59 protein-coding genes and 3 tRNA genes (2 of these 62 cut by a window edge) are annotated in these 56324 nt (G+C 54.6%); 16 read left to right on the top strand and 46 right to left on the bottom strand.

Annotation, left to right across the window (positions count from 1 at the left end):
• The 12 genes from flhB to ACOTYH_RS06550 form a co-directional block, all read right to left on the bottom strand.
• A protein-coding gene (flhB, locus tag ACOTYH_RS06605; RefSeq protein ID WP_017693236.1) for a flagellar biosynthesis protein FlhB crosses the window boundary here: on the bottom strand, positions 1-357 show its start. 792 nt of this gene lie to the left of the window's left edge; the window shows 357 of its 1149 coding nt (coding positions 1-357); the start codon lies at positions 355-357; its stop codon lies off the left edge, out of view.
• A gap of 150 nt (positions 358-507) precedes the next feature.
• A complete protein-coding gene (gene cheZ, locus ACOTYH_RS06600; protein WP_003859718.1) occupies positions 508-1152 on the bottom strand; it encodes a protein phosphatase CheZ in 645 nt (214 codons plus the stop codon).
• A 10-nt stretch (positions 1153-1162) separates the two neighbouring features.
• Positions 1163-1552, bottom strand: a complete 390-nt coding sequence (gene cheY, locus ACOTYH_RS06595) for a chemotaxis response regulator CheY (protein WP_000763862.1) — start codon at positions 1550-1552, stop codon at positions 1163-1165.
• A 17-nt stretch (positions 1553-1569) separates the two neighbouring features.
• A complete protein-coding gene (locus ACOTYH_RS06590) occupies positions 1570-2619 on the bottom strand; it encodes a protein-glutamate methylesterase/protein-glutamine glutaminase (RefSeq protein WP_014884341.1) in 1050 nt (349 codons plus the stop codon).
• Positions 2616-3482, bottom strand: a complete 867-nt coding sequence (gene cheR / locus ACOTYH_RS06585; protein WP_017384409.1) for a protein-glutamate O-methyltransferase CheR — start codon at positions 3480-3482, stop codon at positions 2616-2618. Before cheR ends, ACOTYH_RS06590 begins: the two co-directional genes overlap by 4 nt.
• Positions 3483-3501: 19 nt before the next feature.
• Positions 3502-5103 carry a methyl-accepting chemotaxis protein IV gene (tap, locus tag ACOTYH_RS06580; protein WP_421637631.1) on the bottom strand — a complete coding sequence of 534 codons (1602 nt, stop codon included), beginning with the start codon at positions 5101-5103 and terminating at the stop codon, positions 3502-3504.
• Between the two features lie 44 nt (positions 5104-5147).
• Entirely contained in the window at positions 5148-6815 is a 1668-nt protein-coding gene (tar, locus tag ACOTYH_RS06575; RefSeq protein WP_017384411.1) for a methyl-accepting chemotaxis protein II, read from the bottom strand.
• A gap of 85 nt (positions 6816-6900) precedes the next feature.
• The gene (locus tag ACOTYH_RS06570) at positions 6901-7863 is read right to left on the bottom strand and encodes a Csu type fimbrial protein (RefSeq protein WP_017384412.1); all 963 of its coding nucleotides are present in this window, start codon (positions 7861-7863) and stop codon (positions 6901-6903) included.
• A complete protein-coding gene (locus ACOTYH_RS06565; protein ID WP_203452940.1) occupies positions 7860-10244 on the bottom strand; it encodes a fimbria/pilus outer membrane usher protein in 2385 nt (794 codons plus the stop codon). The genes ACOTYH_RS06570 and ACOTYH_RS06565 overlap by 4 nt, the downstream gene beginning before the upstream one ends.
• Positions 10220-10981 carry a fimbrial biogenesis chaperone gene (locus ACOTYH_RS06560; RefSeq protein ID WP_332998984.1) on the bottom strand — a complete coding sequence of 254 codons (762 nt, stop codon included), beginning with the start codon at positions 10979-10981 and terminating at the stop codon, positions 10220-10222. Before ACOTYH_RS06560 ends, ACOTYH_RS06565 begins: the two co-directional genes overlap by 25 nt.
• A 16-nt stretch (positions 10982-10997) precedes the next feature.
• Positions 10998-11546, bottom strand: coding sequence for a Csu type fimbrial protein (locus tag ACOTYH_RS06555; protein WP_033486795.1), 549 nt, complete (start codon positions 11544-11546; stop codon positions 10998-11000).
• 7 nt (positions 11547-11553) lie between these two features.
• Positions 11554-12126 carry a Csu type fimbrial protein gene (locus ACOTYH_RS06550; RefSeq protein WP_017693232.1) on the bottom strand — a complete coding sequence of 191 codons (573 nt, stop codon included), beginning with the start codon at positions 12124-12126 and terminating at the stop codon, positions 11554-11556.
• A gap of 427 nt (positions 12127-12553) precedes the next feature.
• Between ACOTYH_RS06550 and ACOTYH_RS06545 the strand changes: the two genes are divergently transcribed.
• A complete protein-coding gene (locus ACOTYH_RS06545; protein WP_017384415.1) occupies positions 12554-13813 on the top strand; it encodes a dicarboxylate/amino acid:cation symporter in 1260 nt (419 codons plus the stop codon).
• Positions 13814-13909: 96 nt separating this feature from the next.
• Here the strand turns inward: ACOTYH_RS06545 and cheW are convergent, their stop codons facing one another.
• The 6 genes from cheW to flhD all read right to left on the bottom strand — a co-directional run bounded on the left by cheW (position 13910) and on the right by flhD (position 19315).
• A complete protein-coding gene (gene cheW / locus ACOTYH_RS06540) occupies positions 13910-14413 on the bottom strand; it encodes a chemotaxis protein CheW (RefSeq protein ID WP_003859699.1) in 504 nt (167 codons plus the stop codon).
• A gap of 19 nt (positions 14414-14432) precedes the next feature.
• Positions 14433-16442 (bottom strand): chemotaxis protein CheA, encoded by a 2010-nt coding sequence (gene cheA, locus ACOTYH_RS06535; protein WP_047727147.1) that lies wholly within the window; start codon positions 16440-16442, stop codon positions 14433-14435.
• A gap of 4 nt (positions 16443-16446) precedes the next feature.
• Positions 16447-17376 carry a flagellar motor protein MotB gene (motB, locus tag ACOTYH_RS06530; RefSeq protein WP_421637630.1) on the bottom strand — a complete coding sequence of 310 codons (930 nt, stop codon included), beginning with the start codon at positions 17374-17376 and terminating at the stop codon, positions 16447-16449.
• Entirely contained in the window at positions 17373-18260 is an 888-nt protein-coding gene (gene motA, locus ACOTYH_RS06525) for a flagellar motor stator protein MotA (RefSeq protein ID WP_003859696.1), read from the bottom strand. Before motA ends, motB begins: the two co-directional genes overlap by 4 nt.
• 123 nt (positions 18261-18383) lie before the next feature.
• The gene (gene flhC / locus ACOTYH_RS06520) at positions 18384-18962 is read right to left on the bottom strand and encodes a flagellar transcriptional regulator FlhC (protein ID WP_003859695.1); all 579 of its coding nucleotides are present in this window, start codon (positions 18960-18962) and stop codon (positions 18384-18386) included.
• Between the two features lie 2 nt (positions 18963-18964).
• The gene (gene flhD / locus ACOTYH_RS06515; protein WP_003859693.1) at positions 18965-19315 is read right to left on the bottom strand and encodes a flagellar transcriptional regulator FlhD; all 351 of its coding nucleotides are present in this window, start codon (positions 19313-19315) and stop codon (positions 18965-18967) included.
• A gap of 796 nt (positions 19316-20111) precedes the next feature.
• Here flhD and uspC point away from each other — a divergent pair.
• Entirely contained in the window at positions 20112-20540 is a 429-nt protein-coding gene (gene uspC, locus ACOTYH_RS06510; RefSeq protein ID WP_017384418.1) for a universal stress protein UspC, read from the top strand.
• A 15-nt stretch (positions 20541-20555) separates the two neighbouring features.
• Here uspC and otsA read toward each other — a convergent pair whose 3' ends face one another.
• The 6 genes from otsA to ACOTYH_RS06480 all read right to left on the bottom strand — a co-directional run bounded on the left by otsA (position 20556) and on the right by ACOTYH_RS06480 (position 27356).
• Entirely contained in the window at positions 20556-21980 is a 1425-nt protein-coding gene (gene otsA, locus ACOTYH_RS06505; protein WP_015570257.1) for an alpha,alpha-trehalose-phosphate synthase, read from the bottom strand.
• The gene (gene otsB, locus ACOTYH_RS06500; protein ID WP_421637629.1) at positions 21955-22758 is read right to left on the bottom strand and encodes a trehalose-phosphatase; all 804 of its coding nucleotides are present in this window, start codon (positions 22756-22758) and stop codon (positions 21955-21957) included. Before otsB ends, otsA begins: the two co-directional genes overlap by 26 nt.
• Before the next feature lie 153 nt (positions 22759-22911).
• Entirely contained in the window at positions 22912-23892 is a 981-nt protein-coding gene (gene araH / locus ACOTYH_RS06495) for an arabinose ABC transporter permease AraH (protein WP_003859689.1), read from the bottom strand.
• 14 nt (positions 23893-23906) lie between these two features.
• Positions 23907-25421 carry an L-arabinose ABC transporter ATP-binding protein AraG gene (gene araG / locus ACOTYH_RS06490; RefSeq protein ID WP_023303911.1) on the bottom strand — a complete coding sequence of 505 codons (1515 nt, stop codon included), beginning with the start codon at positions 25419-25421 and terminating at the stop codon, positions 23907-23909.
• 71 nt (positions 25422-25492) lie between these two features.
• On the bottom strand, positions 25493-26482 hold the full coding sequence (gene araF / locus ACOTYH_RS06485; protein WP_421637628.1) for an arabinose ABC transporter substrate-binding protein AraF: 990 nt from the start codon (positions 26480-26482) through the stop codon (positions 25493-25495).
• Between the two features lie 316 nt (positions 26483-26798).
• Positions 26799-27356, bottom strand: coding sequence for a DJ-1 family glyoxalase III (locus ACOTYH_RS06480; protein ID WP_063138383.1), 558 nt, complete (start codon positions 27354-27356; stop codon positions 26799-26801).
• A 503-nt stretch (positions 27357-27859) separates the two neighbouring features.
• On the opposite strand from ACOTYH_RS06480, the gene ACOTYH_RS06475 reads away from it, so the two are divergent.
• Positions 27860-28363: a non-heme ferritin-like protein gene (locus ACOTYH_RS06475; RefSeq protein ID WP_017384424.1), complete on the top strand. Its 504-nt coding sequence runs from the start codon at positions 27860-27862 to the stop codon at positions 28361-28363.
• A gap of 576 nt (positions 28364-28939) precedes the next feature.
• Positions 28940-30283: an anaerobic C4-dicarboxylate transporter gene (locus tag ACOTYH_RS06470; protein WP_421637627.1), complete on the top strand. Its 1344-nt coding sequence runs from the start codon at positions 28940-28942 to the stop codon at positions 30281-30283.
• Positions 30284-30363: 80 nt separating this feature from the next.
• On the opposite strand, the gene ACOTYH_RS06465 is transcribed toward ACOTYH_RS06470, so the two are convergent.
• Together ACOTYH_RS06465 and azuC are read right to left on the bottom strand one after the other, a co-directional pair.
• A complete protein-coding gene (locus tag ACOTYH_RS06465; protein ID WP_003859683.1) occupies positions 30364-30615 on the bottom strand; it encodes a DUF2766 family protein in 252 nt (83 codons plus the stop codon).
• Between the two features lie 106 nt (positions 30616-30721).
• On the bottom strand, positions 30722-30805 hold the full coding sequence (azuC, locus tag ACOTYH_RS06460) for a stress response protein AzuC (RefSeq protein WP_003859682.1): 84 nt from the start codon (positions 30803-30805) through the stop codon (positions 30722-30724).
• A gap of 214 nt (positions 30806-31019) precedes the next feature.
• On the opposite strand from azuC, the gene ACOTYH_RS06455 reads away from it, so the two are divergent.
• On the top strand, positions 31020-32438 hold the full coding sequence (locus ACOTYH_RS06455) for an MFS transporter (RefSeq protein ID WP_421637626.1): 1419 nt from the start codon (positions 31020-31022) through the stop codon (positions 32436-32438).
• Between the two features lie 42 nt (positions 32439-32480).
• Here the strand turns inward: ACOTYH_RS06455 and ACOTYH_RS06450 are convergent, their stop codons facing one another.
• Positions 32481-33119 carry an RpiB/LacA/LacB family sugar-phosphate isomerase gene (locus tag ACOTYH_RS06450; RefSeq protein WP_003859680.1) on the bottom strand — a complete coding sequence of 213 codons (639 nt, stop codon included), beginning with the start codon at positions 33117-33119 and terminating at the stop codon, positions 32481-32483.
• Between the two features lie 245 nt (positions 33120-33364).
• On the opposite strand from ACOTYH_RS06450, the gene yecR reads away from it, so the two are divergent.
• Together yecR and ftnA are read left to right on the top strand one after the other, a co-directional pair.
• Positions 33365-33703: a YecR family lipoprotein gene (yecR, locus tag ACOTYH_RS06445; protein WP_062937920.1), complete on the top strand. Its 339-nt coding sequence runs from the start codon at positions 33365-33367 to the stop codon at positions 33701-33703.
• A gap of 200 nt (positions 33704-33903) precedes the next feature.
• Positions 33904-34401, top strand: coding sequence for a non-heme ferritin (gene ftnA / locus ACOTYH_RS06440; protein ID WP_003859676.1), 498 nt, complete (start codon positions 33904-33906; stop codon positions 34399-34401).
• A 36-nt stretch (positions 34402-34437) separates the two neighbouring features.
• Here the strand turns inward: ftnA and ACOTYH_RS06435 are convergent, their stop codons facing one another.
• Positions 34438-34674, bottom strand: coding sequence for a YecH family metal-binding protein (locus ACOTYH_RS06435; protein ID WP_003859673.1), 237 nt, complete (start codon positions 34672-34674; stop codon positions 34438-34440).
• Between the two features lie 191 nt (positions 34675-34865).
• Here ACOTYH_RS06435 and tyrP point away from each other — a divergent pair, with 191 nt between their 5' ends.
• Complete coding sequence (gene tyrP / locus ACOTYH_RS06430; RefSeq protein ID WP_086625876.1) at positions 34866-36077, top strand: tyrosine transporter TyrP; 1212 nt, start codon at positions 34866-34868, stop codon at positions 36075-36077.
• 316 nt (positions 36078-36393) lie between these two features.
• Here tyrP and ACOTYH_RS06425 read toward each other — a convergent pair whose 3' ends face one another.
• On the bottom strand, positions 36394-37062 hold the full coding sequence (locus ACOTYH_RS06425; RefSeq protein WP_086625858.1) for a YecA family protein: 669 nt from the start codon (positions 37060-37062) through the stop codon (positions 36394-36396).
• 411 nt (positions 37063-37473) lie between these two features.
• Between ACOTYH_RS06425 and ACOTYH_RS06420 the strand changes: the two genes are divergently transcribed.
• The 6 genes from ACOTYH_RS06420 (at position 37474) to ACOTYH_RS06395 (ending at position 43085) form a co-directional block, all read left to right on the top strand.
• Positions 37474-38595: a branched-chain amino acid ABC transporter substrate-binding protein gene (locus tag ACOTYH_RS06420; RefSeq protein ID WP_003859669.1), complete on the top strand. Its 1122-nt coding sequence runs from the start codon at positions 37474-37476 to the stop codon at positions 38593-38595.
• A 68-nt stretch (positions 38596-38663) separates the two neighbouring features.
• Positions 38664-39578 carry an ABC transporter permease subunit gene (locus tag ACOTYH_RS06415; RefSeq protein WP_003859667.1) on the top strand — a complete coding sequence of 305 codons (915 nt, stop codon included), beginning with the start codon at positions 38664-38666 and terminating at the stop codon, positions 39576-39578.
• Positions 39579-39589: 11 nt separating this feature from the next.
• The gene (gene livM, locus ACOTYH_RS06410; protein WP_062937922.1) at positions 39590-40864 is read left to right on the top strand and encodes a high-affinity branched-chain amino acid ABC transporter permease LivM; all 1275 of its coding nucleotides are present in this window, start codon (positions 39590-39592) and stop codon (positions 40862-40864) included.
• Entirely contained in the window at positions 40861-41736 is an 876-nt protein-coding gene (locus tag ACOTYH_RS06405; protein WP_421637625.1) for an ATP-binding cassette domain-containing protein, read from the top strand. Before livM ends, ACOTYH_RS06405 begins: the two co-directional genes overlap by 4 nt.
• Complete coding sequence (locus ACOTYH_RS06400) at positions 41733-42449, top strand: ABC transporter ATP-binding protein (protein WP_058688579.1); 717 nt, start codon at positions 41733-41735, stop codon at positions 42447-42449. The genes ACOTYH_RS06405 and ACOTYH_RS06400 overlap by 4 nt, the downstream gene beginning before the upstream one ends.
• Before the next feature lie 165 nt (positions 42450-42614).
• Positions 42615-43085: a hypothetical protein gene (locus tag ACOTYH_RS06395; protein ID WP_421637624.1), complete on the top strand. Its 471-nt coding sequence runs from the start codon at positions 42615-42617 to the stop codon at positions 43083-43085.
• A gap of 5 nt (positions 43086-43090) precedes the next feature.
• Here ACOTYH_RS06395 and ACOTYH_RS06390 read toward each other — a convergent pair whose 3' ends face one another.
• From ACOTYH_RS06390 to uvrY, 9 genes are all read right to left on the bottom strand, one after another.
• On the bottom strand, positions 43091-44017 hold the full coding sequence (locus ACOTYH_RS06390; RefSeq protein WP_421637623.1) for a LysR substrate-binding domain-containing protein: 927 nt from the start codon (positions 44015-44017) through the stop codon (positions 43091-43093).
• 29 nt (positions 44018-44046) lie between these two features.
• Entirely contained in the window at positions 44047-44370 is a 324-nt protein-coding gene (locus ACOTYH_RS06385; RefSeq protein ID WP_017384434.1) for a hypothetical protein, read from the bottom strand.
• A gap of 2 nt (positions 44371-44372) precedes the next feature.
• Complete coding sequence (locus tag ACOTYH_RS06380; RefSeq protein ID WP_421637622.1) at positions 44373-45128, bottom strand: DUF4225 domain-containing protein; 756 nt, start codon at positions 45126-45128, stop codon at positions 44373-44375.
• A gap of 548 nt (positions 45129-45676) precedes the next feature.
• Positions 45677-45763: transfer RNA gene (locus tag ACOTYH_RS06375), tRNA-Leu, on the bottom strand.
• 11 nt (positions 45764-45774) lie between these two features.
• A tRNA-Cys gene (locus ACOTYH_RS06370) sits at positions 45775-45848 on the bottom strand.
• Positions 45849-45899: 51 nt separating this feature from the next.
• A tRNA-Gly gene (locus tag ACOTYH_RS06365) sits at positions 45900-45975 on the bottom strand.
• A gap of 163 nt (positions 45976-46138) precedes the next feature.
• Entirely contained in the window at positions 46139-46687 is a 549-nt protein-coding gene (gene pgsA / locus ACOTYH_RS06360; protein ID WP_003859652.1) for a CDP-diacylglycerol--glycerol-3-phosphate 3-phosphatidyltransferase, read from the bottom strand.
• Between the two features lie 56 nt (positions 46688-46743).
• Positions 46744-48576 (bottom strand): excinuclease ABC subunit UvrC, encoded by a 1833-nt coding sequence (gene uvrC / locus ACOTYH_RS06355; RefSeq protein WP_421637621.1) that lies wholly within the window; start codon positions 48574-48576, stop codon positions 46744-46746.
• Positions 48573-49229 carry a UvrY/SirA/GacA family response regulator transcription factor gene (gene uvrY, locus ACOTYH_RS06350; protein WP_017384478.1) on the bottom strand — a complete coding sequence of 219 codons (657 nt, stop codon included), beginning with the start codon at positions 49227-49229 and terminating at the stop codon, positions 48573-48575. Before uvrY ends, uvrC begins: the two co-directional genes overlap by 4 nt.
• Before the next feature lie 397 nt (positions 49230-49626).
• Between uvrY and ACOTYH_RS06345 the strand changes: the two genes are divergently transcribed.
• Positions 49627-49707: a hypothetical protein gene (locus ACOTYH_RS06345; protein ID WP_418235935.1), complete on the top strand. Its 81-nt coding sequence runs from the start codon at positions 49627-49629 to the stop codon at positions 49705-49707.
• Positions 49694-49918 (top strand): DUF2594 family protein, encoded by a 225-nt coding sequence (locus ACOTYH_RS06340; protein ID WP_003859644.1) that lies wholly within the window; start codon positions 49694-49696, stop codon positions 49916-49918. Before ACOTYH_RS06345 ends, ACOTYH_RS06340 begins: the two co-directional genes overlap by 14 nt.
• 64 nt (positions 49919-49982) lie before the next feature.
• Here ACOTYH_RS06340 and sdiA read toward each other — a convergent pair whose 3' ends face one another.
• The 8 genes from sdiA to ACOTYH_RS06300 form a co-directional block, all read right to left on the bottom strand.
• Positions 49983-50705: a transcriptional regulator SdiA gene (sdiA, locus tag ACOTYH_RS06335; RefSeq protein ID WP_017384479.1), complete on the bottom strand. Its 723-nt coding sequence runs from the start codon at positions 50703-50705 to the stop codon at positions 49983-49985.
• A 223-nt stretch (positions 50706-50928) separates the two neighbouring features.
• Positions 50929-51681 carry an L-cystine ABC transporter ATP-binding protein TcyN gene (gene tcyN, locus ACOTYH_RS06330; protein WP_003859634.1) on the bottom strand — a complete coding sequence of 251 codons (753 nt, stop codon included), beginning with the start codon at positions 51679-51681 and terminating at the stop codon, positions 50929-50931.
• Entirely contained in the window at positions 51678-52346 is a 669-nt protein-coding gene (gene tcyL, locus ACOTYH_RS06325; RefSeq protein ID WP_003859632.1) for a cystine ABC transporter permease, read from the bottom strand. The genes tcyN and tcyL overlap by 4 nt, the downstream gene beginning before the upstream one ends.
• A 21-nt stretch (positions 52347-52367) precedes the next feature.
• Positions 52368-53354, bottom strand: a complete 987-nt coding sequence (gene dcyD, locus ACOTYH_RS06320) for a D-cysteine desulfhydrase (protein ID WP_017693220.1) — start codon at positions 53352-53354, stop codon at positions 52368-52370.
• 103 nt (positions 53355-53457) lie between these two features.
• Positions 53458-54258 carry a cystine ABC transporter substrate-binding protein gene (gene tcyJ / locus ACOTYH_RS06315; protein WP_003859627.1) on the bottom strand — a complete coding sequence of 267 codons (801 nt, stop codon included), beginning with the start codon at positions 54256-54258 and terminating at the stop codon, positions 53458-53460.
• Positions 54259-54344: 86 nt separating this feature from the next.
• Positions 54345-54896, bottom strand: coding sequence for a flagella biosynthesis regulatory protein FliZ (fliZ, locus tag ACOTYH_RS06310; protein ID WP_015570235.1), 552 nt, complete (start codon positions 54894-54896; stop codon positions 54345-54347).
• 54 nt (positions 54897-54950) lie between these two features.
• Positions 54951-55670 (bottom strand): RNA polymerase sigma factor FliA, encoded by a 720-nt coding sequence (locus tag ACOTYH_RS06305; protein ID WP_003859623.1) that lies wholly within the window; start codon positions 55668-55670, stop codon positions 54951-54953.
• Positions 55671-55833: 163 nt separating this feature from the next.
• On the bottom strand, positions 55834-56324 hold the 3' portion of the coding sequence (locus ACOTYH_RS06300) for a FliC/FljB family flagellin (protein ID WP_017693219.1). It continues 856 nt past the right edge of the window; only the last 491 of its 1347 coding nucleotides appear in the window; the start codon falls outside the window, past its right edge — the gene reads right to left on this strand; its stop codon occupies positions 55834-55836.

The raw sequence follows: 56324 nt of genomic DNA, 5'->3' as shown, positions 1-56324 counted from the left end.
CGATTTTCCGCTGAACACCAGGCCACCGAGCATGACCGGCGAAACCAGGGCCACGATGACCACGCCCGCGATCAGCGGCAGCAAGGCGAGCATCGCGCTTTTCACAAGGTTGATGATCTGAATGAGGATCAGATTGGGGTCATTGACCATGCTGTGATCAAAACGTAAGCCAGCCGAGAGCATTCCCGCCAGTCTGCGGGCAAGCATCTCCCCGCCCCACCAGATTATGCAGACGCCCACCACCAGGATCAGCAGGGATGTCAGCTCTCGGGATCGGGGGATCTGCCCATCCTCACGGGCTTTTTCAAGTCGGTGGGGTGTGGGGGCTTCTGTTTTGTCGTCGTTCTCTTCTGCCACTGTGCCTGCTCGCAGCCCATTAATTCACGGGTATCATGCCAGCGCAGAGAAAATCCAATGGCGGGAAAAGCCCGTTTATTCGGGCTCTTTTCGCTGTTTTTGTTCTGAGCTGCCTCAGGCCGCGTTAACGACCTGAGGCAGAACGGGCAATCAGAAACCAAGACTGTCCAGCAGATCGTCCACCTGATCCTGGCTCGCCACCACGCCCGCTTTGCTGGTGTCAAGCTGTGGACCATTGAGCAGGCTTTCGTTCTCGCGTTTCGGACGGGCAGCCGGTTCCGGTATGTTCTCCAGCAGCACCATCAGCAGCTGACGTTCAATCTCCTGAATCACATCCATCATGCGCTTGATCACCTGGCCGGTGAGGTCCTGGAAATCCTGCGCCATCATGATGTCCAGCAGCTGGGCATTGGTGAAGCTGGTGTGCCCCGGCACGTCACCCAGGTACTGACGGGTATCCGTTACCAGTTCGCGGGCATCCGCCAGCTCAATAGGGTTCTCAAACCACTCATCCCAGCGTTTGCTCAGCGCTTTCGCACCCTTCTCCATCGCATCCTGGTGCGGCTGCGAGGCTTCAACGCTGTTCAGCGCACGCTCGGCCGCCTGCGCGGTCATCTGTACGACGTAGTCCAGACGGTCGCGCGCGTCAGGGATGGCTTCCGCCGCTTCGGCGATAGCCTGGTCCAGCCCCAGCTCACGCAGGCTGTCACGCAGCATGCGGGTCAGGCTACCAATGCGGGCAATAATGTCGCTCGGCGAATGTTCTTCAACGGGTTTCATAGCAGGTTGCAACATATCCATCACCTCACATGCCGAGTTTCTCGAAGATCTTCCCGAGCTTCTCTTCCAGAGTCGCCGCGGTGAATGGCTTCACCACGTAGCCGCTTGCGCCCGCCTGTGCAGCGGCAATAATGTTCTCTTTCTTCGCTTCTGCGGTCACCATCAGCACCGGCAAAGAGGCCATGCCCGCATCCGCGCGGATGGTTTTCAGCAGTTCGAGACCGTCCATGTTCGGCATGTTCCAGTCGGAAATCACAAAACCAAACCCGCCAGCCTGGAGTTTGTTCAGCGCATCCACCCCGTCTTCTGCTTCTTCAACATTGTTGAAGCCCAGCTCTTTCAGCAGGTTGCGCACAATGCGACGCATGGTGGAAAAGTCATCCACAACCAAAAACTTAAGCTCTTTATCCGCCATAAAATAATACTCCTGAGTCAAATACGTATTGCCTGTCCGGCACTGATTTTCGCCAGCATCTGCTGGCTTACCTGGCTAAGATCGACCACTTCGCTTACGCCACCCATATTGATGGCCTCGCGCGGCATGCCGAACACCACACAACTTGCTTCATTCTGCGCAATCGTCCAGGCGCCAGCCTGGTGCATCGCAAGCATTCCGGCGGCGCCGTCGTTGCCCATTCCCGTCAGGATCACCCCAACGGCGTTGCGCCCCGCATGTTTCGCCACCGAATGAAACAGCACATCCACCGACGGACGGTGCCGGTTAACCGGCGGCCCGTCATGAATTTTGATTTGATAGTTCGCCCCGCTGCGCGCCAGCTCCATGTGCTTGTCACCCGGGGCGATATAGGCGTGACCCGGCAGCACGCGCTCGCCGTCTTCCGCCTCTTTCACGCTGATCTGGCACAGCTTATTCAGGCGCTCCGCGAACGAACGGGTAAACCCTGGCGGCATATGTTGCGTGATCAGAATACCCGGGCTTGAGAGCGGCAATGGCTGGAGTACATGGCGAATTGCCTCTGTTCCTCCGGTTGACGCCCCAATGACCAGCAACTTTTCCGAGCTGAGTAACGGCCCTGCCTTCAGGGTTGCCGGAGCTGCCATCGGCTTGTGGGCCGCGAGTTTTGCGCGCGACGCGGTACGGATTTTCTCGGCGATCATCTCGCTGTACGCCAGCATCCCCTCGCGAATGCCGAGCTGCGGCTTGGTGACAAAATCCACCGCCCCCAGCTCCAGCGCGCGCAGGGTGATTTCTGAACCTTTACCGGTCAGAGATGACACCATCACCACCGGCATCGGGCGCAGGCGCATTAATTTTTCCAGGAAATCGATGCCATCCATGCGCGGCATTTCAACATCCAGCGTCAGCACGTCGGGGTTATATTTTTTGATTAAATCCCGCGCGACCAGCGGATCGGGCGCTGTCGCCACCATCTCCATATCGCTGTGGCTATTGATGATTTCGGTCATGATCTGACGCATTAGCGCTGAATCATCGACAGACAATACCCTGATTTTACTCATGCTTTTTCCTTACTCAGCGCATATACCGTTTGCCCACGCAGGCTAAACTCACGCACGAGGTTGCTGAAGTTTTCCGAGTGCCCGGCAAACAGTAAACCGTCAGGCTTGAGCAACGGAACAAAGCGACGCAGGATGTCCTGTTGCGTCGTTTTATCAAAATAGATCATCACGTTACGGCAAAAAATGGCGTCGAATGGCCCCGGCACGTTGTACTGCTTATCCAGTAAATTAACGGGAGCAAATTCCACGCAGTTCGCCAGCTCCTGGCGTACGCGCACCAGTCCTTCATGCGGGCCGGTACCGCGCATGAAGTAACGCTGTAGCTGCTGAGGAGACAGCGTTTTAAGCTCATCCTGGCGATAAACGCCGTTACGGGCTTTTTCCAGCACTTCGGTATCGATGTCGCTGGCGTACACTTTCCAGCGGCCCGGCGCCATGCCCAGGGTGTCCGCCAGGGTGATGGCCAGCGAGTACGGTTCTTCCCCGGTAGAGGCCGCCGCGCTCCAGACGCGATACTCTCCGCTACGGCGACGGGCGTGTTCCGCCAGCACCGGGAAGTGATGCGCCTCGCGGAAAAACGCGGTCAGGTTGGTGGTTAATGAGTTGATAAATGCCTGCCATTCGGCGCTGTTCTGGTTCGCTTCGAGCATGCTCAGATAGCGGCCAAAATCATCCAGCCCCAGCGTACGCAAGCGCCGCACCAGCCGGTTGTAGACCATGTCTCGCTTATGGTCCGCAAGCACGATCCCCGCACGCTGGTAGATTAACTGACATATCCGACGAAAATGCGCGTCGGACAGCGCGAGGCGCTGTGTCATCTGCAACAATAATGACGTTTGCCCTGAGGGCATGGGTGATGTCATAGCGCCTTCTTAATCACATTCAGGATACAACGGGCACGGCCTGTGACCGTCCGACTTCTGTTACTGCTTCAACGTGCTCTTTCACATTAAATACGGCGACCAACCCGGTAAGGTGATCCGCCTGGTTTGCCAGCTGATCGGTAGCCGCCGCCGCCTCTTCCACCAGTGAGGCGTTCTGCTGCGTAACCTGATCCATCTGTGTAACGGCCTGCGCCACCTGCTCAATACCACGGCGTTGTTCATCAGACGCCGAGGCAATCTCGCCCATAATGTCGTTAACCCGCGTCACGGAGGTGACAATCTCGTGCATGGTCTGCGCGGCGGTATCCACCAGCGCGGAGCCCTGCTGAACGCGGGAGACCGACTCTTCTATCAGCCCTTTGATCTCTTTCGCCGCATTGGCGCTGCGGCTGGCGAGGTTTCGGACTTCACCGGCAACCACCGCGAACCCGCGCCCCTGCTCCCCGGCACGCGCCGCTTCAACGGCCGCGTTCAGCGCCAGAATATTGGTCTGGAACGCGATACCGTCGATGACGCTGATAATGTCGCCAATTTTCTGCGAGCTGGCGGCAATCTCCTGCATCGTGCTGGCGACGTGAGAGGCCTGATCGCCCCCACGTTTCGCCGTCATCGCCGCCTGTTTTGACAAGTCGGACGCCTGACGCGCGTTATCGGCGTTCTGGCTTACCGTCGCGGTCAGCTGCTCCATGCTGGCCGCCGTCTGCGCCAGCGATGCCGCCTGCTGTTCGGTGCGGGATGAGAGATCGTTATTGCCTGCCGCAATCTCGGAGATCCCGGTATGCATGGCGTAACTGCCCTGGCGAACGTTGCTTACCGTTTCCCGCAACGACCCCTGCATCGCCTTCAGGCTGGCGAAAATCGCTGATATCTCATTCCTGCCATACACGGCCACCGGACGCGCCAGATCGCCCTTCGCCATACTGTCGAAGTGGCTGCTGACGATGGCCAGCGGCTGGACGATCATTTTGCGCGACCACCACAGCGAGCCGCCGGTCAGCAGGGCGGCCAGGATCACCATGGTCAGGAAAATCGCCCCTGACATGCGGTAGCTGGTACGGCTGTCCGCACCGGCACGCGCCACAAACTGGTTAATATCCTGCTGCCAGGCGTTAAAGCTGCCGTCGAACGCCGCCTGAGACGCCTGCACCGGCGCGGTCAGGAAGTCAGAAAGCTGGTTGTTCTCCAGCCACGTCGCCTGATGGTCGAGATCGCCGTACCACACATCAAAGGTCTTTTTCATGGCGACTTTCAGCGCTTTCTCTTTCTCACTGACCGCCTCCTGCGCCGTAAAGGCCTCAAACTGCGCGTCGGCCTGCTTCAGGCTGCTGCGGGCCACGACCATCAGCGCCTTAATATCCTCCGGCGGATAGCTCAGCGCGGTTAACGTCCCTGCTTTGTTCAGCGCAGTGCTTGCCTGCAACAGCACGGCACGCGTTTGTGCCAGTGCGGAGCGCTGCTGATTACTCGTCTCAACTTCCTGCAAATTCTGATATCCATCGCGAAACGCCCAGAAAGACAACCCGTTACTGCCAACCTGCAAAACCCCACACAGGATCAGAATCAAAAACAGTGTGGTCGAGATACGAATACGATTAAACATCCACGCTCCCATCAAGCGGCAAGCAGCCGCGGTTTAATTGTCAGTCAAAATGTTTCCCAGTTTTCATCTTGTCCGGTCACCGCTGCGCGCGTACGTGTTGTCACGGGCGCCGGGGTTGCTTCGCTGTACGCCGACCGCGAGCTGACCGTATTTGTCGTTTTTGAAGTAAGACGGAACGCCGAGACGGCCATTTTCAGGCGGCTAGCCTGGTCCTCCAGCGCAGCGGCCGCGGCAGCGGACTCCTGCACCAGGGCAGCGTTTTGCTGCGTCACACGATCCATTTCCGATACCGCCAGGGCGACCTGGTCAATACCACGACTCTGCTCATCCGATGCAGAGGCGATTTCACCCATGATGTCCGTCACGCGCGTCACGGCATTCACGATGTCATTCATGGTTTCACCCGCACTTTCCACCAGCACCGAGCCGGTATCCACGCGTGAAACAGAGTCTTCAATCAGGGCTTTGATCTCTTTCGCCGCATTGGCGCTGCGGCTGGCGAGGTTACGCACTTCGCCGGCGACCACGGCAAACCCGCGCCCCTGCTCGCCCGCACGCGCCGCTTCAACGGCCGCGTTCAGCGCCAGGATATTGGTCTGGAAGGCGATACCGTCGATTACGCTGATGATGTCGGCGATTTTCTTCGAGCTGTCGGCAATGTCATGCATGGTTTTCACCACGCCGTCGACCACCCGACCGCCGCGCTGGGCGGTGTCGGACGCGCTTTCTGCAAGCTGCGACGCCTGGCGGGCATTGTCGGCATTCTGCTTCACGGTCGCGGTGAGCTGCTCCATGCTGGCCGCCGTCTCTTCCAGAGCGGATGCCTGCTGTTCGGTACGGGATGAGAGATCGTTATTGCCCATCGCGATTTCACTCGTGCCGGTATAGATGGCATCCGCCCCCTCGCGCACGTTGGCGACGGTATCAATCAGCGAACGCTGCATATGGTCGACGCTGGTTGCCAGCTCGGTGATCTCATTGCGGCCAGAAACGGTCAGCGTTTTCGTGAGATCGCCCCGGCCAATATCACGGATATGGGCAATGACGCGGCCAAGCGGGTTAAGAAGGATATGACGAATGCCGTACCACACGGCCACCAGCACGATGACCAGCGCGAGGGCGAGAACCGCCATCTGCCATTTCGCGAAACGGTAGTCGTTCTGGCTTTGCGTGAACGCGGAGTGATAAAGCTCGCCGCTGGCTTTGGCGTACTCGCCGAGCGCCGCGCCGAGGGCGTTCTGCATTCCCTGGGTCGGCTGCGCGAAATAGGCGTCCATATTGCCCTTCTCCAGGAACTGCACCAGCTCCGTGAGGCCGGCGAAGTAGGCCTGATATTTTTCATCTATGTTCGCGCTCGCCTGCGCCATTGCTGGCTGAGGGGCGATTTTTTTGAAGGCGTCGTAATGTTTCGCCGCGTCTGCCAGCGTGGCGCGCGCATTCTTCAGCAGTTCCGTTTTTGCGCTGCTCTGCTGGTTATTTGGGTCCATCATCATGCGGGCAGACGAGCGGCTCAGGTTGATACGCGTCTGCAACATCAGATCCCAGGTCGTGGTCAGTTCGCTTTGCTGCATTCGCAAATCGTTCGAGGCCGCGAAGCTGTCCTGGTTCTGTTTTAACGACGAGAAAAAGAGGCCGCCAGAAGTAAGCTGAAGAAGTGCGAAAATGACCAGCACCATCATAAGCATTGTGACAACGCGAATACGGTTCAACATACAACACCTTCTCATAGATTTATTAACGGTGTTATCGGCACAGGCCACAGGAACTTTACATTTGCGAAAGGGAAAAGCGCGGGAGTCAGAATGCGACGTCGACAATCAGCGTGTCGGTATAGGTTCCGGCAGGCGGCGTGGCCTGGCTGGTCAGAACTTTGGCGGTGTAGTTGTAGGTACGTAAAAGCCCGTCCGTACTGACCTGCGATGAGCTGGCGCTGGCCCAGCGCTCGCTGCCGCTGCTACCCCAGCGGTTGCTGGTCGCCTCTTTGTAGATGTCGTAACTCATGAAGTTGCTGCCGCTGACCATACGACGCACGTTGTTCAGGGCATTTGCCCCATTATTAATGCCTATGGTGTAGGTGCTGCCTTTGGTGCAGGTGACGGCAACCGACTGTGAAACGGTGGGAAAATTTTGCACCAGCGGCGCGCTGTTAAAATTGACGTCCGGCGTGGTCATGGTGCTGCAATCGTTGGTGACGGTCATGTTGAGGAGGATCGAGGTGGTTGCCGTACCGGTTTGCGGGGTCAGGCACGCTCCGACCGCGCCAACGGCGCACACGTTGTAGTTAATGCTGAACGTTAACAACACCTGATACGGCCCGGCGGTGACGTTCTGCCCCATTACGGTCCGGAAATAAAGGGGAATGTTGTAGCGCCTTGAACCCAGCAGCCCGAGCAGCGTGTTTCCGCTCCAGGTATAGGCTTTGCTGATTTGTATTTCACTGTTTCCGCCGCAGCCGGACGCCCCGCACAGCCGCGCAGGGATGACATCGGTAATAGCCGCGTTGTCCGTACGCTTCATGGTCGCCCGGCTATTCGCGAAGACGGATGCCGAGGTGTAATTCAGCGTCACCGAGTCGTTGGTTAACAGGTTGAGAACGGTATCGCAGGTCACCACCAGCGTGCCCGTCGTTTCCACTTCCCCGGTACCGCTGAGTGCGAACGAGGTGACGCTGCCAAACGAGGCATTCACCGTACTGACGGTACAGGCCGCCCAGCTGCCGCCGGAGCACAGCAGCAGGAGCGCGATTAACAGGCGTCTCACGGCGCCTCCCGACAGGTCAGCGGACCGTAGGTTTGCAGCTTATGTGCAGGGTTTGCGCCAACGGTCAGCGTTGCCGTACAGCGTTTACCCTCCGGGGTGATGACCTCGAGCGGATTCACGTCGTTGAGGTTTTCCATCCAGGCGAGGCCGTCGTAGCCGACAACCGCGCTGCTGCGGGACGCGCGTCTGACCTGGCTTCCTACCGGGATCGCATTGCCCTGCGCATCGTGCAGGATCACGCTGGCAACCCGCTCCTGCTCCATCGGGAAATCCACCAGATAACCGTTATGCCGACGAATCGCCACCCGACGCTCGGTCTCTTTCAGCCGGGTATCCGCAGGTAAGTTCAGGGTATCAATGCGGTAACTTGCCGGGTAATAGGCGGAAACGCCGCTCACCAGCAGATAGCCTTTGTTATTGGTTTTTCCGACCGGCTGGTTTTCGTAGCTGACGGGAACATCCGGATGTCCGTCGGTGCTGATCACCACAAACGCATCGTTGATTTTGTTCGCCGCAAACAGCTCACCGTCCATCAGCACGACAGAGCCCATCGCCTCGCCCCACCAGGTCATCATGCCCTTCTCACCGTAGCCGCCGCCCTGTAGCTCCACGTTGTTATTCCGCCAGCCGAGCGTGGCCTGCTGATAGTTACTCGACCGCGACTGGTTGGCCCAGGCCATGTTCCAGCTAAATCCGCCGTCTGAAGGCATCGAGTGGTTGTAGTTAATGCGTTGAGTGCTGCCTGCGTCAGGGGTGTTTTCAAAGGTGACGGCGGCGCTGTCACGTTCGCCGAGGGGAACCTGCAACGACAGCGCAACCGTCCAGTCGCCTCGCTGCTGGTCACGGCTGGCAGCCAGATAAATACTGCTTGAGCCCCACAGATTACGGCTCCAGGAGAGGTTGAGCAGCTCAGTTTTCTGGCTGTCAAAACTCTCAACGCCGATCCACGCCGCGCCGATATTGCCGTATCCGCCGAGGTTAAAGGTTAAGGAATACTGGTCGGTATTGCGGCTCAGGCTGGCAACGGGGTTATCATTTTCATCATAAACGGTGGGCTGATCGTACAGGGCGAGATTGCCAAAACCACGATCACGTCGGGTATGCTGGGTCGCTACGCTAAACTCGCTGGTGTTGTATTGATAGCCCCAGTTTATCTGGCCGCCGCTGTCGCCGCGCATGCGGCTTTGGGTCCACGAGGTATTTACCACGCCAAAACGCCCGAGCTTCAGTACCGTGCCCGCGCCGCCAAGCGCCAGCGACTCCGCCCCTTCCGCATGCCCCTCCAGCGTCAGCCAGTCGGTCACCCCGTAGCGGTACGATCCGCTGCCCGCCGCCGGGCCATAGTCAAAATTCTCAATACCGTAGTTACGCCGCAGGCTGCCCAGCGTCACGGCGCCGTCGCTTAACCCCTGCTTAAGCAGATCGCTGCTGACATAAAACGGCAGCGTGGTACTCACCTGACGACCCAGCGCATCAGTGGTAACCAGTACTGCATCGCCAGCACCGTTGATATACGGCAGATTGGTGAGGGTAAACGGCCCCGGCTGAAGGCGGGTGGAGCCGGAACGGTAGCCGTTAATAAAGAGATCGACCGAGGTCGGGACAGCCGCCTCGCCGGAAAACGCCGGCAGCGGCCAGGTCACCAGATCCGGACGCAGGGAGAAGTCGCGCCCGTAGCTGATCCCGCCCATGCGCACGCTGGTGCTCCAGCTCAGCGCATCGCTGATGACGTCCCCGGCGGACCAGGTGGTGGCATCCTCTTCGTTGGTGATCAGTAAGGTAGAGTCATAACGCACGTACCCTTCCTGCTGCCCGCTGTTACCGGTGAAATTCTGCCGGGCGTAACCCGTCGATGAAAATGAATAATCCTCATTGAAATAGCGGAACTCGTGCCATACCGATGCCTGGCCGCCCGTGTGTTCGGAATGGTTGGTATAAACGTCGTAATTGAGCAGCGCGCCGCGGCCATAGTGCGGTTTGCTTTGCGTGCTCTGTTCGCTGAACGGCGTGATCCGCGCCGCGACCCAGTCCCGGGGGACCGTCAGCAACAGGCGCTGGGCCGTACTGTCGTACTCTGCGCGTACCGACGTAAGCGTCGAGAGATTCACCTCTCCGGCTGGCACATGCGCGGGCGGCAGCCCGGCGCGGAGCAAATCCGCGCCCGAAATAAACCAGGCGCCCTCACGCTGCGTCACCGGCACCACCAGACCCGTGTCATAGTGGTTCAGCACCAGGACGAGCTGGAATACTGCTTCGCCGTTTATCGTCCGTGCATCCGGCGGCGGCGGTAAACTGTCGTCGCCGGTTTCGGCAAAGGCGCTGGTACTGACGCAAAGCAGGATCATCATCGCCGGTTTCAGTTGACGGGCGTCGATTGCCATTGCGTATCCCTGGCATTAATTTGCGCGCTCATCCGGTTCGGCTGATAAATCCCAGCCGGAAGCGGCCAGCTTCGGGTGCTGCCTGGCAGCACATAACCCAGCAGCCCCTCGGCAACCGTGCGTTTTTGCCCGCCCTGCTCAACCGCAACCTGGCTGAGCCGGACGTGCACACCCCCCTGATTACGGACCTGAAGCGCGGGTTTCCCCCCTTCCTGAACGACCCGCCAGCTCAGCTGTTGAGTATTCGCCAACGCGTGGTGCGCCCCTTCGTTGAGGGTGGGGATCCCCTGCCCATAAACAAATAAGGGAATGGAATAGCGCATTTGCAGTTTGAGGCCCATGGACGGTTCCGCTTTGGCATCCGGCTGGGGAATTTCATCCACAATAATGCGGTAGGCCTGCTCAACCCCCGACGGGATTGTCCCCTGCTTGATCAGGCGAATAAGCTGTTTACTGCCTTTGGCGATGGTCACGATCGGCGGGCTGGCGACCACATCCTGCTGGGCGGTGTAACGCTCATATCCTCCCTCCTGCTTCCAGCGCACAATACGCACCTGCATTGTCGTGGCGCTGTTGCCCTGATTCTGGATCCACAATTCAGTTGCTCTGGCCTCTGCCGAAAGCCACGGATCGATGGGCCACAAAAGAATGGTTGCCGCTGCCTGCGCCTGGCTCGCTGCCAGAGCCGTTGCCCCCAACAGACCCACCAGGCCTGATCGCCTGAAAAATGGCTTCATCGATGTTCTCCCTTTCCTACCATGACAAGGTCACGGTGAGTTGATCTGAATATGTTCCCGGCAGGCTAAACCCCGTCAGGAGCGCGACGCCAAAAAGAGGCAGCGCGATGTTATTGCTGTTGGTATAGGTAATCGGTATGGCCTGGTTAACCCCAATTTCGCTGTTCGCCGCCAGAGAGCTGCTGCTGTAAAGCCGGTAACCAACAACTTCGGTCCCACCTGAACGCGTCATCCGTCGCACCGAGCTGTAATTCTGGCCGCCGTCAATGCTCATGCTCAGCGCCACGCCCGGCGTGCAGGCGATGGACAACGCACCGTCGGCGACAAAGCTGGTGCTGACCGGCGTGTTGTCCACGCCGTTACGGGTTCCAAAATCCAGCGTCCCAAAGCGCCCGCCCGTGCCGGTACTCACCGAGCACCCTGGTACTACCGTCGCGCTCACCCTGAAGGACTGGGAGGTCACCGCTCTGGCGTCGCAGTTCATCATCAACCCGACGATCAGGGCCAAAAAAGGTTGCACGACGCCCTCTGCGCTTTCGCGCAGACATAAACACAATGCCTTCATGGCTGAATCAGTAGGTGACGCTGACGTTAATCGTGTCGGTATAGGTTCCCGGTACAACCGTTACGCTATTGCCACCGCCCGTTATGCGTCCGTAGAGGGTATAGCTGTCCACCCCGCCCGCCGTGGAGGCAACGGGCAACGCGGCGTTGTTAGCGATCACGTTGTTGTACCCGCTGTCGCTATAGAGGCTGTATGCCACGCCCTGTGCCGCATTGGCAGTGTTCACCAGATAGCGGGCGGGTGTGCCGGGGGTGCCGACAACGGTTCCGGGTGCGGTCGCGTTGGTGTTGCCGGTGATCGCCACCGTGTAACTGGCAGTGGTACATTGAATGGTAAAGGTGTTTCCGCCGCTGGCCCCGGTTAACTGGGTTGTCAGGGTGGAGAATGTCGCAGGATGGGTCCCGAAATCGAGTGTCCCGAAGTTAATGCCGTTTTGCGTTGGCGAGCCGTTGATCAAACAACCGTTCGTCAACGTCAGCGTCGCCCCGATAGTACCGCTACTGGTGACTGCCAGCGCCTGACCGACAGTCGCCGCCGTCAGCAGTGTACCCGCGCAGATAAAAAGAAGTGTTCTTTTCATTTACCACCCTCCAGAAGAAATAATGGTCCGCTTACCCTATTTTATTCATACTGTTCAGTATGTTAGCCCCGCTTAAACATTCCCCGGCGCGGTTACTGAGAATTTAGTTTATGGTTCACGCTTCAACCACTTTCAGCGAAGGTGAGACACCCGCCCTCCCATTAACAGACTATTAACAAAAATTACAAAGAGTTAGCAAAATAAAACGGGCATTATTTTTGCTTAATTTGAGGATATATCGCCTGTAACGTGATCCGCGTCACAATATATCGTCATAGTAAAAACAACGAATTTCATAAAAATTAAAAACAAGTTGTAACTCACGCAGCTTTACTTCAATTTATGCCCCGAATATTTTCCTGCGCTTAAATAAAAATTTTGTATGCATTGACGCAGGAAACTCTTTTAGCGCATAGAGGATCTTTTTGTGGCAAGTGCAAACAAACTCACGCTCTTCATCGTGATTTTCATGCTGGCGGGCATTCTTTCAGGTGCGGCAATCCATGAGTATGCTTCGCCCGACGCGATACAGGCCTGGTCGGAGAACATCACCCTGCTGACCGATATTTTCCTGCGGCTGATTAAGATGGTGATTGCCCCGCTGGTGTTCAGCACCCTGACGGTGGGCATTATGAAACTGGGTGAAACGTCGACGATTGGGCGCGTCGGGGGTAAAGCGATGGTGTGGTTTATCAGCTCATCCGTACTTTCCATTCTGGTGGGGCTGTTTATTGTTACCCTTGAACAACCCGGCAGCGGTCTGAACCTGAGCATTCCGACAGAGACGGTTGATACCGGCCTGGCCGTTAGCGGGATGTCGCTGAAAGCCTTCCTGTCACACACTATTCCAACCAGCATTGCCGGCGCGATGGCGAACAATGAGATCCTGCAAATTGTGGTCTTCTCGATGTTCTTCGGCATCGGCGGCGCGTCATTAGGTCAAAAATTCAACGCCCCGCTGGTGGCGGCGCTGGATGTGGTCTCCCACATTATGCTGAAAGTGACGGGCTACGTGATGTACGTTGCGCCACTGGCCATTTTTGCCGCGATTTCGTCCGTGATTGCCACTCAGGGTCTGGGCATTTTGCTGAACTATGCCTCGTTCATTGGCGGTTACTATGTGGCGATCCTTCTGACCTGTCTGGTATTGCTGGCGGTAGGTTACATGGTACTGAAAAAAGAGATTTTCCGTCTGGTGGCGATGCTGAAAGATCCGGTGCTGGTCGCGTTTACCACCAGCAGCTCAGAAGCGGCATACCCGAAAACGCTGGAGCAGTTAGCGCGCTTCGGCTGTTCACGTAATATCGCCTCTTTCGTCCTGCCGATCGGCTACTCGTTTAACCTGGTCGGCTCCATGGTGTACTGCTCGTTCGCCTCGATGTTTATCGCCCAGGCATACAACATTCACCTGAGTTTCACCGAGGTGACGGTGCTAATGTTAACGTTGATGCTGGCCTCGAAAGGGATTGCGGGCGTACCGCGCTCGTCGCTGGTGGTGCTGGCGGCAACTATTCCGAGCTTTAACATTCCGGTGGCCGGGATCCTGCTGCTGATGGGGATTGACCATTTCCTGGATATGGGACGATCGGCCATTAACGTGCTGGGGAACGGGATTGCGACGGCGATGCTGTCGCAGAATGAAGGGGCGCGGGAAGCGGAATCAGCGCTGGTGGAGCAGGAGGCGTAAGGTTACAAAAGAGCCGGGTGGCGCTGACGCTTACCCGGCCTACGTGTTCGAGCCATTTGTAGGCCGGGTAAGGCAAAGCCGCCACCCGGCTTTATTTTATGCCACGTGATTCGCCGCAATATCCAACAGCGCCATCTCTTCGCTGTTCAGCAGCTTCTCAATATTCACCAGAATCAGCATACGCTCGCCGAGCGCACCCAGCCCCGTCAGGTATTCCGTCGACAGCGTGACCGCAAACTCCGGCGCAGGACGGATTTGATCGGCGGTCAGCGACAGCACATCAGACACGCCATCCACCACGATCCCCACCACGCGCTGCCCCAGATTCAGGACGATCACCACCGTGTTATCGTTGTACTCCACATCGCCCTGGCTAAACTTCACGCGCAGGTCCACGATAGGCACAATCACACCGCGCAGGTTGGTCACACCCTTGATAAACGCTGGCGTGTTCGCAATGCGCGTTACCTGGTCGTAACCGCGAATTTCCTGCACTTTCAGGATGTCGATACCGTACTCTTCATCCCCTAAAGTGAAAACCAAGAATTCCTGTCCAGATGGCTCGCCCGCCAGTTTCGTTACGTTACTCATACCGGTCATGTTATTACCTTTTACTTAATCAGGCGGCTGTGTTCGCCACACGTTGTTCACGATTTAATCCCTGAAGTGCCGATACATCGACGATCAGCGCGACGCTACCATCACCCAGGATGGTGGCAGCAGAGATCCCCGGCACTTTGCGGTAGTTACTTTCCAGGTTCTTAACCACCACCTGATGCTGACCAATCAGCTGATCGACCAGCAGCGCGTAGCGGCGTCCGGCGCTTTGCAGGATCACAACGATACCCTGCGTGGCCTCGGTTTTTGCCCCGTCCACTTCAAACACTTTCCACAGTTCCACCAGCGGCAGGTACTCGCCGCGCACTTCGAGCACGCGCTCGCCGCCCGCCAGCGGATGCAGATCTTCTTCACGCGGCTGGAGGGACTCCATCACCGCGTTCAGCGGCAGAATAAAGACTTCGTCCGCCACTTTAACGGACATGCCGTCAAGAATGGCCAGCGTCAGCGGCAACAGGATACGAATCGTGGTGCCCGCGCCCTGCTTAGACTGGATCTCAACGTGACCGCCCATCTCCTGAATGTTACGTTTCACCACGTCCATGCCCACGCCGCGGCCGGAAACGTCGGTGACCTGCTCTGCGGTTGAGAAGCCCGGGGCAAAAATCAACATGCCTACTTCTTCGTCGGTCATATTTTCGTTGACCGCCATTCCCTGCGAAATCGCCTTCGCCAGAATGCGCTCGCGGTTCAGGCCCGCGCCGTCATCGGTCACTTCGATGCAGATGTTGCCGCCCTGATGTTCCGCTGACAGGATCAGGTTGCCCACGGGCGATTTTCCAGCTGCTACACGGTTTTCCGGCAGCTCGATGCCGTGGTCGAGGCTGTTACGCACCAGGTGCGTTAACGGATCGATAATGCGTTCAATCAGGCTCTTGTCCAGCTCGGTGGAGCTGCCCATCAGCGTGAGTTCGATCTGTTTGTTGAGCTTGCCGGCCAGGTCGCGCACCAGGCGCGGGAAGCGGCTGAAGACATATTCCATCGGCATCATGCGGATGGACATCACCGATTCCTGTAAATCGCGGGCGTTACGTTGTAACTGGCCCATGCTGGTGATGAGATCGCCATGGGTCACCGGGTCCAGCTCGTTGGAGCGCTGGGCCAGCATCGACTGGGTGATGACCAGTTCACCCACCAGGTTGATCAGCTGATCCACTTTCTCCACCGCCACGCGAATGCTCGTGGACTCGCTGGAACGCGCCGCTGGTTTTTCACCGCGGGCCGGAGCGGCCGTCTCTTTTGGCACGGCTTTCAGGGCCGGGGCAGCGGCAACTACCGCAGGGGTATTCTCTGCCGGAGCAGGCGCTTCAACGGTCGCCGCCTCGGTTTCAAACGCAATCTGATCCGCTTCAATCACGAAGCAGAGCACCGCCACGATGTCATCCTGGCCAATCCCATCGTCAAGCGTCGCGGCCAGGCTGTCTTTGCCCTTCACCACGTTGCTGAGCGTCGCCAGGTTCCCCAGCTCCTCTTCCAGCAGGTTGACCTCGTTCTCCTTCAGACGTGACAGCACTACGCGCAGTTTTCCTGCGGGCGCGTCAGGCGCCGTATCGGGTTCGGCCACGGCGTCAACAACGCTCAGTTTTGCCGCAGGGACAGCGGGCGCAGACGCCTCACCTTTGGCTTCCAGCGCTAACTGACGCAGCGCGTTGCAGATGTATTCAAAGCTGGCGGCATCAGGCTCTGCCGAACTTTTATAGGCGTCGAGCTGTTCCTGCATAATATCTTTCGTTTCCAAAAACAGGTTGATAATGTCGGTATTGAGCTGCATCTCACCGCGTCGTGCTTCATCCAGCAGGTTTTCCATTAAATGGGTGGTTTCCTGCAAAATGGTAAATCCAAACGTTCCGGCACCGCCTTTAATGGAATGCGCCGCACGGAAGATGGCATTGAGCTGTTCTGAGTCCGGTGCCTCGGGCACCAGATCCAGCAAATGTTGCTCCATATCGGCCAACAATTCGTCGGCTTCATCAAAAAATGTCTGGTAAAAATCGGTAATATCCATGCTCACGCTATCACCTCGGATTGGCTGGTGGCGATGTTGGAACGGCAGCCGAAGGGACGGCCCCAGGCTGTTTTAAATCGTCCAGTGACTCATTCTGACTTTCGGCGTTTTCATGCAGGATGGCCTGCTCCGCCTGCTGGTTCAGCACTAAAAGACTGATACGACGGTTGATGGCGTCATCCGGTCCGCGGTCGGTAAGGCGCATGGTTGCAGCCATGCCGACCACGCGCAGGACCTTGCCATAATCAAGCCCACCCGCCACCAGCTCGCGACGCGAGGCGTTGGCGCGATCGGCAGAAAGCTCCCAGTTGCTGTATCCTTTCTCTCCCGTGGCGTACGGGAAATCATCCGTGTGTCCGGACAGGCTAATGCGGTTTGGAATACCGTTCAGCACCGGTGCAATCGCACGCAGAATATCGCGCATGTAGGGCTCCACGTCGGCGCTGCCGGTTTTAAACATAGGCCGGTTCTGGCTGTCGATGATCTGAATACGCAGCCCTTCCTGTACCAGGTCAATTTTCAGATGCGGACGCAGCGCGCGCAGCTTAGGGTCCGCTTCAATCAGCTGATCCAGGTCACCGCGCAGTTTTTTCAGGCGCGCCTGCTCCATCCTTTTTTTCAGCTCGTCGATGTTAGGCTGTTTTTTCACTTCGCCCTGCTGCTGGGTATAATCGTCACCGCCGCCGGGGATCGGGCTGTCGCTGTTCGAAATGCGCGGCCCGCCGGTAACCGCCGTCGCCAGCGGCGTTCTGAAATATTCCGCAATCTGAATAAGCTCTTTCGGGCTGGAGATGGAGATTAGCCACATCACCAGAAAGAAGGCCATCATGGCGGTCATAAAGTCGGCGTACGCGATCTTCCAGGAGCCGTGAGAACCGTGCCCGTGCCCCTTATGCTTGCGCTTTTTTACGATGACGATCGGATGGGACTGGTTTTTCATGCGTCCTCAGTTGTCGTCTGTTGGTTAGGATTTTTCACCGCGCGCACGTGCTCTTCCAGTTCGATAAACGACGGACGTTCGCTGGAGTAAAGCGTCTTACGACCAAATTCGACGGCAATCGGTGGCGCATAGCCGTTGAGGTTTGAGAGCAGCGTAATTTTCACGCACTGCATCATTTTGGTGGTTTCGGCGCTCTTCTGGCGCAGCACGCTCGCCAGCGGGGAGATAAAGCCGTAGGCCAGTAAAATACCGAGGAACGTCCCCACCATCGCGTGGGCAATCAGCGCCCCCAGTTCAGCCGCCGGGCGATCCGCCGAGGCCAGGGCATGAACAACGCCCATGACCGCCGCCACGATGCCGAACGCCGGAAGCGAGTCGCCCACCAGCGCCAGGCTGTTGGCCGGTACTTCGGACTCGCTCTCGTGGGTTTCGATCTCTTCGTCCATCAGGGCTTCAATTTCGAAGGTGTTCATGTTGCCGCTGATGATCAGTCGCAGGTAATCGACGATAAAATCGAGCATCATCGCGTCGGCCAGAATACGCGGGTAGCTGGCGAAAATTTCGCTCTCTTTCGGGTTTTCGATGTCCCGCTCCAGCGAGAACATCCCCTGCTGACGTGACTTCGCCATCAGGCGATAGAGCAGCGCCAGCAGATCCATATACATGCTTTTGGTGTATTTCGAGCGACGAAACAGCAGCGGAATCGCCTTCAGCGTGCCCTTGATCGATTTGCCGTTGTTACCAACGATAAAAGCCCCTACCCCTGCACCGCCGATGATGACAAGTTCAGCCGGTTGATAGAGTGCTCCAAGGTGCCCGCCGGTCATCATGTAACCGCCGAAAACTGTACCGAGAACTACCAGGTAACCTAATAAGATAAGCACGACATCATCCTTCCGCTAGTGACTATGGCAGGACGTTCATTTCGAGCGCATGACCTGAACGCAGGGTAAAAAAAAGCAGCGGTAATCGCTTACCGCTGCTGGAATCTTGCCCACAGGTTCGGGTTAAACAGCGTGTTCGATCTGTTCATCCAGCAGTTGTGGAATAATATCGGCAGCATCCCGGGAAAGTTTACGTCTTTTTACGGCTCGGGATGGAGGCTGGCACAAACTACAGGCGAAGCTGCCCGCAGGCTGGTGCGCGTGGGTAATGAAATTGCCGTCACAGCAGTTGCAGCGGGACAATTCAAGCATTCCGCTTTCAACAAAACGCACCAGCGTCCAGGCGCGGGTCAGCGCCAGCAGGGGTCCCTCTTCCTGCTGCGGGCATTGCTCAAGGTAAAGTTTGTAGGCTTTGATCACGGCATCAACGCCGCTGCATAAGCCCGTTTTAAGCAGGTACTGCCAGGCGTTACAGAACATGGAAGCATGAATGTTCTGCTCCCAGGTCATGAACCAGTCAGTCGAAAACGGCAGCATGCCTTTTGGCGGCGGGCTACCACGCAATTCTTTGTACAGCTTGATCAGACGACCACGGCTCAGCTGCGTCTCGCTTTCCAGCATTTGTAAACGCGCACCGAGCGTGATGAGTTCCATCGCCAGCTGGATATCACGGGCTTCCTGAACAATGCTTTTTTCGCTCATTGTTAAGCCCTTTTCTTCCGGGCTACGTCATCAGGCTGGCTGATTTCGTTGAGCAGGCGGGTGGAGAGAAGAATACCAGTGTGGATCTGTTGCAGATCGTCCACGCGGGATTCCTGAGTCAGACGCGTAATGGTCTGCGGGTTATCAAAACGGAACTGGCAGACAAGTTGATTGGTTTCAGCCAGCTTGACCATTTGCGGGAGGGTTAATCCACCCAGCATGGTTGCCATCTCTTCGTTAACACCCAGACGAAACATCGCTGACGGTTTGTCCTGACTAATCAAACGCTGCGCGAGCAATAAATACGACAAATTGATGTCATAAATATGTTTTAGCAACTCGGATGTATGCATTTTTCCCATCCCGAATAACCAACTATTATTTTTATGCGGAAAGACCGCACCCCGTGATGTCGCCGGGAAATCACCCGGTATAAAAAGAAAAGGCCAAATGCATAGTTGAATTTAGGTTTGTACGTCGTAAAGCGCGTGACCGGTTAACATGGCCAAAATGTCGGTTACACATTTTATCTTTTCTTACAAATAACTAAGATTTTTCCTAATTCGACGCAAACTCTACTCGTCAGTTTTGACACATACAATGCAGTCCCCCCTGGAATTTAAAAAAAATGTGATCTACGTCACATAATTTACGCGAATGTAACCCATAAATCCATCAGCGTGACTTGTAATTTGACTATTTATTGAGCAAGTGAAGCTTGTTTATATTCTTATGGAACGAATACTCATGCAGAGGGATGAGGGGATCGGGTATGAAAATTGCTACGTCGAAGAAGCACTGCCCTTTCGCGTCACAACGGGCGCGAACGCCAGAGAAGAGGCGGAGTTAATTAAGTAAAAACAGCAGCTTAAGTTTTCTTTTCGAGAAACAAGTTTCCATGGGTAACCATCACGCTTGCGTTGACGATCGGTTAACGCGATTTAACAGCACGGAAGGCTAAATGTGTGATTTACGTTAAGTTGTTAATTACTTTCATTTAGCGTCCCCATTTCGTTATTCTTCTTATAAGAATAATTAATGAATAATTATGATAAGCTTCACACTATTGTCGCATGTGCCTCTTGCAGAAGCGGCAGATTCGCGGTAAAGCTTGAGAAACGTGTCATTCTGACATAAAAGGAGTGTGTGATGAGTTACTCCCATCTTCTTGTTTCTGTTGCGGTTTCCCCCGAAAGTCATCAACTCGTCGCCCGTGCCGTTTCCATTGCCCGCCCGAATAATGCCCGCATAAGTCTGATTACCCTGGCTGCTGAACCCGAAATGTATAATCAACTGGCAGCGCCAATGCTGGAAGATATTCGTGAGGTTCTTCAGGAGGAAACGCAGCAATTTCTGCGCGAGCTGGTTGAGCGGGCAAAATATCCTGTCCACCAGACGGTGATTGCCACCGGCGAGTTAAGTGGACATATTCTCGACATTTGTCAGAAACAGAATGTTGACCTGGTCATTTGCGGAAATCATAACCAGAGCTTTTTTTCCCGGGCGGCATGCTCGGCAAAATCCATCGTTTCGTCAAGCCAGGTGGATGTCCTGCTGGTGCCTCTCGGGGGCAATTAATGCCCCCGGAGAAAATCAGGCGAGTTTAGGGAAGGTCGCGATCTTTTTTTGCAGATCACCTTCCTGAGTTTGCGGCTGGATCGCGCGCAAATCGTCAATAAAACGCGCCTGCCAGCGGTTGATATCATTCTTAACGATGGTCTCCATCATTTCTGAATGACGTGAAATACGTTCCGCAAGCGGCATGGTTAACGCGCGGTTCAGGGCATTTGCCACATCATCGCGATCGTAAGGGTTCACAATCAGCGCCGAGGTTAACTCGTTTGCCGCACCGGCAAATTGGGACAGCACCAGCACGCCCGGGTCAGCAGGATCTTGTGCTGCTACATACTCTTTTGCCACCAGATTCATCCCGTCGCGCAGCGGGGTGACCAGCCCGACGTCCGCATAGCGGAACACTTTCATCAGGATTTTGCGCTCAAAGTGCTGATTCAGATAGAAAAGTGGAGTCCAGCCGAGCTGACCATAGCGCCCGTTGATGCGCCCTGCTTCGGTCTCCAGCTGGTGACGAATATCCTGGTAAGCCTGAACCTCACCGCGCGAGGTCGGCGCTATCTGGGTATAGCGGATCTTGCCGTGATGCTGCGGGAATTTATCCAGCAGGGTTTCATAAGCGAGGAATCGCTCCGGCAACCCTTTGGAATAATCCAGTCGTTCAACCGAAAAGATATTCTTAACGTGCTTGAGTTCGTCCTTGAGCTGGGCAAGCTTCGGCGGCAGCGGACCAGAGGCCTGCTCGGCGATTTCGTCTGGCTCAATACCAATCGGGTAGACTTCGGTATGGAAATTTCGTCCCCACGCGGTGTGAGATTTGCCGCCGTGAGTGACCAGCCGGGTTTTACCCGACACGCTGTCGAGGAACGCCAGCCTGTCATTTTCCGTCTGGAAACCGAGCAGGTCGTAATCAGACAATGCTTCAAGAATTTCATCATGCTGCGGCAGCGCCGTAAAGATCTCCGGGGTCGGGAACGGAATATGCAGGAAGAAGCCGATCCGGTTCTTCACACCCCGTTTACGCAGCTCCCTGGCGAAGGGCAGCAGATGGTAATCGTGGATCCATAAAATATCGTCTTCTTCGATTAGCGGCAGCAGTTTATCTGCCAGCAGCGCGTTAACGCGCATGTAGCCTTCATAGGATTCACGCTGGAATTTCACCAGATCCAGACGATAGTGAAACGCTGGCCACAGCACGGCGTTTGAGAACTCGGAATAATATTCATCGTAGTCCTTCTCGCTAAGGGCGAAGGAGGCCCACGTGATATTGCCCCGTGACACCTTTTTTAGCGGTTTCTCATCATTACTGATTTCCCCGCTCCAGCCAAACCAGAGACCACCCGCGGCTTTGAGGGCACCTAATACCCCGACCGCCAGGCCACCGGCACTGGCTTTTTTATCATCCGGCGGTGCGATGCGATTAGAGACGACGACTAAGCGACCCATAATGATTTCTCCCGTTGTTTTGCGCTATTTGTTGTTGTTGCTGGTTAGCGACGTCAGATATCCACTGCCAGACGCTGGCGACATTTTCCAGCCGCCATCCGGCAATGGTTTCACCAGATCCAACCTTGACAGACATGCCCTGGGCCTGGTTTACCACCCTGAACCCGGCCTCGTCGGTCAGGTCATCCCCAAAAAAGACTGGCGTACGCCCTTTAAACGGCGCTTCCGCCATAAACGCTGCAATGGCAGCGCCTTTGTTAATTCCTGCCGGTTTAATCTCGACCACACATTTACCCGGCTGTAACGCCAGCTCCGGATGGGCTTCCGCCACGCTTCTTGCCACCGCAAATATCGCCGCCTCATGATGGGGCGCCTGACGGTAGTGCAGCGCAAAGGCCATGCCTTTGGCTTCCAGTTCCGTACCGGGAAGCATTTCCAGAGCCGAAGAGAGTTGCGTATGCAGCGCCTGAATCAGCGTGTCGGGGAGTGAAACTATATGCAGTTGATCATGGATATCGCGGCGCTCCGCTCCGTGCACACCGGCCAGCGGAAAGTGATAAGGACTGGCGAGCACGTCCAGCTCGGCCATTGAGCGCCCTGAAATCAATGCCAGTGCCCCCTCGTTCTGTCGGGAGAGCTGCTGCAAATTCTCTAACACCGTGTCCGGTACAACGACGTCATCCGGATGCGGTTCAATCCCGGCGAGCGTCCCGTCGAGGTCAAAAAAGAAAGCAAATTTTCCGAGCAGTACAGGCGGTGCGGTTAACAAGTCAGCCACCCTAATCCTCCTTACAGTGAACAAAACAGCCATGTAAGTATAGACAGTGTGACGGTGCTCGCCATTTGGCAACCGGCCCGTCAGCAAAACTGGCGGGCCGGTCAGGGGGTCAACTATGGTTAATAGTTGAGCATATTGATGGCTAAAAATAAATCAGACGGTACGCTTCGCTTTTTGCTTGTAACGGTCGAAGATCACCGCTGCCAGCAGGATCAGGCCGCGTACGACGTACTGAGAGAACGGAGAAATATTAAGCAGGTTCATGGCGTTCTCCACGGTCCCCAGAATCAGGATCCCCGCCACCACATATGAGATTTTTCCGATGCCGCCCTTGAGGGAAACGCCCCCTAAAACGCAGGCTGAGATGACGATCAGCTCATAACCAATGGAGGTCATTGGCTGGCCGCTGGTCATACGCGACGCCAGAATAATCCCCGCCGCCGCCGATACCAGCCCGGAAAGCACGAAGATAATGATCTTGGTCCGTACGACCGGAACACCCGCCAGACGCGCCGCCTCTTCATTGCCGCCAATCGCCAGCGTGTTACGGCCAAACGTGGTGCGGTTAAGCAGGAAACCGAACAGGATCAAACAGCCTACCGTCAGCCAGATTGGCGCAGGCAGCCCCAGCCAGTTGGCATAGCCCAGCGTGAAGAAACGCTCATCTTCAATCCCCACGGCTTTCCCGTCGGAGATGATATAGGCCAGACCGCGCACGATTTGCATTGTTGCCAGCGTCGTAATCAGGGCGTTAATCTTCAGGCGCGCAATGACAAACCCGTTCACCAGGCCGCTCAGCACGCCGAGCAGCAGCCCGGCCAGCACGCCAATCCACAGGCTTTCGGTCATGTTGATCACCACGGCAGTGGTGACGCCAGCACAGGCAATCACCGAGGCAACCGACAGGTCAAAATCGCCGGAGGCCAGGCAGAACAACATTCCGCAGGCCACCATGCCGGACATGGAGATAGCCAGCCCCAGCCCCTTCATATTGATGAACGTGGCGAAATTCGGCACAAAAATCGCGCAGGCGACGAACAGGGCAGCAAAGACCACCAGCATGCCGTACTGGTCCCAGATGCGGCCAAAACTGAAAGCCGACTTCGGCGCTCCGGATGTAGTAACAGAAGACATCATTGACTCCTTACTCAGGCGACAGCCTGGCTAACTTTAGGCATGGCGAGACTCAACGCCTGTTGTTCATTTGCCTGTTCATGCAGCAATTCACCGGCAATTTCACCTTCACGCATCACAACAATGCGGTCGGCGACGCCCAGCACCTCAGGCAGATCGCTGGAGGCGAACAGGACCGCCACACCGCGTTTTGCCAGTTCATAGATGACGTTATAGATTTCGTGTTTCGCCCCCACGTCGATACCGCGCGTTGGCTCATCCAGCAAAATGACCTTCATATCTTCCGACAGCCAGCGCCCCAGAATGGCTTTTTGCTGATTGCCGCCGGACAGGTTCATGATCAGCTGTTCAGCCCCGGGGGTTTTGATGTTCAGCGAACGGATATGGTGATCCGCGTTGCTCGCCTCCCAGCCGTCGTTAATCAGACATCCCGCGCGGATGAACTTGCGCCGGGCAGAGATGTTGATGTTGTCGCGCACCGAGTGCACCGGAATAATGCCCTCGGCCTTTCGATCCTCCGGGCAGAGCATAATCCCCGCGTTAATCGCCTGCGCAGGCTTCTGAATATCGACCTTTTTCCCGTCGACGAAAACCTGGCCCTGGGTTATTCGGGTGCCGCCAAACAGCCCTTTCATCAGCTCGCTGCGCCCTGCCCCCACAAGGCCAAACAGCCCGACGATTTCGCCGCTGCGCACCGAGAGTGAAATGGGCGTGCGCACGCCCGGGGCTTTGACGTTATCCAGACGCAGACGCTCAGGGCCATACTCGCGCGGTTTCCAGTGGTAAATATCCCCCAGATCGCGTCCGACCATCGCCTGCACCAGTTGGTCATGGTTGACCTGCTGCATATCGGTGAAGGTGCGCACGTAGCGGCCATCTTTAAACACGGTGATGGCATCGCTTAAGGCAAAAATCTCTTCCATTCGGTGAGAAACGTACAGAATGATGCGGCCCTCTTTGCGCAGCTCGCGGATCACGCGAAAGAGATTTTCTATTTCACGCGCCGAGAGCGAGCTGGTTGGCTCGTCAAAAGCGATAATTTTGGCGTTACGTGCCAGCGCTTTGGCAATTTCCACCATCTGCCACTGGCCGATGGAGAGATACTTAAGGGGCGTTTGCGGATCGACATCCAGCCCAAGGTGCTTGAGCTGCAAGCCCGCTTCATAGTTGAGCAGCGAGCGGTTGACCACGCCGCTTTTATGCGGAAGCTGGCCCAGATAGATGTTCTCCGCCACGGTCATTTCAGGAATGAGATGCAGCTCCTGATAGATGATGGCGACGCCCGCATTTAACGCTGCCGTGGTGTCGGCAAAGGCCACCTCGTCGCCGCGAATAGCCAGCGTGCCGGTGGTGGGCGTGTAGTTGCCGCTGAGAATTTTTAGCAGCGTGGATTTTCCCGCGCCATTCTCCCCCATCAGGGCGTGAACCTGTCCGGCATAGCAGTCGAAGCTGATATCGGTCAGCGCGTTTACACCGGGGAACGTTTTACCGATGCCGCGGAAAGAGAGATACGGATCAGACTGTTGCATAACGACTCCGTGATTCCTGTAGTGTGTACGTCTGGCCCCTCACGGTGAGTGAGGGGCGCAATCACAGCATATTACTTACCGCCCAGTCCTTTTTTCGCCAGCTCCTCTTTGAAGTTATCGCGGGTGATCAGCACCACATCGGTCACTTCGGTGAATTTCGGCGGCTCAACCCCTTTGGTCACCCAGTTGTAGAGCATTTCGCTGGATTTATAACCGTGGACATCCGGGCTTGGCAGCAGAGAGCCATAGAAGCCGGTCGCCTGCGCTTTAGACAGTTCGCTCACGGCGTCAACGCCGTTGATGCCGATCCCGATCACGTCCGGTGCTTTAAAGCCCTGGCCTTCCGCTGCACGCACGCCGCCCAGTACGGTGTTGTCGTTCATCCCCACCACCAGCCAGTGCTTCACTTCCGGATGCTGGACGAGCATGGAGTTCGCCGCATCAAAGGCGCCCGGAATATCGTTGGATTTGGTCGGAACTTTGTAGATCTGTTTTTCCGGGAAGCCAGCCGCTTTCAGGGCGTCCATGGACCCGGTGGTACGACGACGGGCGGTGTCCAGCTCGTCAGCGGTAATGGCCATCACGGCGGTCTCTTTGACATCCCAGCCGCGTTTTTGCATCTCTTTGTAGAGCTCCTGGCCCTGACGCTCACCGATTTTAGTGGCCGCCATCATTACCAGCGGAACGGTATCCATTGGTTTACCTTTGGCGTTCACGAACTGATCGTCCACCGCAATCACTTTCATGTCGTAACCGCGCGCTTTCGCGGCAATCGCTGACCCCAGTTTTGGATCCGGCGTACAGATAACGAAACCTTTCGCGCCGCTGGCCGCCAGGCTATCAATGGCGTTCAGCGTTTTCTCACCGTCAGGTACGGCGATTTTAATTACCTCAAATCCCAAATCTTTTCCGGCTTTATCAGCAAATTTCCATTCGGTCTGGAACCACGGCTCTTCCGGCTGTTTAACCAGAAAACCGAGCTTTAAATTTTCAGCGATAGCGGATTGTGACATAACGGCAGCCAGGCCGATGGCCGCCAGCGCTTTAGTAAATTTGTGCATGGTAAACTCCAGCTTTAGCATTCTTATCTGTAGGGAATAATGGCGAACGACTTATTTAATCGGACTTAAAACAAGGCATTAGCGCTTACCTCGTCATAAGCGTTATTGCTGGAGATAGTTTTAGCGGGAAATTAATCATCCATAAGAGAGCAACATCACACCGCAGAATTACAGTAATTGCGTACATAAATTCAGCGGAAAATGACATAAAAAAGGACGTAATTGTCCTACAAATGGAAAGGAGTTAAGCAGGATTATCCATAAGGTCAGCTAAGTAATCCCTGTAACCCGGACGCCTTAGCGCCCGGCAGAAAAATTACCAGCGGTAATAGATGTGTTCAGCATGATCGCGCACGGGGGCGTCGTCACCCAACAGACGAGCAGAGAGCGTCAGCGCAAAGTCAAAAGCGTGCCCCAGCCCCTTGCCGCTGATGAGGTTATTATCCACCACGACCGGCGCATCTACATATACTCCATCATCAACGCTCTGCCAGAGATCGCCGGAACAGACGTAGCGACGCCCCTTCAGTAGCCCGTTACCGCCCAGCACCCGCGCGGCCGCAGAGCAGATCGGGCAGATGAGTTTGCCCTGCTCGTCATGGGCGGAAACAAAGCGGAGCACCTCCTGGCTAGCCGCAAGATTGACGCTCCCCTGCGGCCCACCGGGCAACACGACTGCGTCATACAGCGTATTAATGCGCTCCGTTAACGTACTGTCAGCCACCATGGGGATATTGTGGTAACTCACTACCGCACGGGACTCCGCACAGGCCAGCGTCTCCACCTCAATCTGTAAACGCCGCAGAATATCAATCGTGATAATCGCTTCTGCTTCTTCAAAACCGGGTGCCAGCAGCACCGCAACGTTAGCCATCATAAACCTCAACGAATGAAACGATGTAAAACAGTGTTTCATTTTCACTCTTTATCAGATCACAATCTTGCGACGCGATCACAGAACCGTATATTGAGTGAAAATTGATTTAGCTCAAATTTGATACGACAGGATATATTTGCAGATATTATTTCTGATTTAACACTTTTACAGAATTTCCCGCCAAAGAACGTTTCCTGAAACGATAAAAATGAGCGATATTAATTTCACACCCATTAAAATCAACAAGTTATATTAAATACAATCTCTTAACCCTCTTTCTATTCTGGGCTATATTTAAATTTGTAATGTATGGTAAACACAGCCTTATTAAGAGTTTTCTTAAGTCAAAGAGAAGCGTATGCTTATTTAAATCGAACACAGGAAGTGAATTTTCGAGTTTTTTACCTTGCAGAAATCTATTTCTGCCATTCAATCGTCAATACCTGCCGGGTCAGGTTAAGTAGCGGACATCAAGTCCCACAGTCAATAAGGATATGAGAATGACTACCCAAACGATGATGCAAAAACTGAATGCCCAGATGAACCTGGAGTTTTATGCTTCAAATCTGCATCTGCATTTGAGCGCGTGGTGTTCCAGAAAAAGCCTCAACGGCACTGCCACCTTCTTTCGTACTCAGGCGCAAAGTAACGTCACGCACATGATGCGCGTCTTTAACTTTTTGAAAGCTGTCGGGGCAAACCCTACCGTCAAAGAGCTTGAAACGATTGAAGATAATTACACTTCTCTGGAAGAACTGTTTCAGAAAACGCTCGAAGAGTATGAGCAACGCTGTGCGAAGCTGAGCAAACTGGCTGATGAAGCCAAAGCGCAACGGGACATCATTACCCTCAAGTTTTTACGTGATATGGACAGAGAGCAGCAGCAGGATGGCATGCTGCTGAAGACGCTCGCAGATGAAATCCGCAACGCGAAACGCGCGGGGATTTGTCTGGAGCAGACGGACCGCCATCTTCTCGACATTGCTACCGTGCAACACCACTAAGTCCTTCACCCGCTCCCGTCAGGGCTGAGAGTTCCCCACAAAATAATGCCTGCACAGACGGCCCCCTCTCCCTTGAGGGAGAGGGCTGGGGTGAGGGGGAACATACGGCTCTGGTGGTCATTCCATTGACTTTATGTTCCTTGCTACTCTGTCACGGCATAACCGGTGAACGTGCCAGGGTGGCTCAGTCGCCACCACCCTGGCGACCCGGGCTTCCGGCGGAAAATCGCCGCATCGCGGTACCTTCGGCTTATTCCTACCGGCTTATCGGGGACGGGCGGAGGTAACATCCCTGTAAAGCCCGCCCTCTCGGCGCATCCCTGCGCCTCGCCCCGGCCTACAGGAAACGCCTCAGCGATTTACAGCCGGACCGAGGCATCGCTGAAAGCCTTCAGTTATTCTGAAGGCAACGTTATCGCTTTTGCTTTCAAATTACTGGGGATCCCTCAGCCCGTCAGGGAGTGGGTACCAACTCCCTGCTTTTGCTGACATTTAACAAATCAGATCTTGCTCCCAATGAATAACCATACATCGTGTAATGATTTGTTTAATTACATTCATTAACGAGGGAGCATCATGATCACCATTGAGTTTATTGTCATTATCCTCTGCCTGCTGATAGGCACCCGCTTCGGCGGGATGGGCCTGGGGCTGATAAGCGGCATCGGCCTGTTTGTTTTGAGTTTTGTCTTTGGTCTGCAACCCGGTAAACCGCCGGTTGACGTGATGCTCACGATCCTCGCCGTCATCGGCTGTGCGGCCACGCTACAGACCGCCGGTGGCCTGAATGTAATGATGCAGTTTGCAGAGCGCCTGCTGCGTAAACATCCCCAGCACATCACCCTTCTCGCACCGTTTACCACCTGGATGTTGACCTTCCTGTGCGGGACCGGGCACGTCGTCTACACCATGTTTCCCATTATCGCGGATATCGCCCTGAAAAAAGGCATACGCCCGGAACGGCCGATGGCGGTGGCCTCGGTGGCATCTCAGATGGCGATCACCGCCTCCCCCGTTTCCGTGGCCGTCGTTTCGCTGGTCTCGATTCTTGGTGCGCAGCACGGTATCGGCCACGCGTGGGGGATCCTTGAAATTCTTGCGGTCTCCGTACCGGCCTCACTGTCTGGCGTCGCCATTGCGGCACTGTGGAGCTTGCGTCGCGGGAAAAACCTCGCAGACGATCCTGAATTTCAGGAAAAGCTGAAAGATCCGAAACAGCGGGAGTTTATCTATGGAGGAACGGAGACGTTGATGGATCAACGTTTCCCGAAACAGGCCTACTGGTCCACGTGGATCTTCTTCGCCGGGATTGCCGTAGTGGTCCTGCTGGGTGCGCTGCCCGAGCTGCGTCCGGCGTTTGAGATCAAAGGGAAAATGACAGCCCTGTCGATGAACCTTGTCATTCAAATGATGATGCTGATCGCCGGGGCCATCATGCTGATGACCTGCAAGGTTAATGCGTCGGCCATTTCAAACGGGGCGGTATTTAAGGCGGGGATGGTCGCGATTTTCTCGGTGTTTGGCGTGGCGTGGATGAGCGATACCTTTTTTCAGGCGCATCTCTACGAGCTGAAAATGGCGCTGGAGGGGGTGGTGAAAAGTCATCCCTGGACGTATGCCATCGTGCTGTTCCTGGTATCAAAACTGGTCAACAGCCAGGCTGCGGCCTTGACCGCGGTCGCCCCGATGGGGTTGATGCTGGGCATCGATCCGAAAATGCTGGTGGCCTTCTTCCCGGCATCCTACGGCTACTTTGTGCTGCCCACCTATCCGAGCGATCTGGCCTGTATCGGGTTCGATCGCTCCGGCACCACCCGCATCGGTAAATTCATCATCAACCACAGCTTTATTCTGCCGGGGCTGATTGGCGTCAGCTGTGCCTGCGTGGTGAGCTATCTGCTGGTGCAGACGTTCTTCTGATCCTTCTGCGGGCGACAGGCTCTGTCGCCCTTCGACGTAAAAGCAGAAAAGAGTTTCTAATTTTAAAACATCGGTTTATTTTAGTGTGACTCACCCTGCGGTGTGAAGCGGAGTTCAATCAGCGCAATCGCTTTCTGGATCGCGCGGAGCGTAACCGGGTCCGCCGCAGCAGGATGGTTGGTGAAATCGATGTTTTTCAGCTGGGTCGACATCTTTTCGCGTACCTCAACCGGCGCGATAACGTCAATCACATCAAGGATTTGTTTGATAACCAGCTGGCAGGCGACGACGTCAGATACCAGTTCCTGATCGGCGCTCAGGTTTTGTGACATGGGGTTCTCCTTATTCAAAGGCCGCCATAGTAGCAAAACAGACGCCCTTCCATCTCCCTCTCGTCGTCCGCAGACATAAAAAAACCTGCCGAAGCAGGTTTTTTTATCAGAACATCGCACCCGGTGGGACGTCTTTAAACGTTGTGCAGTAGTTTGCCCACATGCTTTTCAGGATTTTGCGCAGTTTCATTATGTTGCTCCAGTAACGTGTTATGCAGGTGTTATTGTCAATACGCTTATAATATGACCACCATCACAAAAATCAACCATTTTGTGACCTGAGTCACGGTTATTAAACCCTCAGTGCTGCTGGTTTGTTAAAAAAAGCCATGATAAATCCGCACGTTACAGGCTTATAAATTCCAGTAAATGTTTATAAAATTTTTTGAGCGGGCAGGAAGAGAATGAGTGAAAACGTATCCGGCAAAGAGAGCCGTGGATTATCGCCTGCGGCGCTGCTGGTGGCCGGTGCTTTCTTTATGGAGTTTCTGGATGGGACGGTGATCGCCACCGCGTTGCCGGATATGGCAAAAAGCTTCGGCGACCAGGCGGTGGATCTGAATATCGGCATCAGCGCCTATCTGATCACCCTGGCCGTACTGATCCCCGCCAGCGGCTGGATCGCCGACCGCTTCGGCGCGCGAAAAGTGTTTGCCCTCGCGCTGGCGATCTTCACGCTGGCCTCGGTATTTTGCGGCCTGTCCACCACGCTCGATCAGTTCGTTGCGATGCGCGTCCTCCAGGGCATGGGTGGCGCGCTGATGGTGCCCGTAGGTCGCCTGGCCGTGCTACGCACAACGCCAAAACATCAGCTCATCACGGCAATCGCCACCCTGACGTGGCCTGCGCTGGTCGCGCCGATCATCGGCCCGCCGCTGGGTGGGTTCATTACCAGCTATGCCGACTGGCGCTGGATCTTCTTTATTAACGTGCCGCTGGGGATAATCGCCATTTTGCTGGCGCTGCGCATCATTCCAGACCTGCATGAAGATACGCGCCGACCGTTTGATTTACCGGGTTTTGTTGTCACCACCCTTGCTATGGTGAGCCTGGTTTATGCGATGGAGTTGATGGGCGCAGAGCCTCTGCGAACAGGATTAACCGCCACGCTGTTTATCGTCGGTGTCGTCGCCTTAAGCCTGGCGCTGCGTCACTTTAAGCGGGCAACCTGGCCGATGATCAGGCTCGATGCGATGCAGGTGCCGACGTTTCGCGTCACCCTGTACGGCGGATCGCTGTTTCGCGCCTCCATCAGCGCGGTTCCGTTCCTGTTACCGCTGATGTTCCAGGTCGGCTTTGGCATGGACGCGTTCCATTCTGGCCTGCTGGTGCTGGCGGTTTTCGTTGGCAATCTCACCATTAAACCGGCGACGACGCCGCTTATCCGCAGCCTGGGGTTTAAGCGGCTGTTGCTGATTAACGGTGCGTTGAATGTCCTGGCGTTGCTGGCCTGCGCGTTTCTTACGCCGCAGACGCCCGCGTGGCTCATCATGCTGATCCTTTATCTGGGCGGCGTTTTCCGTTCGATTCAGTTTACAGCCATCAGTACGTTGGCTTTTGCGGATGTGCCATCGGCGCAGATGAGCTATGCCAATACTCTGTTTTCAACCGCAACGCAGCTTGCCGTGGGGCTTGGGATCACGCTCGGGGCGATTGGTGTTCGTATCGGGGGAAAAGTCAGTGAGGCGATGGGGGTTGCCGGTATGCCGGGAATGAGCTTCCGGCTGGCATTTGTGGCAATCGCGCTGATCTGCCTGGTGGGAATGGTTGACACGCTGCGTCTGACTAAAGATGCGGGCAGCGCGGTCTCATCGAAAAAGTAACACTATCTGCCGGGCAGGCAACGCACCGCCCGGCAAAGTAAATCAGCCAACAATACCGCGCACGAAGGCTTCAATCTCTTTGTCCTGGCAGTTCTCGAAGAAGCACTGCTGGAAGCGCTGGCCTGATACGGCGGTTTTAACCAGCTCAGGATCGATTGCTCGCAGGGTATCCAGATAGTTTTCTTTCACCACCGCCGCTTTCACCTGGTTCAGGATCCCGGCGTTACGCACCTGCGGCTCTTTACGCTCTGGTGGATAGCCTTCGCCATTGCGTCCGGTAAACGCTTTCTCAAAGATAAAGCGTACGTTCAGTTCTGCCCCCCAGCCGAAGCCCTTCGCAAACGGCAGAGAAAGCGCGTTACCGTTGTTGATTTGCGCAAACAGGAAAGCATCCGCAGGATCGATGCAGTAACCGCAAATCACACCCGGATGGATGTTCAGGGACATCAGCGCGCCCTGCCCGGTACCGCAGCCGGTAACAACAAAATCAACGGCTTTAGCGTTAAGCAGAATGCTCGCCATGATGCCCAGGTGAATATAGGTGAGATGATGATCGTTCTCATCACTCATACCGACGTTATAGACCGGAAAACCTTTCTCATCAGCAACGGCTTTCAGCTCATTAAGGATGATGGGATTCTTAGCGGCCTGGCTGTTTTCCATCATCAGTGCAATTTTCATCTTGTCTCTCCTGAATGCATGGCGGGCGATCCCGCTGTGGATACCTTTTCAACTTAACCTTACTATCAAACAAACGCACTTTCAAATTAAGTGAAAACTTGTTTTAAAAAACAAAGATGCGCTCACAATTTCGCGCGGTGGCCCGGCTCGTTGCACAGTGAGAGGGCAGATCCTCCGGCTATTCCAGCCATTGCGTACCATCGCGTTGGTTACAATGGCGTATTTCCCGTCACGCAGAGTGAACCATGAAACGTGTAATCATAGCCGGAACGATCCTGTTGCTCGCCGGGTGCAGTATCAACCGTCAGGCAGAAGTCAGCAGTACGGATGCCCCAAACGGAATTGTGCGCCTCGACTATGGCCAGGCCATGCTGCAAAACGCCTGGTCTGATGAGTATGTTAATAACGGTACGGCAACCAAAGCCTGTCAACATATGGGCTACGCCACTGCGTCAGCCTACGGGCAGCCAATTAATACCTGCACCCTGATCAGCGGTTCACTCTGTCTGAACGAAAGTGTGACCATTCAGTATAAATGTCAGGGATATGCTGTTACCTCTTCCAGCCAGAATCCGTGGTATTAACCGCTACTGCCAGTCACGCTGGCAGTTTATTTAATAAGAACTAAAACAATTCTCATTAATAAATATAAATGGCGGCAATGCGTTTTATTCCCATTCGTATTTTTAATAAAGAAATATTTATTTTACTTTTTGCAAATAATTAAATAACAAATTATAGTGTCGCTCATCGTGAACCAGAATTAATAAACCGGAGCTGCACCATGTTAAAAACTGAAATGATCGACAAGCTCAATGCGCAAATGAATCTTGAGCTTTTTTCTTCCCTGCTTTATCAGCAGATGAGCGCCTGGTGCAGCTATCACAGCTTTGAAGGGGCGGCCGCCTTCCTGCGTCGTCATGCCCAGGAAGAGATGACGCACATGCAGCGTCTGTTTGATTACCTGACGGACACCGGCAGCCTGCCGCGCATTGATAACGTGGCATCGCCTTTTGCCGAATACGGCTCTCTTGATGAACTGTTCCGCGCCACCTATGAGCATGAACAGCTGATCACCCAGAAAATTAATGAACTGGCTCATGCCGCCATGACCAGCCAGGATTATCCAACCTTTAATTTCCTTCAGTGGTATGTGGCTGAACAGCACGAAGAAGAGAAGCTGTTTAAATCCGTGCTGGATAAATTATCTCTGGCAGGTAAATCCGGGGAAGGTCTGTACTTCATTGATAAAGAGCTGTCGACGCTCGATACCCAGAATTAACAGAAAAGCGGTGCTGAGTTTTCAGCACCGCATTATTTAATGGCGGCAGATTTTACTTTCGTGAGTGGAAAATCCGTCTGCTGCCGGAATGAATTTTCCGCGCGCCGCCAGAAACGCCACCAGCTCCGCGGCCGTCATCTCCGAAGCTGAACAGGTATGGAAACGCGCCGCTTCGCCAAAGCGGGCATGTATCGCCTCAACCAGACTCTCCTCCGTATAGCGCTCACCTGACTCAATCATCATATTCAGCACGTCGTGTCCGTGAATTGACATGGTTACCTCTCGCAAATAAAAAGCAGACTAAACGTTCCCTCTACGGCACGCTTTGCGCTGGCGCAGGTTACCCTTTTCTTTTTGTAAATTAATTATTACACCCTATGTAACGGTGATTTGACGAGATGGTGCTTTTCCCTTACTCTGCGCCGCAGAATGAGTCGCGGTATGGAAGCGTTGTAGAGGAAAGCGTGAAGAACAGAACTCTGGGAAGTATTTTTATCGTCGCCGGAACGACAATTGGCGCAGGAATGTTGGCCATGCCGTTGGCTGCCGCCGGCGTCGGGTTTGGGGTTACCGTAGTGCTGCTGGGCGGTCTGTGGGCCCTGATGTGTTACACCGCGCTATTATTGCTGGAGGTTTATCAGCATGTCCCTGCCGATACTGGCTTAGGCTCCCTGGCTGCACGCTATCTTGGACGCTACGGGCAGTGGATCACCGGTTTCAGCATGATGTTCCTGATGTACGCCCTGACTGCCGCTTACATCAGCGGCGCCGGGGAGCTGATTGCGTCAAGTATCAATGACGGCTTCGGTGCGTCACTTTCACCGGAAACAGGCGCCATTGTCTTTACGCTGATCGGTGGCGGCGTGGTTTGTGCGGGCACATCGCTGGTCGATCTGTTTAACCGTTTTTTGTTCAGCGCCAAAATTCTCTTCCTGATTGTGATGCTGGTGCTGCTGGCACCGCATGTTCACAAGATTAACCTGCTCTCCCTCCCGCTGGAGAAAGGTCTGGCGCTTTCGGCCATCCCGGTTATTTTCACCTCCTTCGGTTTTCACGGCAGCGTGCCGAGCATCGTGAGCTATATGAACGGTGATATTCGCAAGCTGCGCCGCGTCTTTGTTATCGGCAGCGCCATTCCGTTGATTGCTTACCTGTTCTGGCAGCTGGTGACGCTGGGCAGTATTGATTCCAATACCTTTATCGGCCTGATGGCAGAGCATTCTGGTCTGAATGGATTCCTGGTTGCCCTGCGTAACGTGGTGGCCTCTTCACACGTGGAGCTGGCGGTACATCTGTTTGCAGACCTGGCGCTGGCAACCTCCTTCCTCGGCGTAGCGCTTGGCCTGTTTGACTATATGGCGGATCTGTTCCAGCGTCGCAATACCGTTGCCGGACGCTTACAGACGGGGGCGATGACCTTCCTGCCGCCGCTGGCCTTCGCGCTCTTTTACCCGCGCGGGTTTGTGATGGCGCTGGGGTATGCTGGCGTGGCATTATCGATTCTGGCCCTGCTGCTGCCTTCCCTGCTGGCGTGGAAGAGCCGCATGCAGCATCCGCAGCAGGGGTATCGCGTAGCGGGCGGTACGCCAATGCTGTGCGTGGTGTTTGGTTGTGGGGTGGTGATTATTCTGGTGCAGATTTTGATTGCAGCGGGGATGCTGCCGGAAGTGGGATAACTTATTTATACAGGTCCTGAGGTACTGTTCCGTTCACCTTAAGATCAACAGAATATAATTTTTTCACAGCATGTGAACGGGATAAGGGGGCCGCCGCGGCCCCCTTATCAATCCCCGCGGCCCCGCGGAAAATCGGTGCTTCGCACTGCGCTCACCTCCCGACCATCTGCCTGCGGTCGGCTCAACTCGACATCCTGTCTCGATTCGCCTCTGGCCGCCATCCATGGCGTCCAGCCCTTGTCATCTGGTCTCCGGTTCGCCGATTTTAGCGGGGACTCAACACCCGTGCCCCATTCAGGCTACAGTAATTAATGGTTTAATGCAGGCAACAGCTTTTAAACTTCTTCCCACTCCCGCACGGGCACGGATCGTTACGCCCCACCTTCGACCCGTTCACGATCGGCTTTTTCGCTTCCGGCTGCTGCGGGTTAGCCACCCAGTAGTTATACAAACGCAGCGCCGCAGGCTGAATGCTTTCGATGCTGGCCATGTACTCCTCTTCGGTCAGCGCATCCAGCTTCTCGCTGTTCTCTTCCGTCCCGTGCAGGGCAATCACCGCCAGGTCCGCTTCCAGCTCTTCCGGCAGGGATGACCAGTCCGTCAGCGCCACGCCGCGCATGTAGCCATAGCACCACTCTTCCACCACGGTATAGCTCTGACCGTCAACGTCGTTATAGCCAAACAGCGGTTCAAACTGATCCGGGTATTCGCTCAAACGCTCGGCAATATCGTTCATGTGCTTAAAGCAGAGATCGATAAAACGGTTCATCTCACGATCGTTTTTCCAGCGCGGAATATATTTCTCACCACCCCAGACCGCCACCAGCCAGGTGTCGGGCTCCACCACAACGGGACCGGAAAGTACTGCGGTAAGCATGCCGTCCAGTTCGGACACGTCAATCACGGATGCATCGTCGTGACCGTAAGAGATTAATGTCTCTTCCAGCCACGCCATCTCGCTTTCATTTAATGGGCCTTCAGCCATTGCTGATACTCCTGATAAAAAAAACGATCCTGACATATATCGCCGCGCGTGCCTATCTGAAGTTTAGGTCTTTATTGCTGCAAAAACGTGCAAATCGTGACCGTTGCACAACTTATGGGCTTTGTTGTTAAGGAGATGTGATCTCCGCTGTAAATTCATCTCATCCCGCAAAGGCGCATAAAACGGCGCTCTATACTCAACGTGTTGTGACCCGGTCAAGGGATTAACCATTCTGGCAACCTTTTTGCTTAATGTTCTGCGCGCTTCGCGGTGCGTGGGATCCTCGCCGTATTAAGCATGAGATTGCTTCTAAAGTGCATTTTGTTCTCGCTCTTGTTTTTGAATTTACGATGCCATCAGGCGTTCGGGTTTATACCTGGTGCAAAAACCTCTTTGCTAAGGAACATAATAATGTCGCTGAAATTTACCAAAACTCCCCTCTCCCTGGTGCTGGCCGGTTGTCTGGTGACGGCCTTTTCCGCGCAGGCCGATATCGTCATCGGCGTGGCCGGGCCGTTCACAGGCCCGAACGCAACCTATGGCGATCAATACTGGCATGGCGCTACGCAGGCGGCGGAAGACATTAACGCCGCTGGCGGGATCAACGGTGAGAAAATCAAACTGGTTCAGGGCGACGACGCCTGCGAGCCCAAACAGGCCGTCGCCGTTGCCAACCGCTTAGTCGATCAGGATAAGGTGAAAGCGGTCGTCGGCCACTTCTGCTCCTCGTCGACCATGCCCGCCTCCGAGGTCTACAGCGATGCCGGGATCCTCTCCATCACCCCCGGCTCAACGAACCCGCTTATTACCGAACGTGGCATGAGCGATATATTTCGCATGTGCGGACGTGACGACCAGCAGGGCCAGGTCGCCAGCGATTTCATTCTTGATAAGCTGAAAGCCAAACGGGTGGTCATCATCCACGATAAAGACACCTACGGCCAGGGGCTGGCGGACGCCACTAAGGCGGCGCTGGCGAAACGCGGCGTGAAGGAGGTGATGTACGAAGGGTTATCCCGCGGGGAGAAAGACTTTAACGCGCTGGTGACCAAAATTGGCGCACAAAAACCGGACGTGGTGTTCTTCGGGGGCTGTCACCCGGAAGCGGGTCCGCTGGTTCGCCAGATGCGTGAACAGGGCGTGCAGGCGAAGTTCTTCTCGGGAGACTGTATCGTCAATGAAGAGATGGTCACCGCCGCCGGTGGGGCGCAGTACACCAACGGTATTTACATGACCTTCGGTAAAGATCCGCGCCTGATCCCGGACGGAAAAGCCGTCATCGAGAAATTCCGCACCGGTAAATTTGAACCTGAAGGATACACCCTCTACGCCTACGCGTCTGTGCAGGCTATCGCGGCGGCATTCAAGGCCACGAAAGGGACGGATTCCGCAAAAGCCAGCGAGTGGCTGAAGGCCAACCCTGTCGACACGGTGATGGGTAAAAAAGCCTGGGACAGCAAAGGTGACCTCAAAGTCTCTGACTACGTGGTCTACCAGTGGGATGACAAAGGCAAATATAAAGAAGTGCCATAACGGGACGGAATCTGCTCAGCGCCGGCAGGTCTGACTGTCGGCGTAACCCTTTATTCAGGTGCGCGACCATGAGTACATTCTTCCTGCAACAATTAATTAATGGCTTAACGCTGGGTTCGGTCTACGGTCTTATCGCCATCGGCTACACCATGGTGTACGGCATCATCGGTATGATCAATTTCGCCCATGGCGAAGTGTATATGATCTCCGCCTATCTCTCGGCCATTGGCCTGGCCCTGCTGGCGTTTTTTGGACTCCACTCCTTTCCGCTGCTGATCCTGGGGACGCTGGTTTTCACCATCGTGGTCACCGGCGTTTATGGCTGGACGATTGAGCGCATCGCCTATAAGCCGCTACGCAACTCGACGCGTCTGGCGCCGCTGATTTCGGCCATCGGGATGTCGTTGATACTGCAAAACTACGTCCAGCTCAGCCAGGGCCCGCGCCAGCAGGGCGTGCCTACCATGCTGGATGGCGTGCTGCGTTTTCACCTTGGCGAAGGGTTTGTCCAGATAACCTATACCAAAGTCTTTATTCTCATCGCCTCGTTCGCGGGCATGCTGGTGCTGACCTGGATTATCAACCGTACCCGCTTAGGACGCATGTGCCGTGCGGTGCAGCAGGATCGTAAGATGGCCTCCATTCTGGGTATCAACACCGACAGAATTATTTCGCTGGTGTTTGTTATCGGCGCAGCCATGGCCGGGCTGGCGGGCGTGCTGATCACCATGAATTACGGCACCTTTGATTTTTACGTCGGGTTCGTTATCGGCATCAAGGCCTTTACTGCGGCGGTGCTGGGTGGCATCGGCTCTCTGCCCGGTGCGATGCTTGGCGGGCTGATTCTGGGCGTCGCAGAAGCGCAATTCTCCGGGATGGTGAACTCGGATTATAAAGACGTGTTCTCGTTTGGATTGTTGGTCTTAATTCTGATCTTCCGTCCTCAGGGGCTGCTGGGCCGCCCCGTCGTGGCTAAAGTGTAAGGAACAACGCGATGACCTCTGACGGTTTTTCCCTGAAGCGCTGCATTCTGGACTCGATTTTTTCCGGAATGATCGCCCTGATTATTTTCGGTCCGATTGCGGGCGTGATACTGGATGGTTACAGCTTTACCTTTGACGGCCAGCGGCTGGCGTGGATTGTTGGCACGGTGATGTTGGGACGCTTTTTGCTGAGCGCGTTTTCAGCTACGGCGGCCGGAAGACGTTTACAGGCGCGGTTTGAATCCAACAATGCGGGGGTGTATGTCCGGCCGCCGGCGTATAAAAGCCGCATGCGCTGGATCATTCCGCTGATTGTCACGCTGGCGATCTGCTTCCCGTTTGTGGCCACTAAATACGTTCTGACGGTTGCCATTCTCGGACTGATCTACGTCCTGCTCGGTCTTGGGCTGAACATTGTTGTTGGCCTGGCAGGGCTGCTGGATCTGGGTTATGTCGCCTTCTATGCCATCGGCGCTTACGGGCTGGCGCTCGGGTATCAGTATCTGGGGCTTGGGTTCTGGAGCATGCTGCCGCTGGCGGCGCTAATGGCCGCGGGCGCGGGCGCCCTGCTCGGCTTTCCAGTGCTGCGCATGCACGGGGATTATCTCGCCATCGTCACGCTCGGGTTTGGCGAGATCATCCGCCTGGTGCTGAACAACTGGCTCACCTTCACCGGCGGGCCTAACGGCGTTTCAGCCCCTGCCCCGACCTTTTTTGGCCTGGAGTTTGGCCGACGCGCCAAAGAAGGCGGCGTCCCCTTCCACGAGTTCTTCGGCCTGACCTATAACCCCAACTTGAAGTTTATCTTCATCTATGCGGTGCTGTTCCTGGTAGTCATGCTGGTGCTGTACATTAAACACCGGCTGACCCGAATGCCCATTGGACGGGCGTGGGAAGCGCTCCGTGAGGATGAGATTGCCTGCCGTTCAATGGGGCTAAATCACGTTCTGGTCAAACTCTCGGCCTTCACCCTGGGCGCATCGACGGCAGGTATCGCCGGGGTGTTTTTTGCCACCTACCAGGGGTTTGTAAACCCGACCTCTTTCACCTTTTTTGAATCGGCCCTGATCCTCGCCATTGTGGTCCTGGGCGGGATGGGCTCCACCGTCGGCGTCGTACTGGCCGCCTTTGTGCTGACCGTCACGCCGGAACTGCTGCGCAGCTTTGCGGAATATCGCGTGCTGCTGTTTGGCATGCTGATGGTGGTGATGATGATCTGGCGTCCTCGCGGTCTGATCCGCATCAACCGCAGCGGATTTGCCGTGCGTAAAGGAGTGGCGCCATGAACGCAACGATTTTATGTGTAGAACATCTGATGATGCACTTCGGCGGGATCAAGGCCTTAAACGACGTCAATCTTGAGGTGCAGCGCGGCTCCATTACCGCACTCATTGGGCCTAACGGCGCGGGAAAAACGACCGTCTTTAACTGCCTGACCGGTTTCTACCGGGCCTCCGGCGGCAACATTCTGTTCAATGCACGAAATAAAACCACCAATGTCATTCAGGTGCTCGGCCAGAAATTCCAGCCGGGCGACTGGCTCAACCCGGCGCAGCTTGGTCAACGCCTGTTCTATAAGATGTTTGGCGGCACGCATCTGGTGAACCGCGCGGGTCTTGCGCGCACGTTTCAGAACATCCGCCTGTTCCGCGAGATGTCCGTTGTGGAAAACCTGCTGGTGGCACAGCACATGCGCGTCAACCGCAATCTGCTGGCGGGGGTGCTGAACACCCCTGCGTATCGTCGCTCAGAGAACGATGCGCTGGACCGGGCGTTTTACTGGCTGGAGGTGGTGGATCTGGTGGATTGCGCGAACCGTCTGGCCGGGGAAATGTCCTATGGCCAGCAACGACGCCTCGAAATCGCCCGCGCCATGTGTACCGGCCCGGAGATGATTTGTCTCGATGAACCTGCTGCCGGCCTGAACCCGGTGGAAACGCACAAGCTGAGTGAGATCATCCGGTTCCTGCGCGACCACCATGACATCACGGTTCTGCTGATCGAGCATGATATGGGGATGGTGATGGGCATTTCAGATGACATCATTGTGCTCGATCATGGCGATGTGATTGCCAGAGGTAAACCGGCTGAAATCCAGCACAATGAAAAAGTGATTGCCGCGTATCTGGGCACCGACGAAAGCGAGGTAAATCTGTGAGCGAACCGATGCTTCAGTTTCAGGATGTGGATGTTTTCTACGGGGTGATCCAGGCGTTGAAGCAGGTTTCGCTTGAGGTTAACAAAGGGGAAACCGTGGCCCTGATTGGCGCTAACGGCGCGGGGAAGTCAACATTACTGATGTCTGTCTTTGGTCAGCCCCGGATCCGCAACGGGCAGATCCTCTTCTGCGGCGAGGATATCAGCCACAAATCCACCCACTATGTTGCCACCGGCGGCATCGCGCAGGCACCTGAGGGACGACGCATTTTCCCGGATATGTCTGTAGAAGAGAACCTGCTGATGGGGACAATCCCCGTCGGCAATCAGCATGCAGCGGAAGATATGCAAAGCATGTTCGACCTCTTCCCCCGCCTCAAGGAGCGACGTTACCAGCGGGCGATGACGCTCTCCGGCGGTGAACAGCAGATGCTGGCTATCGCCCGCGCGCTGATGAGCCGTCCTAAACTTCTGCTGCTGGATGAACCCAGCCTCGGCCTCGCGCCAATCGTGGTTAAACAGATTTTCCAGACGCTGCGCGAACTGGCCCGTAACGGAATGACGATTTTTCTGGTCGAGCAGAATGCGCACCACGCGCTGAAGTTGTCCGACCGCGGCTATGTGATGGTTAACGGGCAGATTCGGTTAAGCGGCAGCGGCGAGGCGTTGCTGAAGGATCCGGAGGTGAGGAAGGCGTATCTGGGTGGCGTGTGAAACGAAAAGGCTATAGTGAGAAAAACTCACAGTGATTGCGATTATTAATCGTTTTTCAAAAACGCACGCCTTCCAATATTATCCTCTCGACCTACCCGGACGGTGGGCCAATTAAAACATTCAGGCGCAAACTGAATAGTCATAATGAGAGGAACCGGGGCAAACATGACACTTGATGCTTTATTTCAGTTAATGAAAATTATATCGCCATCTGAAACCCCATCAGGTGGCGATTTAGCGAATTTTATGACCATGCTTATCTCCACCAAAAATCATTCTGACGCCCTGTTACCGTTTTCGCAGCGCGCGTATATGCTTTCAGTTGCCTATAGCGATCCCCAAAAAGCAGCTGCGTTGCTTTCATCCTGTCAGCCCGAAGCAGGCAACCCTCTCCCGCTGCTCAATTTCTCTGGCTGGCCGGACGTGCGTTACGCCACTTCTGGTGAATTACAGACGCCGGAGTCTGAGGACTATTTTAACAAGATTTCGCCTGCCGCCACGCTATTACGCGCGGCAATTATTGACGCTGAACAGCAGAAAAACACGCCAGCATTTTATATTCTGGATAAGGTGCTCAACCTGAACAGCGCTTTGCCAGAACGTTATAAAAAGATGGCAAATATATCTTATTCATAACGGTATTAATAAATCCGACTGTCATCGTATGCCAGATAATCGATATCCAGCGCCGGAACGACCGGGGTATGGTTTTGCAGCCAGGCCAGAAGATGCTGAATGCTCTCTCTTTTGAGTGAATTTTTTGGCCAGACGAGGTAGTAGCCATCCCCCGTCGCGATAGCTTCCCTGAAAGGCAGGCCCAGCAGGCCACTTTTCAGGGCATCAAGCGTGAGATGCAGGTCGGCGATAGCGATGCCGTGCCCGTTCATCGCGGCAATACTTCCCTGTTCAAGGGTATCGAACACCATACCGCTGCTCATATCGAGCCCCGGGAACAATCCTGTTCTTCGCAGCCAGCGCCGCCAGTCACGTCTGCCCGGTGAAGGATGGATCAGATCGCATTGCGGAAGCCGCTGCCGGGCCGGTTCGATAAGTGATGGAGTACAAACCGGGATAAGCCATTCATGAAATAGCAGTTGGCTTTCCGTTGTGTCACCAAAACGCCCATTGCCGAGAAGAATGGCCCAATCGTAGGGCTCAAGATTGAAATCAACGGTGTCAATGTCCATCCAGACGCTGGCAATCTCAACCTGTGGTTTTGCATGGTTGTTGCGAAAAGATCGCAGCACGTCGAGAAGCCATCTCATGGTCAGGGTACTGGGTGCTTTAAGCCGCAGCAGGTGGTTTTCACTACGAAATACCCGGCAGGCCCATTCAATGCTCGTGAAGCTTTCGTTCAGCTGCCCGGCAAGCACTCGCCCGGCTTCAGTGACCTCCACCCGAGGACCTTGCCTTTTGAAAAGCTCGCAGTCGAACCACAGTTCAAGGGTACGAACATGTCTGCTGACCGCGCCCGGCGTAATATTGAGCGTTTCAGCGGCTTTACTGAAGGAGTTCAACCGCGCAGCAACTTCAAACGCACGCAGTGCATACAATGGCGGTAAAGACATAGCGTCCCTTAAATGAAAATTTCATTATGCTAAAACTTGTTCCGGGGCAACGCCAGCAAGTAAATTATGGAGAAACACAATGATCCCCAATATACCGAGTCATATCGATAGGGGTCAAAATCGATATGCAAAAAGCTGCGGACAAACTCGTAGCCATTAGCAAAGATGTTTATCTGAACGGCTGCAACAGCGATTACAAACACCATATATGCGATAAATAGCGGGTATTTACGCAGCCTGTTAACTTTTAGTTTACCGAGATAAAGCAGGAAAAAAATTGCCACAGATACAACAAAATACACGATAGCAGGCCAAACAGGTGGATGAAGCGAAAATTCTAATTCTTGTGACATAATCAATTCTCTTTAGCTATATGGTACATCTGCCAACCCGTAATACTCCCACTGGTCAAATCCAGCGCCATTGCGGTTTTAGACGCTTCTTGCCAACCTCTGATATAATCGGATTGGATATTGTGGAATAAACTCCAGGACTTTTCTCTGGGGCCCAAAACCTTTCTGCCCGCACCATATGCTGATAAAGAGAGATCAACGACGCCATAGACTAAGTCTGCCTGGTTATTACCATAACCTAACTTCGTAGCAGCAAATCTATATGCATCTCTCAGGGTTCCTGATTGTTCTTCACGGAAAAGGAGATAATAGCCATTTTCGTACATATTATTTAAACCATGAGCGATCATAGGGGCGCCGTACGCAGCACATGCCAGACCCAGCGAACCAACACATAAACTAGCGCCCCCATAAACTTGTGCGCCACCGGCGACGAAGCCAATCTGTTTGAGCGCGATGGTTGTCGTTGTCGTCCGATTTATTTCGACAACTATGTATATCTTCGCTCGGTTAAAAGTAAGCAGCTCATCCTGTTCATGGAGGTGCCGTATCTGTTCATCAAGGATATGTGTCCCCCCAGAATAGGTAAGACAATGGGATTCAATCTCTCTTTTCAAATTCCCCACAAGCTGTTGGATTTCAAAAAACAGATTTGAAGTGCCATAAAGTATATGCTTTGCGGCGATTTGCTCTGCGAGCAGCTCAATTTCACGGATTTTATGCTCAAAATGACTTTTATCACGATTATGATTATACATTCCACCTCCATGTTACAAATGATGATCATCAATACTACATGCGTTTAGACGACATTCAATAGTCGTTTACATATATGCGTTTGCAGCAGCTAAGAGGTGAAATTTCTTATACAAAGTGCACACGGCCACATCGTGCATTATCGCCACATGCTTTTATACCCGGCGCTTACAGTCAGATGATTGGGCAGTAAGTGACAATGCTGTACGGCGGCACTGCCTCAGTTCGTCCACCTGTTGTACCAGTTTCCGTTCGCTTTGCCCGAGGCATTCCCGTTTTCATACCCTCTGCGTACCTACCTACACAGCTTTCTGAGAAGCTTTTATGCGCTGGTCGGTTCACTACCGTTCCGCTTATTTTTCATTTAAAAAACCAGTTCACATCCTGGACGTTTGAGAGCTTGTCGCCGGAGAGCCATGTTAAAGTTGTCCCTGTGCCGGGCTGGAAAATAAGATTTGTTGTCAGGAAGGGGGGATTGCAGGCACAAAAAAACCACCTTTCGGTGGTTTCACGACACTGCTTATTGCTTTGATTATTCTGCTTTTTCCCATGGTAGCCGGAGTGGGACTTGAACCCACACAGCGCGAACGCCGAGGGATTTTAAATCCCTTGTGTCTACCGATTCCACCATCCGGCCAGGGAAGAAAGTGGAGGCGCGTTCCGGAGTCGAACCGGACTAGACGGATTTGCAATCCGCTACATAACCGCTTTGCTAACGCGCCTTAAATCTGTTGTCTTTCGACCTGCACCCGCAAACTGCCGATGCATTAATCTGGAGCGGGAAACGAGACTCGAACTCGCGACCCCGACCTTGGCAAGGTCGTGCTCTACCAACTGAGCTATTCCCGCATGTCATCAAGTAACTATTTAACTACTTCCTAACCACTTGATTTCATTATCGTCCGGCTAACTGTGCCGCCGTTCGATGCGTTGCATTCTACTGATATGACGTTTTGAGTCAACGTTATTTTTTGCATCTCAGGATCGTTTGCTGAAAATTAAGCCGAAACGATCACTGTTCAAGCAAATCACCGCGCGCAGCGTTCAAATATTGCAGCATTGACCACAGCGTCAGCACCGCCGCAACCCACAGCAGACCAATGCCGGCCCACTCTACCCAGGCATTCGGACGCCACAGCATCCATACCAGCGCCGCCATCTGTGCGGTGGTTTTAACTTTACCGATCCAGGACACCGCCACGCTGCTGCGTTTACCCAGCTCCGCCATCCACTCGCGCAGGGCAGAGATAATAATCTCACGGCCAATCATGGTCGCGGCAGGCAGCGTTACCCACCAGGTATGATAATGTTCCGCCACCAGCACCATCGCGATTGCCACCATCACCTTATCCGCAACCGGATCGAGGAACGCGCCAAAGCGGGTACTCTGGTTCCAGCGACGCGCCAGATAACCATCAAACCAGTCCGTAACGGCAGCGATCAGGAAAATCAGCGCACAGGCAAAAGGCGCCCAGACGACCGGCAGGTAAAATGCCAGGACGAAGAACGGAATGAGCACAACGCGAAAAAGAGTGAGCAACGTAGGGATATTAAATCGCATGATGACGGTAACTGTCTGTTGTCAGTAAAATTTAGCTCTATGTTGCTACAGAGCCCTCAATGTTTCAACGAGTAGTAGATCTTTTCTGCCAGCCCTTGCGAAATACCCGGCACTTTTGCAATTTCTTCCATACTGGCGTTGAGTAATCCTTGCAATCCGCCCATATACTTCAACAGCATCTGGCGACGTTTTGGCCCGACGCCTTCAATCGTCTCAAGGGTACTGGTATTTTTCACTTTCGCCCGTTTTTTACGGTGCCCACTGATGGCGTGATCGTGCGACTCATCGCGGATATGCTGGATCACATGCAGCGCAGGGGAATCCGGCGGCAAGCTAAAGCCCTCGCCTTCCGGCTCAAAGAACAGCGTTTCCAGGCCAGCCTTACGATCTGCCCCTTTCGCTACCCCTAGCAGCAGCGGATGGTTCTTATCCCACTCCACGTCGAGCGATTCAAATACCGCCTTCGCCTGCCCCAACTGCCCTTTCCCGCCGTCGATAAGGATAACGTCCGGGATTTTGCTCTCTTCAATCGCTTTACCATAGCGACGGCGCAGCACCTGGTTCATGGCGGCATAATCGTCACCGGGCGTAATGCCAGTGATGTTATAGCGACGATACTCTGCCCGCAGCGGACCGTTGGCATCAAAGACCACACACGACGCCACGGTCTGCTCACCCATCGTATGGCTGATGTCGAAGCATTCCATGCGTTTCACTTCCGGCAGCTTAAGCAGCGTAGCAAGCGCGGTTAAACGCTGGCTGACGGTCGACTGCTGGGACAGTTTGGTGGTCAGCGCCGTGGCGGCATTGGTTCGCGCCAGCTTCAGATAACGCGCGCGATCGCCGCGCGGTTTCGTCTGAACATTCACCCGGCGGCCTGCCAGCTCTGAAAGCGACTCCGCCAGCAGGGTTTTATCATCGAGCGCGAAGTCGAGCAGGATCTCCGAGGGCAGCGTACGCATCTGACTGCCCTGCAAATAAAACTGGCCGACGAAGGTCTCCACCACTTCACCCAGCTCAGTGCCGCCCGGCACTTTCGGGAAGTAGCTGCGGCTGCCGAGCACTTTGCCCTGACGAATAAAAAGCACATGAACGCAGGCCAGACCGGCGTCAAAGGCTACACCGATAACATCGAGGTCGTCGCCCGTATTGGAAACAAACTGCTTCTCGGTCACCCTGCGCACCGCCTGAATCTGGTCGCGGATGCGTGCGGCCTCCTCAAATTCCAGCGCCGCGCTGGCTTTTTCCATACGGGCAATCAGTTGCGTCAGCACCTGATCGTCTTTCCCGGCTAAAAACAGGCGGACATATTCCACCTGCTGCGCGTACTCTTCTTCGCTCACCAGCCCTTCAACGCACGGCCCCAGGCAGCGGCCAATCTGATATTGCAGGCATGGCCGGGAGCGGTTGCGATAAACGCTATTTTCGCACTGGCGAACAGGAAAGATTTTTTGCAAAAGCGCCAGCGTTTCCCGCACGGCATAACCGTTCGGGAACGGGCCGAAATATTCACCTTTCGCATGCTTAGCGCCACGATGCATCGCCAGCCGCGGGTGCGTGTCGCCGCTCAGGAAGATAAACGGATAGGATTTGTCATCGCGCAGCAGAACGTTGTAGCGCGGCTGATACAACTTAATGTAGTTGTGCTCAAGGAGCAGCGCTTCCGTTTCCGTATGCGTTATGGTGACATCAATGTTGTGTATTAGTGCGACCAGCGCTTCGGTTTTACGGGAGGCAAGGTTGCTGCGGAAATAGCTGGAAAGGCGTTTCTTCAGATCTTTCGCCTTACCAACATAGATAACCGTACCGCCAGCATCGTACATACGGTAGACGCCTGGCTGGCTGGTGACGGTTTTCAGAAATGCTTTTGAATCGAACGCTTCACTCACTGACTTATTAACGACTCCGCATTGCACAAACCATGGCGAATGGCCAGGTGAGTCAGTTCGACATCACCGTGAATGTTCAGTTTACTGAACATTCGATAGCGATAGCTGTTGACCGTTTTTGGGCTGAGATTCAGCTGCTCTGAGATCTCATTCACCTTCTGACCTTTAGTGATCATCAGCATAATCTGCAATTCGCGCTCAGACAAACTGGCAAACGGAGATTCCGTTTTTTCCGGTTCAATCTGACTCAGCGCCATCTGTTGAGCAATATCAGAAGCGATGTAGCGCTGCCCGGCGTGTACGGTGCGGATCGCATTGACGACTTCCTGCGGCGCGGCGCCTTTACTGAGATACCCGGCAGCACCCGCCTGCATAACCCTGGCGGGCAGCGGATTTTCGGTATGGACGGTCAGCATGATAACTTTGGTATCAACGAACATGCGCGCGATTTTGCGCGTGGCTTCAAGCCCGCCAATACCGGGCATGTTCATATCCATCAGCACCACGTCTGCGGAGTTAGCGCGACACCATTTGACGGCATCTTCGCCACAACACGCCTCGCCGGCAACTTTAATACCCTTTATATCTTCAAGAATGCGTCGTATCCCTGCGCGCACCAGTTCGTGGTCATCAACAAGAAGGACGTTGATCAAAGGAAATGTCTCCAGAATAGGGATAACGCTACTGACTGCTAATTGGGTTTATATTAACGGTTTTCCATGCAAGATTAAAACGCTAAAAAATCGGCTATTCGATTCTTGTCTCGTTTTTGGAAATTAAGCTGTACAGTAAGTGGAAAGAAAACCCTTGCCCGCCGGGCTTTTACCGCTATTTTTTAGCATCGACATTCGAAAAGTTACTAAAACAGTTGTTAACTCAAACGAAAAAGAGCGCGCGATTTTTTGTAACAACAATTAACGAATGGCGAACCGGGGATAAACATTTAATTGTCGCTAACATATTGGACAGAGTACCTTCATAATCCGCGCCGCCCAATAATCACTGCGCGATAAGTATAAAAAACAACCACTGCATTTTTTGCCGTAGCTTGTGGTATACTCCGCCGCCTTAACTTTCATCGTCGCGCTCATGCGCTGTTTTATAATGAGGAAAATAAATGAGCACACCTGAATTTGCCACTGCCGAGAATAACCAGGAACTGGCACAGGAAGTAAACTGCCTGAAGTCGCTGCTGACGCTTATGCTACAGGCGATGGGCCAGGCTGATGCTGGTCGTGTGATCATTAAAATGGAAAAACAGATCGCGCAGATGGAAGACCAGGCGGAATCCGCTGTTTTTGCCAATACGGTTAAGCAAATTAAACAAGCCTACCGCCAGTAACAAAAACGGCTGGATGCAAAGCATTCAGCCGTTTTCTCGTCTGACACGCAGAACGTGATATCAGTCAGATAAGCCCCGTCGCCGCGGCATAACACGCTATCTGGATCTTATTCGGTGCGTTGAATTTCTTCTGCATATTCTTTTGATGGAAATTGACGGTATTTTCCGAGATGGAGAGAATGATGGCGATTTCTGCCGACGTCTTCCCTTCTGCGGTCCACTTCAGAATTTCCCGCTCACGCTTGCTGAATTTCATTTCAGGCGGCATCACCGTCTCATGTTCAAAGCGTAACAGTGTGGTGAGCGCCATCTGGACCAGCATTTGTAAACGCAGCTCAACTTCTTCACTGGATATCGAGTGTGCCTGTAAGCTGGTACATGACACGGAGAGGAAACCGAGCGCATGATTTGGCATCATCAGACACTGCGTTATTCCCTTGCGTAAACCGTGGTCCCGCGCGCCGTCCCATAATTGCTGGGCATCCGTGAATAATTCATCCGTCCAGGGCAAATGTCCCTGAATGAAATTCTCCGGCTTCAGCACCGGGTCAATGGCGAAATAATTCTCGGACTGATATTGCGCCATCCATTGTTGCGGATAACTGGAATGGACGGAGGTTCGCGGGCGGGTAAATGGCACAGGGTGTCGAACACAAAGCGCATAATAATCGAATTCAAGCGCCTGCGTTTGTCGCTGAAGTTCCTGATATACCTCTTCGGCACAGGTCATTTCCTGAAACCGGAGGAAGCATTCCCGTCGCCAGGTGAAAAAGTCTATATCCCTCATACTTACTGAATGAAGCCTCTGATAAAGATAATCATTATTATGGTGAATATAACCTAACACATAAAGCATGATTATTTATATAAAATATCGGCCACAGGCAGATTATCTTTAATTTGGCGATGGCTTATCCACATCAGGCGGAATAAAAAAGCAACAGAACGGAGTTTAAGGGAGGATAATTTGCTCCAGAAGCGGCATCTGGAGCAAATTGAACGCTAAAATGCTACTGCATTAAGAATTTTTCAAGGAACTGACGGGTACGGGGCTGCTGCGGATTGGCAAACAGCGCTTTAGCCGGCCCCTGCTCAACTATTCTCCCCTGATCCATGAAAATAGCCCGATCGGCAACGTCGCGAGCGAAGCTCATTTCATGCGTCACAATCACCATCGTGCGTTTCTCCTGCGCCAGCTGTCGGATCGTGTTCAGTACTTCCCCGACCAGCTCAGGATCGAGCGCGGAGGTGGGTTCGTCAAACAGGATCACATCCGGGCGCATCGCCAGCGCGCGCGCAATGGCGACACGCTGCTGCTGCCCGCCAGATAAGCGACGCGGATAGCTCGTCTCCTTCCCTGCCAGCCCAACCTTCGCCAGCAGCTCGCGGGCGCGGACCGTCGCGTCTTCCTTAGGTTCCCCCTTGACGATGACCGGCCCTTCAATAATGTTTTCCAGCACCGTGCGGTGCGGAAAGAGATTAAAGCTCTGGAACACGAAGCCGACATGCTGGCGCAGGCGGCGAATCAGCCCTTTTTGCTGGCTGATGGGTTTCCCGGTATCAATGGTGATATCACCCACGCGGATCGTCCCGCCTTCGGGCTGCTCCAGTAAATTGATGCTGCGCAGCAGCGTGGTTTTGCCTGACCCGCTCGGGCCGATAATTGCTACCACTTCGCCCTGCTCAACCTCAAGATCAATGCCATGCAGCACCGTTTGTCCATGGAATTTTTTCACCAGATTTTTGACGTCAATTGCACTCATTTTGGATCACGCTCCTGGCGGTTAAGCTGGTTTTCAAAATAGTTTTGCAGAGCGGACAGTACCGTCGCCATCACCCAGTAAATCAGCGAGGCCGCCAGATACATGGTAAACACTTCCAGCGTGCGCGAGGTGATCAGCTGCGCCTGACGGAACAGCTCCGGCACCTGAATGGTCGCCGCAAGCGAGGTGTCTTTCACCAGGCTGATAAAGCTGTTGCTCAGCGGCGGCAGCGCCACGCGCGCCGCCTGGGGCAGGATCGCCCGGCGCAGCGTCTGCCACGGGGTCATCCCGATACTGGCCGCCGCTTCCCACTGCCCTTTATCGATGGAGGAGATCGCCGCACGCAGCGTTTCAGAGGTGTACGCCGCGGTATTCAGCGACAGGCCTATCATCGCCGCCGGGATCGGATCCAGCTCAATACCAAACTGTGGCAGCCCGTAGTAAATCATAAACAGCTGGGCGATAAGCGGCGTTCCGCGGAACACGGAGATGTAAAACCGCGCCAGCCACCGCACCGGCCAGATGTTCGACATGCGCATCAGTGCCAGCACAAACCCGAGCACCAGCCCGAAGAACATCCCGCCGATACTGAGCTGTAAAGTAAACACCGCGCCCTTAAGCAAGAACGGCAGCGAATCAATAACCAGTTGAATACTTTCTTGCATTATTATTTTTCTACCTGATTTTTAGACATGAGGATGATAGGCAAACAGCGCAGGCGCCCCGCCAGTATGAACAAACAAAATGGGTCCTTCATCCTTAAAGCGCTTGCGGGCGATGCCGTCGATCAGGCCCGCCATTGCCTTGCCGGTATAGACCGGGTCGAGCAGAATACCTTCGAGACGGGCCAGCAGCTTAACCGCCTCCATCCCTTCATCATTGGGGGTGCCATAGCCCGGCGCGAAATAGTCATCCCACAGCAGTATTTCCGCCTTCGCCTGAAGCGCAAGCTGTTCAGCCACCGCCTGTTGCAGGGTGACGACTTTCGGCTTCTGGTCCGCAACGCTTCTGGAAACCGTCACGCCAATCAGCTCGACCTCCGGCATCAGTTGCTCAAGCCCGACCGCTAAACCAGCATGGGTCCCCGCACTGCCGGACGCCACCACCACCGAGGATAAACTCACCGCGCCTTCGCACTGCTGAGCGATTTCCAGCGCGCTCTCAACATAGCCGAGGGCACCCAGCGCATTCGAGCCGCCAACCGGGATCACGTACGGACGAAAACCCTGCGCTTCCAGACGCGTCGCCAGCTCGTCGAGCTGTGCAGCCGGGTCGGTCAACGCGTCGACCATTTCAACCTGCACGTTGAACAGATCCAGCAGCAAACGGTTACCGTTAGTCAGGTAATTCTCTGCCTGCGTCCCGATCGGGTTCTCCAGCAGGGCTACGCAGTGGAGTCCCAGCTTCGCCGCCACTGCCGCCGTCTGGCGAACGTGGTTAGACTGAATTGCCCCGGCGGTGATCAGCGTGTCCGCCCCCTCACGCAGAGCATCGGCGGCGAGAAACTCCAGCTTGCGCAGCTTATTTCCGCCCATCGCCATGGGCGTCACATCGTCACGCTTAATGAATATATCGCGCCCCAGGTAGTCAGAAAATCGCGGCAGATACTCCAGCGGCGTGGGTGCGCCGATAAATTCCAGACGGGGAAAGCGCGTTAAATTCTGTAGTGACATGGTTCCTCCGGTCACGCAAACAATTGTTATTTCATTATGCACGCAGACGCGCGAGAAATAAAAAAGGCGCTTTTAAAAGCGCCTTTTTTTGTCAGTCAGAGACTTATTTCGTCACGTCTGCACCAAACCACTTCTCAGAAAGCGCCTTCAGGCTACCGTCTTTCTGCATCTCAGCAATGGCGCCGTCGATGGCTTTCAGCAGATCCTCGTTACCTTTACGCACCGCCACGCCGGATTCCTGACGGGAGAACGCATCACCCGCGACAGCCAGGGTATTGTTGGTTTTCTTCACCAGATCCAGCGCTGCCAGGCGGTCAACCAGAATGGCGTCAATACGGCCTACGCGCAGATCCTGGTATTTCGTCGGGTCATCATCGTAGGTACGGATGTCCACGCCCTGCACATTCTGGCGCAGCCACTCCTCGTAGTTGGTGCCCAGACCGACGCCGACTTTCTTACCTTTCAGATCCGCTGCGGATTTGATACTGCCTTCGTTACCTTTCTTCACCAGCGCCTGAATACCGGACACGGTGTACGGCGTGGAGAAGTCATACTTCTTCTTACGCTCGTCAGAAATGGTTACCTGGTTAATCACCACGTCAATACGTTTGGAATCCAGTGACGCCAGCATCCCGTCCCATTTGGTGGGTTTCAGGGAGGCTTTAACGCCGAGGTGTTTTGCCAGCTCCTGCGCAAACTCCACTTCAAAACCGGTCAGTTTACCGTCGTCGCCCTGGAAGCTGAACGGAGGATAGGTTCCTTCCAGCCCAACCAGCAGCGTGCCGCGCTCTTTAACTTTGTTGAGCAGATTCTCTGCCGCGAACGTTTTCACGCTCATCCCCGCGACCAGCGCAACGGCCATCATCCCCATCAGCGCCTGACGACCCAGAAGTGCTAATTTCATAAGTACCCCGATACAGTGGAATTTTTGAGTAGTGTAGAGAAATCGCCTGCAACGTCAAAGGCGGCTGCGCTACATCTTATTCTTTTTTAATATATATCAGAAGTTGTTCCGGCGCGGACTTTCTGCTTTATGACGCCCGGCATCTGGACTTTATATTGCGCGTACTTTCGCAGCGCGATGCGGTAATTGTTGGTACTGGTGGCGGGCAGCCAGGGCTCCAGATTTTCATCCAGGTATCCGGTTGTCAGCAGATCGCGGGAGATATTTTGCATGGTCAAATGCTGACCCAGGCGGCGCAGGCGAACCACGTATTCACGCACGGTGCCGTGACTCATCTCCGTTTGTTCAAACAGGAATTGCTTGAAGCCGATAATATCGAAGAAGTCGCTTTGCTCTTTGCAATGGAGATCGCCACAGAAACGGCAAAGCGCTACCCACTCTTTTTGCTCTTCAAGCCAGGCGGCTTCATCCATCAGCGTGTCGAGGCGGGAAATCGCAATCTTATTCACGATTTCACCGCGACGAACCAGCGTGATGCGGTCGAGTAATTTTTTACAGTGGGCGCAATGCGTCTGGCTGTGTTTAAAGTCTTTCAGGTAGCGGCTTAAAGGCCGTCTTTTAGATTGCTGCACCGTCATGATAACTCCTGGTTGTCAATACGTTGTGCGGCATTTCCAAGGCGAATGACTCACCTATAACTTACCCAGTTTTGTGCGCAGGCGTTTAATGGCCTGGCTGTGCAGCTGGCTCACCCGAGACTCGCCCACCTCCAGCACGGCGCCAATCTCTTTGAGATTGAGCTCTTCCTGGTAATAGAGGGTTAACACCAGTTGCTCCCGTTCCGGTAAAGCTTCGATCGCTTCCATCACGCGCTGGCGTAAATTCCCTTCCAGTAAATGGTGTAACGGGTTTTCTTGCTGGTGTTCATCGGTCACCAGCTCGATGCTATCGCCATGCTCTTCGCGCCACTCATCATAAGAGAAGAGTTGGCTGTTATTGGTATCGAGCAACATCTGGCGATACTCTTCAACAGGAATGCCCAGACGCTCCGCTACTTCGGTTTCCGTCGCGTTGCGCCCCAGCTCCTGTTCCAGCTGCCCCATCGCATGCGCCACTTCGCGCGCGTTGCGGCGTACGCTGCGCGGCACCCAGTCGCGGCTGCGCAGCTCGTCCAGCATCGCACCACGAATACGCTGCACTGCGTAAGTCGTAAATGCCGTTCCTTGCAGAGCGTCGTACCGGTCAACTGCATTCAATAACCCGATACCGCCCGCCTGTAGCAGATCGTCCAGTTCCACGCTCGCCGGCAAACGCACCTGGAGGCGCAATGCTTCGTGACGCACCAGCGGAACATAACGCTGCCACAGCGAGTGTTTATCCATTACACCTTCAGCGGTATAGAGTGAATTCACGATAAACAGCCCTGCGTTAGTTGAGTTATCGGCATGATTATCCGATTCTGGAGGGGTTTTAATCGGGTGAATAGTGGGTGAAATGAGGGGTTATTTGGGGGGTTACGCGTAAATGCGGACAGAAAAAACCCCGCCGAAGCGGGGTTTAAGCGTAATCAGGCGATTAGCCTTGCAGCAGAGACAGAACCTGCTGAGGAACCTGGTTAGCTTTGGACAGCACGGAGTTACCGGCCTGCTGAACGATCTGCGCTTTAGACATGTTGGACACTTCGGTCGCATAGTCGGCGTCCTGAATACGGGACTGCGCTTCAGACAGGTTGGTGGTGGTGTTGTTCAGGTTGGTTACGGCAGAGCTCAGACGGTTCTGGACCGCACCCAGTGAAGAACGGAATTTGTCTACGGACGCGATAGCTTTGTCCAGCAGAGCCAGTGGATCGTTGGTAGATGCGCCAGCAAACTCACCTGTAGCGGTCACATTAGTAGTACCGTCAGACTTAGTACCAGTGCTCAGATTGATAGATACTGCTTCTACAGTAGTACCAGTTGTGGTCGGGGTACCCAGAGTTGCATCACCGCCGTTGTTGACCAGTACGTCAGTACCTGCATCAAAGTTTTTGCCCTGAACAGATACAAAACCAGTTGGGTTACCAGAAG

The organism is Enterobacter cloacae complex sp. SHL001, from assembly GCF_049236825.1.
GTDB classification, from domain to species: Bacteria; Pseudomonadota; Gammaproteobacteria; order Enterobacterales; family Enterobacteriaceae; genus Enterobacter; species Enterobacter hormaechei_C.
This window is presented reverse-complemented; position numbering and strand designations above follow the sequence as displayed.

What these genes read in the sequence shown, in the direction of transcription:
- cheZ (WP_003859718.1), bottom strand. Translation starts at nt 1,152, where the DNA reads ATGTTGCAACCTGCTATGAAACCCGTTGAAGAACATTCGCCGAGCGAC.
- cheY (WP_000763862.1), bottom strand. Translation starts at nt 1,552, where the DNA reads ATGGCGGATAAAGAGCTTAAGTTTTTGGTTGTGGATGACTTTTCCACC.
- ACOTYH_RS06590 (WP_014884341.1), bottom strand. Translation starts at nt 2,619, where the DNA reads ATGAGTAAAATCAGGGTATTGTCTGTCGATGATTCAGCGCTAATGCGT.
- cheR (WP_017384409.1), bottom strand. Translation starts at nt 3,482, where the DNA reads ATGACATCACCCATGCCCTCAGGGCAAACGTCATTATTGTTGCAGATG.
- tap (WP_421637631.1), bottom strand. Translation starts at nt 5,103, where the DNA reads ATGTTTAATCGTATTCGTATCTCGACCACACTGTTTTTGATTCTGATC.
- tar (WP_017384411.1), bottom strand. Translation starts at nt 6,815, where the DNA reads ATGTTGAACCGTATTCGCGTTGTCACAATGCTTATGATGGTGCTGGTC.
- ACOTYH_RS06565 (WP_203452940.1), bottom strand. Translation starts at nt 10,244, where the DNA reads ATGGCAATCGACGCCCGTCAACTGAAACCGGCGATGATGATCCTGCTT.
- ACOTYH_RS06560 (WP_332998984.1), bottom strand. Translation starts at nt 10,981, where the DNA reads ATGAAGCCATTTTTCAGGCGATCAGGCCTGGTGGGTCTGTTGGGGGCA.
- ACOTYH_RS06555 (WP_033486795.1), bottom strand. Translation starts at nt 11,546, where the DNA reads ATGAAGGCATTGTGTTTATGTCTGCGCGAAAGCGCAGAGGGCGTCGTG.
- ACOTYH_RS06550 (WP_017693232.1), bottom strand. Translation starts at nt 12,126, where the DNA reads ATGAAAAGAACACTTCTTTTTATCTGCGCGGGTACACTGCTGACGGCG.
- cheW (WP_003859699.1), bottom strand. Translation starts at nt 14,413, where the DNA reads ATGACCGGTATGAGTAACGTAACGAAACTGGCGGGCGAGCCATCTGGA.
- motB (WP_421637630.1), bottom strand. Translation starts at nt 17,376, where the DNA reads ATGAAAAACCAGTCCCATCCGATCGTCATCGTAAAAAAGCGCAAGCAT.
- flhC (WP_003859695.1), bottom strand. Translation starts at nt 18,962, where the DNA reads ATGAGCGAAAAAAGCATTGTTCAGGAAGCCCGTGATATCCAGCTGGCG.
- flhD (WP_003859693.1), bottom strand. Translation starts at nt 19,315, where the DNA reads ATGCATACATCCGAGTTGCTAAAACATATTTATGACATCAATTTGTCG.
- uspC (WP_017384418.1), top strand. Translation starts at nt 20,112, where the DNA reads ATGAGTTACTCCCATCTTCTTGTTTCTGTTGCGGTTTCCCCCGAAAGT.
- otsA (WP_015570257.1), bottom strand. Translation starts at nt 21,980, where the DNA reads ATGGGTCGCTTAGTCGTCGTCTCTAATCGCATCGCACCGCCGGATGAT.
- araH (WP_003859689.1), bottom strand. Translation starts at nt 23,892, where the DNA reads ATGTCTTCTGTTACTACATCCGGAGCGCCGAAGTCGGCTTTCAGTTTT.
- araG (WP_023303911.1), bottom strand. Translation starts at nt 25,421, where the DNA reads ATGCAACAGTCTGATCCGTATCTCTCTTTCCGCGGCATCGGTAAAACG.
- araF (WP_421637628.1), bottom strand. Translation starts at nt 26,482, where the DNA reads ATGCACAAATTTACTAAAGCGCTGGCGGCCATCGGCCTGGCTGCCGTT.
- ACOTYH_RS06480 (WP_063138383.1), bottom strand. Translation starts at nt 27,356, where the DNA reads ATGGCTAACGTTGCGGTGCTGCTGGCACCCGGTTTTGAAGAAGCAGAA.
- ACOTYH_RS06475 (WP_017384424.1), top strand. Translation starts at nt 27,860, where the DNA reads ATGACTACCCAAACGATGATGCAAAAACTGAATGCCCAGATGAACCTG.
- ACOTYH_RS06470 (WP_421637627.1), top strand. Translation starts at nt 28,940, where the DNA reads ATGATCACCATTGAGTTTATTGTCATTATCCTCTGCCTGCTGATAGGC.
- ACOTYH_RS06465 (WP_003859683.1), bottom strand. Translation starts at nt 30,615, where the DNA reads ATGTCACAAAACCTGAGCGCCGATCAGGAACTGGTATCTGACGTCGTC.
- azuC (WP_003859682.1), bottom strand. Translation starts at nt 30,805, where the DNA reads ATGAAACTGCGCAAAATCCTGAAAAGCATGTGGGCAAACTACTGCACA.
- ACOTYH_RS06455 (WP_421637626.1), top strand. Translation starts at nt 31,020, where the DNA reads ATGAGTGAAAACGTATCCGGCAAAGAGAGCCGTGGATTATCGCCTGCG.
- ACOTYH_RS06450 (WP_003859680.1), bottom strand. Translation starts at nt 33,119, where the DNA reads ATGAAAATTGCACTGATGATGGAAAACAGCCAGGCCGCTAAGAATCCC.
- yecR (WP_062937920.1), top strand. Translation starts at nt 33,365, where the DNA reads ATGAAACGTGTAATCATAGCCGGAACGATCCTGTTGCTCGCCGGGTGC.
- ftnA (WP_003859676.1), top strand. Translation starts at nt 33,904, where the DNA reads ATGTTAAAAACTGAAATGATCGACAAGCTCAATGCGCAAATGAATCTT.
- ACOTYH_RS06435 (WP_003859673.1), bottom strand. Translation starts at nt 34,674, where the DNA reads ATGTCAATTCACGGACACGACGTGCTGAATATGATGATTGAGTCAGGT.
- ACOTYH_RS06425 (WP_086625858.1), bottom strand. Translation starts at nt 37,062, where the DNA reads ATGGCTGAAGGCCCATTAAATGAAAGCGAGATGGCGTGGCTGGAAGAG.
- ACOTYH_RS06420 (WP_003859669.1), top strand. Translation starts at nt 37,474, where the DNA reads ATGTCGCTGAAATTTACCAAAACTCCCCTCTCCCTGGTGCTGGCCGGT.
- ACOTYH_RS06415 (WP_003859667.1), top strand. Translation starts at nt 38,664, where the DNA reads ATGAGTACATTCTTCCTGCAACAATTAATTAATGGCTTAACGCTGGGT.
- livM (WP_062937922.1), top strand. Translation starts at nt 39,590, where the DNA reads ATGACCTCTGACGGTTTTTCCCTGAAGCGCTGCATTCTGGACTCGATT.
- ACOTYH_RS06405 (WP_421637625.1), top strand. Translation starts at nt 40,861, where the DNA reads ATGAACGCAACGATTTTATGTGTAGAACATCTGATGATGCACTTCGGC.
- ACOTYH_RS06395 (WP_421637624.1), top strand. Translation starts at nt 42,615, where the DNA reads ATGACACTTGATGCTTTATTTCAGTTAATGAAAATTATATCGCCATCT.
- ACOTYH_RS06390 (WP_421637623.1), bottom strand. Translation starts at nt 44,017, where the DNA reads ATGTCTTTACCGCCATTGTATGCACTGCGTGCGTTTGAAGTTGCTGCG.
- ACOTYH_RS06385 (WP_017384434.1), bottom strand. Translation starts at nt 44,370, where the DNA reads ATGTCACAAGAATTAGAATTTTCGCTTCATCCACCTGTTTGGCCTGCT.
- ACOTYH_RS06380 (WP_421637622.1), bottom strand. Translation starts at nt 45,128, where the DNA reads ATGTATAATCATAATCGTGATAAAAGTCATTTTGAGCATAAAATCCGT.
- pgsA (WP_003859652.1), bottom strand. Translation starts at nt 46,687, where the DNA reads ATGCGATTTAATATCCCTACGTTGCTCACTCTTTTTCGCGTTGTGCTC.
- ACOTYH_RS06340 (WP_003859644.1), top strand. Translation starts at nt 49,694, where the DNA reads ATGAGCACACCTGAATTTGCCACTGCCGAGAATAACCAGGAACTGGCA.
- sdiA (WP_017384479.1), bottom strand. Translation starts at nt 50,705, where the DNA reads ATGAGGGATATAGACTTTTTCACCTGGCGACGGGAATGCTTCCTCCGG.
- tcyN (WP_003859634.1), bottom strand. Translation starts at nt 51,681, where the DNA reads ATGAGTGCAATTGACGTCAAAAATCTGGTGAAAAAATTCCATGGACAA.
- tcyL (WP_003859632.1), bottom strand. Translation starts at nt 52,346, where the DNA reads ATGCAAGAAAGTATTCAACTGGTTATTGATTCGCTGCCGTTCTTGCTT.
- dcyD (WP_017693220.1), bottom strand. Translation starts at nt 53,354, where the DNA reads ATGTCACTACAGAATTTAACGCGCTTTCCCCGTCTGGAATTTATCGGC.
- tcyJ (WP_003859627.1), bottom strand. Translation starts at nt 54,258, where the DNA reads ATGAAATTAGCACTTCTGGGTCGTCAGGCGCTGATGGGGATGATGGCC.
- fliZ (WP_015570235.1), bottom strand. Translation starts at nt 54,896, where the DNA reads ATGACGGTGCAGCAATCTAAAAGACGGCCTTTAAGCCGCTACCTGAAA.